This window comes from Mycobacterium heidelbergense (genome assembly GCF_010730745.1).
GTDB lineage: Bacteria > Actinomycetota > Actinomycetes > Mycobacteriales > Mycobacteriaceae > Mycobacterium > Mycobacterium heidelbergense.
The window spans coordinates 3,481,504-3,539,174 of sequence record NZ_AP022615.1; the positions used below are offsets into that span (position 1 = coordinate 3,481,504).

The 57,671-nt window shown below is 66.5% G+C and carries 53 protein-coding genes, 1 tRNA gene and 3 rRNA genes (2 of these 57 only partly in view); 36 read left to right on the forward strand and 21 right to left on the reverse strand.

Annotated features, from left to right (window positions below; genetic code table 11):
• Positions 1-403, reverse strand: partial view of an NAD-binding protein gene (locus G6N25_RS16390; RefSeq protein WP_083073506.1) — the start only. The gene continues 1,316 nt to the left of window position 1, outside the view; only the first 403 of its 1,719 coding nucleotides appear in the window; it begins with the start codon at positions 401-403; its stop codon lies off the left edge, out of view.
• 24 nt (positions 404-427) lie between these two features.
• Positions 428-799, reverse strand: a complete 372-nt coding sequence (locus G6N25_RS16395) for a nuclear transport factor 2 family protein (RefSeq protein ID WP_083073505.1) — start codon at positions 797-799, stop codon at positions 428-430.
• A gap of 499 nt (positions 800-1,298) precedes the next feature.
• Between G6N25_RS16395 and G6N25_RS16400 the strand changes: the two genes are divergently transcribed.
• Together G6N25_RS16400 and G6N25_RS16405 are read left to right on the forward strand one after the other, a co-directional pair.
• The gene (locus G6N25_RS16400; RefSeq protein WP_142272569.1) at positions 1,299-2,156 is read left to right on the forward strand and encodes an ETEC_3214 domain-containing protein; all 858 of its coding nucleotides are present in this window, start codon (positions 1,299-1,301) and stop codon (positions 2,154-2,156) included.
• 16 nt (positions 2,157-2,172) lie between these two features.
• Positions 2,173-3,249, forward strand: coding sequence for a hypothetical protein (locus tag G6N25_RS16405; protein WP_142272568.1), 1,077 nt, complete (start codon positions 2,173-2,175; stop codon positions 3,247-3,249).
• Here G6N25_RS16405 and G6N25_RS24230 read toward each other — a convergent pair whose 3' ends face one another.
• The 3 genes from G6N25_RS24230 to G6N25_RS16420 all read right to left on the reverse strand — a co-directional run bounded on the left by G6N25_RS24230 (position 3,250) and on the right by G6N25_RS16420 (position 5,091).
• Positions 3,250-3,459, reverse strand: coding sequence for a helix-turn-helix domain-containing protein (locus tag G6N25_RS24230; RefSeq protein WP_083073555.1), 210 nt, complete (start codon positions 3,457-3,459; stop codon positions 3,250-3,252).
• A 17-nt stretch (positions 3,460-3,476) separates the two neighbouring features.
• A complete protein-coding gene (locus tag G6N25_RS16415; protein WP_158084863.1) occupies positions 3,477-3,644 on the reverse strand; it encodes a hypothetical protein in 168 nt (55 codons plus the stop codon).
• A 154-nt stretch (positions 3,645-3,798) separates the two neighbouring features.
• Positions 3,799-5,091 (reverse strand): ATP-binding protein, encoded by a 1,293-nt coding sequence (locus tag G6N25_RS16420; protein WP_197745680.1) that lies wholly within the window; start codon positions 5,089-5,091, stop codon positions 3,799-3,801.
• Positions 5,092-5,159: 68 nt separating this feature from the next.
• On the opposite strand from G6N25_RS16420, the gene G6N25_RS16425 reads away from it, so the two are divergent.
• On the forward strand, positions 5,160-5,333 hold the full coding sequence (locus G6N25_RS16425; RefSeq protein ID WP_158084862.1) for a hypothetical protein: 174 nt from the start codon (positions 5,160-5,162) through the stop codon (positions 5,331-5,333).
• A 431-nt stretch (positions 5,334-5,764) separates the two neighbouring features.
• Here G6N25_RS16425 and G6N25_RS16430 read toward each other — a convergent pair whose 3' ends face one another.
• The gene (locus G6N25_RS16430; RefSeq protein WP_083073504.1) at positions 5,765-6,484 is read right to left on the reverse strand and encodes a DUF3800 domain-containing protein; all 720 of its coding nucleotides are present in this window, start codon (positions 6,482-6,484) and stop codon (positions 5,765-5,767) included.
• Between the two features lie 177 nt (positions 6,485-6,661).
• Here G6N25_RS16430 and G6N25_RS16435 point away from each other — a divergent pair, with 177 nt between their 5' ends.
• A complete protein-coding gene (locus G6N25_RS16435) occupies positions 6,662-6,844 on the forward strand; it encodes a hypothetical protein (RefSeq protein WP_083073503.1) in 183 nt (60 codons plus the stop codon).
• Between the two features lie 56 nt (positions 6,845-6,900).
• On the opposite strand, the gene G6N25_RS16440 is transcribed toward G6N25_RS16435, so the two are convergent.
• The 5 genes from G6N25_RS16440 to G6N25_RS16455 all read right to left on the reverse strand — a co-directional run bounded on the left by G6N25_RS16440 (position 6,901) and on the right by G6N25_RS16455 (position 8,015).
• Entirely contained in the window at positions 6,901-7,134 is a 234-nt protein-coding gene (locus G6N25_RS16440; RefSeq protein ID WP_232065819.1) for a hypothetical protein, read from the reverse strand.
• Positions 7,131-7,286, reverse strand: coding sequence for a hypothetical protein (locus G6N25_RS23560; RefSeq protein WP_169924615.1), 156 nt, complete (start codon positions 7,284-7,286; stop codon positions 7,131-7,133). Before G6N25_RS23560 ends, G6N25_RS16440 begins: the two co-directional genes overlap by 4 nt.
• On the reverse strand, positions 7,283-7,510 hold the full coding sequence (locus tag G6N25_RS16445; protein WP_142272567.1) for a hypothetical protein: 228 nt from the start codon (positions 7,508-7,510) through the stop codon (positions 7,283-7,285). The genes G6N25_RS23560 and G6N25_RS16445 overlap by 4 nt, the downstream gene beginning before the upstream one ends.
• Complete coding sequence (locus G6N25_RS16450) at positions 7,507-7,794, reverse strand: hypothetical protein (RefSeq protein WP_142272566.1); 288 nt, start codon at positions 7,792-7,794, stop codon at positions 7,507-7,509. The genes G6N25_RS16445 and G6N25_RS16450 overlap by 4 nt, the downstream gene beginning before the upstream one ends.
• A gap of 145 nt (positions 7,795-7,939) precedes the next feature.
• A tRNA-Arg gene (locus G6N25_RS16455) sits at positions 7,940-8,015 on the reverse strand.
• A gap of 114 nt (positions 8,016-8,129) precedes the next feature.
• Here G6N25_RS16455 and argS point away from each other — a divergent pair.
• The 22 genes from argS to G6N25_RS16565 all read left to right on the forward strand — a co-directional run bounded on the left by argS (position 8,130) and on the right by G6N25_RS16565 (position 31,357).
• Positions 8,130-9,782, forward strand: coding sequence for an arginine--tRNA ligase (gene argS, locus G6N25_RS16460; RefSeq protein ID WP_083073500.1), 1,653 nt, complete (start codon positions 8,130-8,132; stop codon positions 9,780-9,782).
• Positions 9,779-11,197 carry a diaminopimelate decarboxylase gene (gene lysA / locus G6N25_RS16465; RefSeq protein WP_083073499.1) on the forward strand — a complete coding sequence of 473 codons (1,419 nt, stop codon included), beginning with the start codon at positions 9,779-9,781 and terminating at the stop codon, positions 11,195-11,197. Before argS ends, lysA begins: the two co-directional genes overlap by 4 nt.
• A 2-nt stretch (positions 11,198-11,199) precedes the next feature.
• Positions 11,200-12,525 (forward strand): homoserine dehydrogenase, encoded by a 1,326-nt coding sequence (locus G6N25_RS16470; protein ID WP_083073553.1) that lies wholly within the window; start codon positions 11,200-11,202, stop codon positions 12,523-12,525.
• Entirely contained in the window at positions 12,522-13,604 is a 1,083-nt protein-coding gene (thrC, locus tag G6N25_RS16475) for a threonine synthase (RefSeq protein WP_083073498.1), read from the forward strand. Before G6N25_RS16470 ends, thrC begins: the two co-directional genes overlap by 4 nt.
• Positions 13,604-14,548 (forward strand): homoserine kinase, encoded by a 945-nt coding sequence (gene thrB, locus G6N25_RS16480; RefSeq protein WP_083073497.1) that lies wholly within the window; start codon positions 13,604-13,606, stop codon positions 14,546-14,548. Before thrC ends, thrB begins: the two co-directional genes overlap by 1 nt.
• Before the next feature lie 267 nt (positions 14,549-14,815).
• Entirely contained in the window at positions 14,816-16,648 is a 1,833-nt protein-coding gene (gene rho, locus G6N25_RS16485) for a transcription termination factor Rho (protein WP_083073496.1), read from the forward strand.
• Positions 16,649-16,660: 12 nt separating this feature from the next.
• Positions 16,661-18,229 (forward strand): fatty-acid--CoA ligase FadD1, encoded by a 1,569-nt coding sequence (gene fadD1 / locus G6N25_RS16490; protein WP_083073495.1) that lies wholly within the window; start codon positions 16,661-16,663, stop codon positions 18,227-18,229.
• 169 nt (positions 18,230-18,398) lie between these two features.
• Positions 18,399-18,644 carry a 50S ribosomal protein L31 gene (gene rpmE / locus G6N25_RS16495; RefSeq protein WP_083073494.1) on the forward strand — a complete coding sequence of 82 codons (246 nt, stop codon included), beginning with the start codon at positions 18,399-18,401 and terminating at the stop codon, positions 18,642-18,644.
• A 98-nt stretch (positions 18,645-18,742) separates the two neighbouring features.
• Positions 18,743-19,816, forward strand: coding sequence for a peptide chain release factor 1 (gene prfA / locus G6N25_RS16500; protein WP_083073493.1), 1,074 nt, complete (start codon positions 18,743-18,745; stop codon positions 19,814-19,816).
• Positions 19,813-20,676, forward strand: coding sequence for a peptide chain release factor N(5)-glutamine methyltransferase (gene prmC, locus G6N25_RS16505; RefSeq protein ID WP_083073492.1), 864 nt, complete (start codon positions 19,813-19,815; stop codon positions 20,674-20,676). The genes prfA and prmC overlap by 4 nt, the downstream gene beginning before the upstream one ends.
• Before the next feature lie 48 nt (positions 20,677-20,724).
• Positions 20,725-21,378, forward strand: coding sequence for an L-threonylcarbamoyladenylate synthase (locus tag G6N25_RS16510; RefSeq protein ID WP_083073491.1), 654 nt, complete (start codon positions 20,725-20,727; stop codon positions 21,376-21,378).
• Between the two features lie 95 nt (positions 21,379-21,473).
• Complete coding sequence (locus tag G6N25_RS16515) at positions 21,474-22,700, forward strand: glycosyltransferase family 4 protein (RefSeq protein WP_083073490.1); 1,227 nt, start codon at positions 21,474-21,476, stop codon at positions 22,698-22,700.
• A gap of 253 nt (positions 22,701-22,953) precedes the next feature.
• Positions 22,954-23,421, forward strand: coding sequence for an ATP synthase subunit I (locus G6N25_RS16520; RefSeq protein ID WP_083073489.1), 468 nt, complete (start codon positions 22,954-22,956; stop codon positions 23,419-23,421).
• Positions 23,414-24,169, forward strand: a complete 756-nt coding sequence (gene atpB, locus G6N25_RS16525; protein WP_083073488.1) for a F0F1 ATP synthase subunit A — start codon at positions 23,414-23,416, stop codon at positions 24,167-24,169. Before G6N25_RS16520 ends, atpB begins: the two co-directional genes overlap by 8 nt.
• A 97-nt stretch (positions 24,170-24,266) precedes the next feature.
• Complete coding sequence (locus G6N25_RS16530; RefSeq protein WP_071509226.1) at positions 24,267-24,512, forward strand: F0F1 ATP synthase subunit C; 246 nt, start codon at positions 24,267-24,269, stop codon at positions 24,510-24,512.
• Between the two features lie 21 nt (positions 24,513-24,533).
• Entirely contained in the window at positions 24,534-25,046 is a 513-nt protein-coding gene (locus G6N25_RS16535; protein WP_083073552.1) for a F0F1 ATP synthase subunit B, read from the forward strand.
• A gap of 6 nt (positions 25,047-25,052) precedes the next feature.
• The gene (locus tag G6N25_RS16540; protein ID WP_083073487.1) at positions 25,053-26,393 is read left to right on the forward strand and encodes a F0F1 ATP synthase subunit B/delta; all 1,341 of its coding nucleotides are present in this window, start codon (positions 25,053-25,055) and stop codon (positions 26,391-26,393) included.
• 68 nt (positions 26,394-26,461) lie between these two features.
• A complete protein-coding gene (atpA, locus tag G6N25_RS16545; protein ID WP_083073486.1) occupies positions 26,462-28,126 on the forward strand; it encodes a F0F1 ATP synthase subunit alpha in 1,665 nt (554 codons plus the stop codon).
• A gap of 6 nt (positions 28,127-28,132) precedes the next feature.
• A complete protein-coding gene (locus tag G6N25_RS16550; protein WP_083073485.1) occupies positions 28,133-29,029 on the forward strand; it encodes a F0F1 ATP synthase subunit gamma in 897 nt (298 codons plus the stop codon).
• Between the two features lie 24 nt (positions 29,030-29,053).
• Positions 29,054-30,514, forward strand: a complete 1,461-nt coding sequence (gene atpD / locus G6N25_RS16555; RefSeq protein WP_083073484.1) for a F0F1 ATP synthase subunit beta — start codon at positions 29,054-29,056, stop codon at positions 30,512-30,514.
• 27 nt (positions 30,515-30,541) lie between these two features.
• Positions 30,542-30,907 (forward strand): F0F1 ATP synthase subunit epsilon, encoded by a 366-nt coding sequence (locus tag G6N25_RS16560; protein ID WP_083073483.1) that lies wholly within the window; start codon positions 30,542-30,544, stop codon positions 30,905-30,907.
• Between the two features lie 6 nt (positions 30,908-30,913).
• The gene (locus G6N25_RS16565; RefSeq protein ID WP_083073482.1) at positions 30,914-31,357 is read left to right on the forward strand and encodes a DUF2550 domain-containing protein; all 444 of its coding nucleotides are present in this window, start codon (positions 30,914-30,916) and stop codon (positions 31,355-31,357) included.
• A gap of 91 nt (positions 31,358-31,448) precedes the next feature.
• On the opposite strand, the gene G6N25_RS16570 is transcribed toward G6N25_RS16565, so the two are convergent.
• On the reverse strand, positions 31,449-32,021 hold the full coding sequence (locus G6N25_RS16570) for a cob(I)yrinic acid a,c-diamide adenosyltransferase (protein WP_083073551.1): 573 nt from the start codon (positions 32,019-32,021) through the stop codon (positions 31,449-31,451).
• A 70-nt stretch (positions 32,022-32,091) separates the two neighbouring features.
• On the opposite strand from G6N25_RS16570, the gene murA reads away from it, so the two are divergent.
• The 4 genes from murA (at position 32,092) to rrf (ending at position 38,758) form a co-directional block, all read left to right on the forward strand.
• Positions 32,092-33,345 (forward strand): UDP-N-acetylglucosamine 1-carboxyvinyltransferase, encoded by a 1,254-nt coding sequence (gene murA, locus G6N25_RS16575; protein WP_083073481.1) that lies wholly within the window; start codon positions 32,092-32,094, stop codon positions 33,343-33,345.
• 303 nt (positions 33,346-33,648) lie between these two features.
• Positions 33,649-35,168, forward strand: a 16S ribosomal RNA gene (locus G6N25_RS16580).
• 290 nt (positions 35,169-35,458) lie between these two features.
• A 23S ribosomal RNA gene (locus G6N25_RS16585) occupies positions 35,459-38,549 on the forward strand.
• A gap of 95 nt (positions 38,550-38,644) precedes the next feature.
• A 5S ribosomal RNA gene (gene rrf, locus G6N25_RS16590) occupies positions 38,645-38,758 on the forward strand.
• The 16S, 23S and 5S rRNA genes sit together here, the layout of an rRNA operon.
• Positions 38,759-38,879: 121 nt before the next feature.
• On the opposite strand, the gene G6N25_RS16595 is transcribed toward rrf, so the two are convergent.
• From G6N25_RS16595 to G6N25_RS16605, 3 genes are all read right to left on the reverse strand, one after another.
• Positions 38,880-39,371 carry a methylated-DNA--[protein]-cysteine S-methyltransferase gene (locus G6N25_RS16595; protein ID WP_083073480.1) on the reverse strand — a complete coding sequence of 164 codons (492 nt, stop codon included), beginning with the start codon at positions 39,369-39,371 and terminating at the stop codon, positions 38,880-38,882.
• A complete protein-coding gene (locus G6N25_RS16600; RefSeq protein WP_083073479.1) occupies positions 39,368-40,855 on the reverse strand; it encodes a DNA-3-methyladenine glycosylase 2 family protein in 1,488 nt (495 codons plus the stop codon). The genes G6N25_RS16595 and G6N25_RS16600 overlap by 4 nt, the downstream gene beginning before the upstream one ends.
• A 96-nt stretch (positions 40,856-40,951) precedes the next feature.
• Positions 40,952-41,410 (reverse strand): MarR family winged helix-turn-helix transcriptional regulator, encoded by a 459-nt coding sequence (locus G6N25_RS16605; protein ID WP_083073478.1) that lies wholly within the window; start codon positions 41,408-41,410, stop codon positions 40,952-40,954.
• A gap of 63 nt (positions 41,411-41,473) precedes the next feature.
• Between G6N25_RS16605 and G6N25_RS16610 the strand changes: the two genes are divergently transcribed.
• Positions 41,474-41,842, forward strand: a complete 369-nt coding sequence (locus tag G6N25_RS16610; protein ID WP_083073550.1) for a VOC family protein — start codon at positions 41,474-41,476, stop codon at positions 41,840-41,842.
• Between the two features lie 51 nt (positions 41,843-41,893).
• Here G6N25_RS16610 and G6N25_RS16615 read toward each other — a convergent pair whose 3' ends face one another.
• The gene (locus G6N25_RS16615) at positions 41,894-43,498 is read right to left on the reverse strand and encodes an adenylate/guanylate cyclase domain-containing protein (RefSeq protein ID WP_083073477.1); all 1,605 of its coding nucleotides are present in this window, start codon (positions 43,496-43,498) and stop codon (positions 41,894-41,896) included.
• A 45-nt stretch (positions 43,499-43,543) separates the two neighbouring features.
• On the opposite strand from G6N25_RS16615, the gene nucS reads away from it, so the two are divergent.
• On the forward strand, positions 43,544-44,215 hold the full coding sequence (nucS, locus tag G6N25_RS16620) for an endonuclease NucS (RefSeq protein WP_083073476.1): 672 nt from the start codon (positions 43,544-43,546) through the stop codon (positions 44,213-44,215).
• A gap of 22 nt (positions 44,216-44,237) precedes the next feature.
• A complete protein-coding gene (locus tag G6N25_RS16625; RefSeq protein ID WP_083073475.1) occupies positions 44,238-44,528 on the forward strand; it encodes a hypothetical protein in 291 nt (96 codons plus the stop codon).
• Here G6N25_RS16625 and mce read toward each other — a convergent pair.
• The gene (gene mce, locus G6N25_RS16630; protein ID WP_083073474.1) at positions 44,525-45,004 is read right to left on the reverse strand and encodes a methylmalonyl-CoA epimerase; all 480 of its coding nucleotides are present in this window, start codon (positions 45,002-45,004) and stop codon (positions 44,525-44,527) included. The two genes, G6N25_RS16625 and mce, sit on opposite strands and share 4 nt — an antisense overlap.
• A gap of 79 nt (positions 45,005-45,083) precedes the next feature.
• Between mce and G6N25_RS16635 the strand changes: the two genes are divergently transcribed.
• Positions 45,084-46,265 (forward strand): acetyl-CoA C-acetyltransferase, encoded by a 1,182-nt coding sequence (locus G6N25_RS16635; RefSeq protein WP_083073473.1) that lies wholly within the window; start codon positions 45,084-45,086, stop codon positions 46,263-46,265.
• Positions 46,266-46,433: 168 nt separating this feature from the next.
• Positions 46,434-47,324: a tetratricopeptide repeat protein gene (locus G6N25_RS16640; RefSeq protein ID WP_083073472.1), complete on the forward strand. Its 891-nt coding sequence runs from the start codon at positions 46,434-46,436 to the stop codon at positions 47,322-47,324.
• Positions 47,325-47,336: 12 nt separating this feature from the next.
• Here G6N25_RS16640 and glgB read toward each other — a convergent pair whose 3' ends face one another.
• Together glgB and G6N25_RS16650 are read right to left on the reverse strand one after the other, a co-directional pair.
• Positions 47,337-49,532, reverse strand: coding sequence for a 1,4-alpha-glucan branching protein GlgB (gene glgB, locus G6N25_RS16645; protein ID WP_083073471.1), 2,196 nt, complete (start codon positions 49,530-49,532; stop codon positions 47,337-47,339).
• A gap of 6 nt (positions 49,533-49,538) precedes the next feature.
• Complete coding sequence (locus tag G6N25_RS16650) at positions 49,539-51,635, reverse strand: alpha-1,4-glucan--maltose-1-phosphate maltosyltransferase (protein WP_211278366.1); 2,097 nt, start codon at positions 51,633-51,635, stop codon at positions 49,539-49,541.
• 193 nt (positions 51,636-51,828) lie between these two features.
• Here G6N25_RS16650 and glgP point away from each other — a divergent pair, with 193 nt between their 5' ends.
• Positions 51,829-54,450, forward strand: coding sequence for an alpha-glucan family phosphorylase (gene glgP, locus G6N25_RS16655; RefSeq protein WP_083073470.1), 2,622 nt, complete (start codon positions 51,829-51,831; stop codon positions 54,448-54,450).
• Here glgP and G6N25_RS16660 read toward each other — a convergent pair.
• Positions 54,447-56,438, reverse strand: coding sequence for an ATP-dependent DNA helicase (locus G6N25_RS16660; RefSeq protein ID WP_142272565.1), 1,992 nt, complete (start codon positions 56,436-56,438; stop codon positions 54,447-54,449). The two genes, glgP and G6N25_RS16660, sit on opposite strands and share 4 nt — an antisense overlap.
• A 1-nt stretch (position 56,439) precedes the next feature.
• Positions 56,440-57,671 carry the 3' portion of a nicotinate phosphoribosyltransferase gene (locus G6N25_RS16665; RefSeq protein ID WP_083073469.1) on the reverse strand. The gene runs 76 nt beyond the window's last position, so the window shows 1,232 of its 1,308 coding nt (coding positions 77-1,308); its start codon lies off the right edge, out of view; its stop codon occupies positions 56,440-56,442.

Below are 57,671 nucleotides of genomic sequence, written 5' to 3' on the forward strand. Positions count from 1 at the left end.
GTGCCTCCGCGCCCGAGACAACAAACTTGATTCCCGCGGCCTCGAACGGGTGCACGGTGTGCGCCAGGCATGCTTCGACGACCGACGGCGCCGCGAGGTCCGCGACGTCCAGGATCGCGCCGGGGCGTTTATCGGCGGCCATCGCCGTCCGCAACACGTCGTTGGCCAGCCGCGCTACCACCCGCACGCGGGGGTTGGCTTTCCTTGCCAACAGCGCGATTTCGAGGTTTGTCGCGTCGTCATCCCCGACGCAGATTACGGCGCGGGCGCGGGCGACCCCGGCGTCGGCGAGCTCGGTGGCGGTGGTGAGCTTGACGATGTGCACCCCGGCGTTGTTGAGTTCCTCAACGATCGTCGTCGCCAGCGCGTCGTCGCCGCTGACGATGATGTGGCTGCGCACCATCGTATTCGCTTCGGCCGCAGGTCTTTACAGGACTTGAACGTCGGAAGGCGACCAAAACGCCCGCATCGACGTGATCTTGGCGTCCTCGTCGAACGTCATCAGCGAGATGGGCGAGATTTGGGTGCGGCTGTCACCGGCGTCGAGCCTGAGGTGCCACAAAAACGCCGCCTCGCTGCCAGCGACGCGCAGCTCGGCCAGTTCGGTCTCTTTCTTGACGTCCTGGAAGCCCGCATAGAACTCGCGGATGGCGTCGTGGCCGCGCCGGAGGTCCGACCCGATCGGATCCTCGATGGTGGCGTCGGCGGCGTAGAGGGGCAGGATCTCGTCGGCGGTACCCGTGGCGACGAGCGCGAGGTAGCGGTTGACGGTCTGCGTGATGGCTTCCTGGGACGGCATGACTTCGGACGCTACATCGGTTCGTTTGACGGCGATACCGGGCGACGTGCCTTTCATCGGACGCGTCGCGTCACGAGCGCGGGGAACAGGACACGCGCAGCGCGTGGTTCTCGCGCGACGACGTCGGGCAGGCGATCCGTTCGGGGGGCGACGCGCTTGCATGCGGGCCCCGACGGTGTTCGCGCTCGGCACGTCGGAGCCGTTCGGCGCCATGAAGTTTCGGCTGGATTGAGCGGATTGCGGGCGTGCCGCTCGCGAGGTTTTCGCCTGCCAGCTAGACGGCAGGCTCTCAGAGCGCAATCGACTCATCTTTGAGGCAGAGCTAGAAAAGATCGCAAAGCGGTACGGATGGACGTAGGAGCGCGGCGACCGCCTTTGGGTCATCGCAGCGCATTCAATCTGATCGATCCCGCTTTGGAGTCAGCCCGGGCGCGTTGGTTTCGCTTCACCCGATCCGGTGGTCATGTCTGCGAAGATTCGATTTGTGACGCCAGCGACTGTGGACTTCATCTACCGCAGCCTTGGTGCAGGCGCAGCCACAGTAGCGTTGCTGAGCGCTACCTGGGGAATCGTAAAACTTGTCGCGACGCTGTATCGGCGGACTGTGGGCCGCAGAAGGGCACAAGCTAAGTTACTTGACCAGCTGGCTTGCAGCAGCTCAGTTGACTACGTTGAATCACTTCTAGGCGTAGCGCAGTTCATTACGACTCAAGATGGACGTGAACAGCGCACCTATCACCTGCCAGGCGCGTGGGTCATGATTGAACTTGAGGAAAACGTCGTTATTGCATTCTCTATCACTGTGACGAGTCGTTGGATGCATTATAACGCCAAGCGTTTGACGTTTGGATTTCTCGATGTAAAGCTAGGGAAAGACAGGTTCAGCAGGCCAAACGAAATCGGTTATCATGGAGAGATCTTGTGGATTGGTGCATCAAGACTTGGATATTTGCGCGCCCACGATTTCCATAAGTCCGGCGGCTATCAGCGATATTGGTTGTCGTACAACATGTGTGGTGCAGGTAGGCTGATCGCATCGCCAGATATTCCGCATTTTATCGGAACAGGCGTCTATGCCAATCAAAGCGAATCTACAGGGTTCGATCTAAAAAATCCAACCGATGCGTCGGGAATTTCCGTCAACACCTTGACTATTTTGCATCCCGAAGGACCGCTTAATGACTTCTACAAGCGTCATATCCTCGGGCCAGACGAGGCTAGGGTGAAGCTCGCTAGAACGGTGCGACCGCCGTTATATCCATCGCTACGAACCCGTTTTCGTGCTAGACGATATCGCCTAAGAAACGCTGTGAAACGCAAGTGGGCATCGCGAAAGACGGGAAGCGAACATCAGTAATAAACTAGCGCGGGAATTGACCAAAATCAGCGGGTGGCCCCTTTGGCACCCGAAAGCTACCAGCTTCTATACAACGTACAAAAGCTTCAAACCATTCACGCAGAAGTTCATTCGCGCTGCGCTGATCGTCGGAGCCATAGCGCTGTTCGCGTTTTCGCTCCTAGATTTTACGACTTGGCAGTGGTGGCACCAGCGTTCATACATACCGAATATAGCGGCCGGTTTCACCGGATTTCTCATCGGCGCACCTGTTGGTCTCGTTATCCTCGCTACTTTTCAAACCGAACGAGAACACAAGATGGCTCTTGACAGGATCAATAATATGACCCTGCTGGCGTGGGAGAAGTTTAGAGATTCGGTATTCGAACTGTGCTCGTATGATCGGATTTATCCGGGCTTGGCTGGCAACGCGCGAAGTGTTCGTGAGCTCCACGACAGAATTTTTGAGGAATATCAACGACGAATCGCACTAGCTCAAACACGATTACCCAATGGGCCGCCTCATTACCGTAACGCAACTGACGACGAGATAGCCGAGTTTCAAAACTACCTTCGCGAGCGGTCCACCGTGATGCACAGGGCCATGATGGAGGTCTTGAAAATCGTTGGTTCCCAGTACAACTTACAGATCCAATGGTCAATCATTAGAACCAACTGGAATACTCTAACCGGTTTTGTTCGCCTGCAGAGGTTGGAGCAAAATCTGAAATGGTTTGACGATAAGATGGACGCGGAATTTATGAATCGGCTTGCAAGCCAAACGCATCCGCTTACCGACTTCCTGCGGTTGCAAGAGGTAGACCAAAGTAGCTCTACGGCCAGCCTAGGTGCAGCGTTGAAAATGATCCAGCAAGATAGTACAAGGCCAACTGATGAATTGCGAACTAAGCTGATGGCCGGTTACACAGCTTTTGGCTCCAGTGGCCTCGTTGGGGGTCAATATCGCTCCGAATTTGGACATGGAAAGGTGCAGGGACATCAAAAAGCGGCTTGGGAAGCTGAAGAGGCTTTAAGATGGCTAAAAGTCCATGTCGAGAATGTTGAGAGATTTGGTTGGCCTCGAAACGCGACTGCGCCGGAAGTTCCGTTTTAGTCAAGCACTCGCCACGCGATCTAAGTAGGCTTCGATATCGGTGGCATCTACTTTGACGAGGCGACCCACCTTGTAGCCCTTAAACTTTCCGTCAGCGATAAATGCGCGGACAGTATTTGGCGAAACGTCTAGCCGTTCAGCAGCAACGGTTGTTGAAATGAGTTGCCTCGAGCAGCGGATCGCGGCGTTGGAGGCCGGGCGGCCGGTGATCGTGCGCGTGGGCGGCGCTACTTAATCGGCTGGTGTCGCCGCTGGCGGACGATCACGGCGACGTCGTTGGCGGCCATCACCAGCAACGCGGCCGCGGCGGCCGCGACTGGCAGGCCGTGGGTTGTGACCAGCAGCCAAACGGCAATTGCGACCAGTGCAGTTGCCCGCAGCGCTAGTTTGGTCACTTCCCGCATTGGGGTGGCTCGCTTTCTGTTGCGCCCTCGATGAATGCTTCGATCCCGCCAGGCCGCCCATGAGTGCCGCCAGTTCCGACGCGGGATAGGAACTTTCGCCAGAAGTTGCTGTTGTAGTTAGGGTCGTCGCACGCGCGTAACGCGGTTAGTTCTCCGCGTCGTCGTCTTCGATGATTATGTCGGCGAACATGAAAGCATCCTTACTCGCTTCGTGAGTACGGAGAATGAAGCCGGCCAGAAGCGGGACGGCGAAGGAGTATTTGCCGAATCTGTTTTTGTGTACTAGGCCACGCTCGATCAGGCTCGCGAGCATCTGGCTCGCGTGGCTTGACGAGAACGGTTTTGGCAGCAGCACTCGTGCTTTCTCGACAATCTCGGAGATAGAGAATTCGGCGTCGGGCTCGTCCACATGCGCGATGACCCACAACAGATCCCGCTGCCTGTCTGTCGCCCTCTCCCAGCGTCCGGCAAAGAAATCGTCGTCGAGCCGCGCCTGGATGGCGTCGATGTGCACGGTCGGATCCTTGCCCATGCTCATCTGTGAAATCCAGACGTCGAACACCTCGCGGCAGATGAACTGGATGAAGTAGGGGTAGCCGCCCGATCGCTGGCAGATGTCTTCGATCGTCTCGTCCCGAAATCGAATGGGGCAGCTCGCGGTATCGAGCGGCTTGATGATGGCTTCGCGGGCGTCCGACCGCTCGAGCCTGCCGAGTGTCACGACGCGAAACATGCGCTCGCTGTAGGTCCGCGCCTCGACCAGTTTCGAGAACATGGTCGGTAGACCGGTGAGGACGAGCATGAACGGAATCTGTTCACGCTGTAGGTACTGGAAGACGTCCAGCAGGGTGGAGAGCGGATATTCTTCGCGCGAGTGATTGTCGCTTAGGTTCTGTGCCTCGTCGTAGGCGAAAACAACACGGCTGTGGCCGTATTGGGCTTTCATCTGCATCGCCACAAAGGTCAACAAACTCTTGAGCTTGTCCGCGACAAGTCCGGGCGCATTCTCGTATATCTGGCGCAGCACCTGATATGACAACGGGATGTCAGTGGTTGCCGGGGCCTGCTGCTGACCGAAGCCAAAGCCTGCGGGCGTAGGCGTCGGTACGGACATCGCCGACGTGACTACGGCAAGATCGGTCATCACGCGGACGGCCAGATTGTCTTCTGAAACGCTCGCGCTCTGCGACAAGTCCGTTCCGACCCAGTTCCACCCGGCCTTCACGGCGCGCGGCTTGAATGTCTCGAGCAGGACGGTCTTGCCGACACCACGAAGCCCCGTAAGAATTAGGTTCTCGAGGACCGGATCTTGTGCGAGCAGTCCGTCGAAGACTTCGTATTCGCGTTCCCTGCCGGCGAGGTAGGGCGGCATGTGACCCGCTCCGGGGCGATAGGGGTTGGTGAATCCCAGGTCGACTTCAATAGGTTGTTCGGCCATGTACTAAATTTAGCGTGTACCCTAAATTTAGTAAAGACACTACACACAGCTAATCGGATGGGGGTCTTGTGAACAAGCCAACCTTGCGGGAGGGTCAACCGCTGCTCGCGCCCGACTACGTGACCATCATTCCCGGCGATACCGAGCCTGAACTGCGTGCGGATGGAAGCGTTGGCGAGCGTCACCTGAAACCCGGCATCTACGTCCCGGGCCAGGTCATTCCCGCCGTAGAAAAGCCGTAGCTTTCTGCTGACCCGGTCAGCGTGGCGTGGGCGTGTGGCCGCGGCAAGTGCATGCGTTGCGAGACCAACCCAGGTGTCCTGCCGACTCGCAGCGCGTTGACGGCGTTCACTGCCGCCGTGGTGGCCTGCGAACTCAGTCCCGTTACCCAGCCGCAACATCAACGACGGGATGTCATCGTTGCGCCGCCTGAGGCTGTTCGGAGGCTATCGTCTGTTGGCTCTGACCAGGTATTACACCATTGTGATTTGGGCGGCGTGTCGTGCCATTAACCTTGCTGGTGAATACCGACGGTGGTAGTTTTGTGGAGCGACCAGAGCTACGGGCTCACAGTTGCGCGCACGGGCCAGAGATTTTGGGCTCACAGTTCGTGTGAAAAATCCCGAGCGGGGAGAGGACCGCTCACACAGATTCAGGCGAGGGCAGCGCGACATCACGTCGGCTGCCCTCGTCGCATCTTCGTCACAGTCTTGATGTTTACCCGTCCCTTGTGGGTGTCGGAGATGAAGTCGCGAACGCCTAGGCTGTGGGCGAGATCCCACGCTACCTGCGCTTTTTTGCTGAATGTTCGCGGGCGAGGCTCACGACGGTGGTTACCGATTGCGCCTGCGATTAGGTCAGCGACCTGAAGTAGGTCGTTTGCCTCGGAGTCGACTGTGATCGCGCTAACAACAGCGGGCGTAGACATGCCGTAGTTAGCCATGCTTTTGACTGTGTCGCCGAACGAAACGTTCGGCTTGGTGGAGCGATGATCTAAGACAGCAGCGACGTGCTCACCCATATTGATGTTCCCGACAATCAGCTGAGCTGCGATTCTGGCATGTACTCGCCACTCGTCGTCGCCCTTGAATGGGTTGTCGAGCCGCGACCGATCGATGACGGATCCTATGAGCCGGATGTCCGATGACGCGACGACCTCCACGAGCTCACGAAATACAGGAAGGCGCTCTCGGGAGATGCGCGAGAACTTGAACTCTTCGCGATAGCCCGTTCGATCTCGCAACTCTTCGATCTTCCGCTGCAGCCGACCGGGCTGCCGGCACTTGATGCCGGCGACCACGAAAAAGTTGCCGCTTGTTGCTTTAGCGCCAGACTCATCAATAAAGAACGTGGCTGTCAGATGCTTAGCCGCGGCCATCAACGCCATGCCCATGCGGCCACGCGGTCGTTCAGCCCGGCTTGGCCTGCGACGGATTGAGTCATGAGGGTATAGACGCTACGCGAACGCCGCGATAATCCACGCGAATTCGGTGACGAGCGCGCGCGGCCAAGGTCGGGTGTTCCCGGAATCGGACATCTGCAACAGATCTGGCGGCTATCGTCCGTACCCATGTCTGGGGAGAACATCAGAGACCTTTCAAACGAAGCCGCCGTGGCGTTGCTCAACGCGATCAAGAAAGACGCCGAGTCGTACGGGCCTGCGCAGCTCGAGCAGCTTGCGAATGCTTACGCCACCGTCGTCTCGGCAGCACCGGGACCGGAGAAAAAGACGGCCCGCCCTATGGCCGGCTAGCAATGGGTAGGCGCCTCTAGGGGGCGGGAAAAATGGACGCGCCCCGCGCGCGGCGGCTACATGGGCGGCCCGGGTGGTGTCCCTGCCGCGCACATCTGCTGCAGGAACCAGCGGTATTCGATCGCCCCCAGCGGGTTCTGGACGTCGAGCCGCGGGTCCGCCGATATCAGCTGGCCGTTGCACTCGACGTAGCCCGGCGGCGTCGGGGGCAATGCGGAGTCGGCGGCAGCGGCCGGCGCCCACGCCACCCAGGCGGCGGCCATCGCGGCGGCCAGCCACCAGCGGGTCACCGGGTCACCAACCAGTCGGCGGCCTGCCCGAGCAGGACGCGCGGCCAACCAACAACGCCAGGGTCGAACGCGGCCGGGTCGGCGTGTAGCAGCACCCAACCCACAGCGGCCACAGTGAGGGCGGCGAACCACGCCCACCCGCGGCGGGTCACCGTTTCACCTCCCGCACGATGCCGGCGATCGCGAAGGGGAGGCTCACCAGCCATAGCAGCCAGATCGCGAACCCCCCGACGTCGAAGGTGAGCGCCCAGCCGGGTGTTGTGTGCGCGGCCACGTCGAATGCCATCGAGGCTAGGAGCGTGCACACGAGGTAGGCGGCGGCGCGGCCGCCGATGATGCGGGCCACCGCGCATGTTTTCGACGGTCTGGTGTTCACAGGGCACCGCCTGCCGGGTGGCGTTCCTTGGCTTCGTCGATCGCCTGCCGACGGTCGTCAAGTGATGGGGTGCCGTAGCCGTCGAGGTGGTCGAGCAGGTTGGCGCAGGACCGGGCCGCGGCGGTGATGTCGACGCAGAGTTCCGCGCCGCGCAGCGCGGCGGGTGTGGCTTCGCCGAGGTCGGGGATGGCGCGGCCCGTGCAGCGCAGCGCGTGCCGCAGGTGCTGCAGGGCGTTGGCGAGCGCGGTGTACGCCTCGGTGGTGGTCTCGGGGGTAGTAGGCATGGCGCCCTCTCGGTTGGTGTCGCGGGGTGAGCAAAATTGCTCACCCCGTTTGCTGACACCGGACCGGAGGATTTCGAGGGGCATGCCGGGGGCATTCGATGTTTGGCCAGGTAGCGGAAAAACCGCCTTGACCTGCATTAACGCTTGGTGCCCCCGGCAGGATTCGAACCTGCGGCCTTCTGCTCCGGAGGCAGACGCTCTATCCCCTGAGCTACGGGGGCGCACCGACGTACCCGTTGCGCCATTGGGCCCCGCCAGACTAGCGCATTGCGGTGACCCCTCGGCCACCGCAATGGATTCGGGCGAGAGCACCCCAGCCCATAGGATGGACGTTCGTGACCCCCGCCGACCTGGCTGAGCTGCTCAAAACCACCGCCGCCGCGGTGCTCGCCGAGCGCGGGCTCGACGCTGCCGCTCTGCCGGCGGCCGTCACGGTGGAACGGCCGCGTAACCCCGATCACGGCGATTACGCCAGCAACCTGGCGCTGCAGCTGGGCAAGGCGGTGGGCGCCAACCCGCGTGAGCTGGCCGGATGGCTCGCGCAAAAGCTGGCCGACGCCGACGGCATCGCCTCGGCGGAGGTGGCGGGGCCCGGCTTCATCAACATGCGCCTCGAGGCGTCGGCGCAGGCCAAGGTGATCAACGACGTCATCGACGCTGGCCAGAACTTCGGTCGCTCCGACGCGCTGGCCGGGCACAGGATCAACCTGGAATTCGTCTCGGCCAACCCGACCGGGCCGATCCACATCGGCGGCACCCGGTGGGCCGCGGTCGGCGACGCGCTGGGCCGGCTGCTGTCCACCCAGGGCGCCGGCGTGGTGCGCGAGTACTACTTCAACGACCACGGCACCCAGATCGACCGGTTCGCCAGCTCGCTGATCGCCGCGGCCAAGGGCGAGCCCACCCCGGAAGACGGCTACGCCGGCACCTACATCACCGACATCGCCGCGCAGATAGTGCGGAAGGCGCCCGACGCGCTGAGCCTGCCGGAACCCGAGATGCACGAGACGTTCCGCGCGATCGGCGTCGACCTGATGTTCACCCACATCAAGGAGTCGCTGCACGAATTCGGCACCGACTTCGACGTCTACACCCACGAAGAATCGATGCACACCAGCGGCCGCGTCGAGCAGGCCATCGCCAGGCTTCGCGAGACCGGCAACATCTATGAGAAGGACGGCGCAACCTGGTTGCGCACCAGCGCCTTTGGTGACGACAAGGACCGCGTCGTGATCAAGAGCGACGGCAAGCCGGCCTACATCGCCGGTGACATCGCCTACTACCTGGACAAGCGGCAACGCGGTTTCGACCTGTGCATCTACATGCTCGGCGCCGACCATCACGGGTACGTCGCGCGGCTCAAGGCCGTGGCCGCCGCGTTCGGCGACGACCCCGCCACCGTCGAGGTGCTCATCGGGCAGCTGGTCAACCTGGTCCGCGACGGCCAGCCGGTCCGGATGAGCAAGCGGGCCGGGACCGTGCTCACGCTCGACGACCTGGTCGAGGCGATCGGCGTCGACGCGGCGCGCTACAGCCTGATCCGCTCGTCGGTGGACACCCCGATCGACATCGACCTGGCGCTGTGGTCCTCGGCGTCCAACGAAAACCCGGTCTACTACGTGCAATACGCGCACGCCCGGCTTTCGGCGCTGGCCCGCAACGCCGCCGAGCTCGGCCTGATCCCCGACACCGAACACCTCGAGCTGCTCGGCCACGACAAGGAGGGTGCGCTGCTGCGCACCATCGGCGAATTCCCGCGGGTGCTGGAAACGGCGGCGTCCCTGCGGGAACCGCACCGGGTGTGCCGGTACCTGGAGGACCTCGCCGGTGACTACCACCGGTTCTACGACTCCTGCCGGGTGTTGCCCCAGGGCGACGAGCGGCCCACCGACCTGCACACCGCGCGCCTGGCGCTGTGCCAGGCCACCCGCCAGGTCATCGCCAACGGGCTGGCAATACTCGGCGTCAGCGCCCCGGAGCGAATGTGAACGTCCACCCCGCCGGTCCCCGGCATGCCGACGAGACGCGTCACGCCGAAAGCCCGCCGCGCCCGCAATCCCCCGAGGAGCTGCTGGTGTTGGCCCCACACGTGTGGCCGCGCAGCACAACTCGCGACGAAACGGGTGCCGCGGTCATCGGGGGAGTCCCGGTGACCCGCCTCGCCCAGGAGTATGGGACGCCGTTGTTCGTCATCGACGAGGACGACTTTCGCTCCCGCTGCCAGGACATGGCGGCGGCCTTCGGCGGCGGCCGCAACGTCCACTACGCCGCCAAGGCGTTCCTGTGCACCGAAATAGCGCGCTGGATCGACGAAGAGGGCCTCTCGCTGGACGTGTGCACCGGTGGGGAGCTGGCGGTGGCGCTGCACGCCGACTTTCCGCCGGAGCGAATCACGTTCCACGGCAACAACAAATCCGTCGCAGAACTGACAGCCGCGGTCAAGGCCGGCGTGGGCCACGTCGTGCTGGACTCGATGACCGAGATCGAGCGCCTCGACACCATCGCGGGCGAGGCGGGCGTCGTCCAGAACGTGCTCGTGCGCCTCACCGTCGGTGTCGAGGCGCACACCCACGAGTTCATCTCCACCGCACACGAGGACCAGAAGTTCGGGCTGTCGGTGGCCAGCGGCGCGGCGATGGCGGCGGTGCGCCGGGTGTTCGCCACCGATCACCTGCGACTGGTCGGGCTGCACAGCCACATCGGCTCCCAGATCTTCGACGTCGCCGGCTTCGAACTCGCCGCGCACCGCGTCATCGGCCTGCTGCGCGAAATTGTCGCCGAGTTCGGCCCGGAAAAGACGGCCCAGCTGTCCACCGTCGATCTCGGTGGCGGCCTGGGTATCTCGTACCTGGCGCCCGACGACCCGCCGCCGGTGGCCGAGCTGGCGGACAAGCTGGGCGTCATCGTGCGCAACGAGTCGGCGGCCGTGGGGCTGCCCGCCCCGAGGCTGGTGGTCGAGCCCGGGCGGGCCATCGCCGGACCGGGCACCATCACGCTGTACGAGGTCGGTACCGTCAAGGACGTCGACGTGAGCACCACGGCGCACCGGCGTTACGTCAGCGTCGACGGCGGCATGAGCGACAACATCCGCACCGCGCTCTACGACGCGCAGTACGACGCCCGGCTGGTTTCGCGGAAAAGCGATGCGCCGGCGGAGCTCGCCCGCATCGTCGGGAAGCACTGTGAGACGGGCGATATCGTCGTCCGCGACGCCTGGGTCCCGGGTGACCTGCGGCCCGGGGACCTGCTCGGGGTCGCCGCGACCGGCGCCTACTGCTATTCGCTGTCGAGCCGTTACAACATGGTCGGCCGCCCCGCCGTGGTAGCCGTGCGCGCCGGCCGCGCCCGCCTGGTCCTGCGCCGCGAGACGGTCGACGATCTGCTGAGTCTGGAAGTGAGGTGACCGTGTCCGGTGACGAAAAGCCCGTCGGCGTAGCGGTACTCGGGTTGGGCAACGTCGGCAGCGAGGTCGTCCGCATCATCGAGGACAGCGCCGAGGATTTGGCGGCTCGCGTCGGCGCCCCGTTGGTGCTGCGCGGCATCGGGGTGCGCCGCGTCGGCGCCGACCGCGGCGTGCCGGTCGGCCTGCTCACCGACAACATCGAGGAGCTCGTCTCGCGCGAGGACGTCGACATCGTCGTCGAGGTGATGGGGCCGGTAGAGCCCGCCCGCAAGGCGATCCTGTCCGCGCTCGAGCACGGCAAGTCCGTCGTCACGGCCAACAAGGCCCTGCTGTCCACGTCCACCGGGGAGCTGGCGCAGGCGGCCGAAAACGCCCACGTCGACCTGTATTTCGAGGCGGCGGTCGCGGGCGCCATCCCGGTCATCCGCCCGCTCACCCAGTCGCTGGCCGGCGACACCGTGCTGCGGGTGGCCGGCATCGTCAACGGCACCACCAACTACATCCTGTCCGCGATGGACAGCACCGGCGCCGACTACGACACCGCTCTGGCCGAGGCCGGCGCGCTGGGCTACGCCGAGGCCGATCCCACCGCCGACGTCGAGGGCTACGACGCCGCGGCCAAGGCCGCGATCCTGGCGTCCATCGCGTTCCACACCCGGGTGACCGCCGACGACGTCCATCGCGAGGGCATCACCACGATCACCCCCGCCGACTTCGCCTCCGCACGCGCCCTGGGCTGCACCATCAAGCTGCTGTCCATCTGCGAGCGCATCACGGGAGATGATGGGCAGGAACGGGTTTCGGCCCGCGTCTATCCGGCGCTGGTGCCGCTGTCGCACCCGCTCGCCACCGTCAGCGGGGCGTTCAACGCGGTGGTGGTCGAGGCGGCGGCCTCGGGGCGGCTGATGTTCTACGGCCAGGGGGCCGGCGGCGCGCCCACCGCATCGGCGGTCACCGGCGACCTGGTGATGGCCGCGCGCAACCGGGTCCTGGGCAGCCGCGGGCCGAAGGAGTCCCGGTACGCCCAACTTCCTATCGCGCCAATGGGTTTGATCTCTACCCGCTATTACGTCAGCATGAACGTCGCCGACAAGCCGGGCGTGTTGTCCTCGGTGGCGGCGGAATTCGCCAAGCGCGAGGTGAGCATCGCCGAGGTCCGCCAGGAAGGCGTGGTGGGCGAGGGCGGGCGACGGGTGGGAGCCCGCGTCGTGGTGGTCACCCACACCGCCACCGACGCCGCGCTGTCCGAAACCGTCCACGCGCTGGCGGATTTGGACGTCGTGCAGGGCGTGACGAGCGTGCTGCGACTGGAAGGGACCAGCCTATGAGCGCTCCGCGCACGGCCATCCACCATCCCTGGCCGGGTGTGATCGCGGCGTACCGCGACCGGCTGCCCGTCGGGAACGACTGGGCCCCGGTCACCCTGCTCGAGGGCGGCACCCCGCTGATCGCGGCGACCCGGCTGTCGGAAAAGACCGGCTGCACCGTCCACCTCAAGGTCGAAGGCCTCAACCCCACCGGCTCCTTCAAGGACCGGGGCATGACGATGGCGGTCACCGACGCCGTGGCCCGCGGCCAGCGGGCCGTGTTGTGCGCGTCGACCGGAAACACCTCGGCGTCGGCGGCGGCATACGCCGCCCGCGCCGGCATCACCTGCGCGGTGCTGATACCGCAGGGCAAGATCGCGATGGGCAAGCTGGCGCAGGCGGTCATGCACGGCGCCAAGATCATCCAGATCGACGGCAACTTCGACGACTGCCTGGAACTGGCCCGCAAGATGGCCGCCGACTTCCCGACGATCTCGCTCGTCAACTCCGTCAACCCGGTGCGCATCGAGGGCCAGAAGACGGCGGCGTTCGAGATCGTGGACGCGCTGGGCGCCGCGCCGGACGTGCACGCGCTCCCGGTCGGCAACGCCGGGAACATCACCGCGTACTGGAAGGGCTACACCGAGTACCACCAGGAAGGCGTGATCGACAAGCTGCCCCGCATGCTGGGCACCCAGGCGGCCGGCGCGGCGCCGCTGGTGCTCGGCGAACCGGTCAGCCACCCGGAGACCATCGCGACCGCGATCCGCATCGGCGCGCCGGCGTCGTGGACGGCCGCCGTCGAGGCGCAGCGGCAATCCAACGGGCGCTTCCTGGCCGCGACCGACGAGGAGATCCTGGCGGCGTACCACCTGGTGGCCGCCTCCGAGGGGGTCTTCGTCGAGCCCGCGTCGGCGGCCAGCATCGCGGGCCTGCTCAAGGCCGTCGACGACGGCTGGGTGGCCCGCGGGTCGACGGTGGTGTGCACGGTGACCGGCAATGGCCTCAAGGATCCCGACACCGCGCTGAAGGACATGCCGAGCGTGTCCCCGCTGCCCGTTGACCCGGTGCTCGTCGTCGAGAAGCTGGGGTTGCGCTAGTGGCTAAGGCCCTGCCCGCCGGGCTGGTGGCCAGCGCCGTGGTGTCGGCGTCCAGCGCGAACCTCGGCCCGGGCTTCGACAGCATCGGCCTGGCATTGAGCCTTAGCGACGAAATTATCGTCGAGACAACGGCTTCCGGACTGGTCGTGGTCGTCGAGGGCGAGGGCGCCGACCAGGTGCCGCTGGATGCCGGCCACCTGGTGGTGCGGGCCGTCGAACGCGGGCTGCAAGCCGTCGGGGCCACCGCCCCGGGGTTGGTGGTGCGCTGCCGCAACGCCATCCCGCACTGCCGCGGTCTCGGCTCGTCGGCGGCGGCCGTCGTCGGCGGCCTCGCCGCAGTGAACGGCCTTGTCGCACAAACGGATTCGATACCGCTCAGCGTCGCCCAGCTGATCCAGCTGTCCTCGGAGTTCGAGGGGCATCCCGACAACGCCGCGGCCGCCGTGCTGGGTGGTGCGGTGGTTTCCTGGATTGAGCGCGCCGGCGATCGGTCCGACTACCTGGGCGTCCCGCTGCGGCTTCACCCCGACATCCATGTGTTCCTCGCGATTCCCGAGGAGCGCTCGCTGACCGCGGAGACCCGGGTGCTGCTGCCCGCGCAGGTCAGCCACGCCGACGCGAGGTTCAACGTCAGCCGGGCCGCGCTGCTGGTGGTGGCCCTCACCGAACGGCCGGATCTGCTGATGGCGGCCACCGAGGACCTGCTGCACCAACCGCAACGCGCCCCGGCGATGCCCGTCTCGGCGGAATATTTGCGGCTGTTGCGGCGTCATAAGGTGGCAGCGACGGTTTCCGGGGCCGGCCCCTCGTTGATCGCACTGAGCACCCAACCCGAATTACCCCTGGAAGCGCTGGACTACGGAGTCACGAACGGATTTACCATCGCCAAGATGACTGCCGGCGAAGGAGTTCGCTGGAGCCCGGGAGTCACCGTCGCGGGTTGATCCACAGCGTGGCGGGAGGGGTTTGCTTGCTTCCGGCAGGGATGCGGGTTATCCTCGGAGCCGTCCAGCAATTGCAGCATCTGCATCTGCATCCATACTGCCTTGCCGCTAGGACAACACCAATTCTTCTCGTGAACGAGGTTCGCCGCTCTCTCCGCCCATCCCTGGCGATCAGCGTTGCAGAGTCGATGATTGGGCGCACTCGGCGAATTGGCTGAATGCAACGACCCCCGTATGAGCTGATCAGCGGGGGAAGAAAGGAAATCCGTGACTGATACGGACCTGTTCACGGCTGGCGAAAGCACCGATAGCAATCGGGTGCCGAACGCCGTGACCACAAACACACCCGACGTCAAGACCAACGCCTTGGCCGGCTCCCTGTCCACCATGGTGCTGCCCGAGCTGCGTGCGCTGGCTAACCAGGTCGGCGTCAGGGGCACGTCGGGCATGCGCAAGAACGAACTCATCGCCGCGATAAAGGAAACCGCGATACAGGAGACCAGGGGACAGGCCAACGGCACGTCGGCCCCGGCCGCCCCGCAGGACAGCGGCAAACCCGACACCGCCGCCACCGAGGCGCCGGCCGACGCGCCGGTGGCTCAGGCGGAGCAGAACGGCTCCACCGCCGAGGCATCGCACCGCGAACGCCGCGGCGCCTCCCGCGGCGCGGGATCGCCCGCCCGCGCGGCCGAGGAGCCGGATCGCGACGACTCGGGCGGCCGCGAGCGCACAGCAGGCGCCGCCAACAACCGCCAAGAGGGCCAACGCGACACCAAGGCCGACGAGCGCGGGCAGGACGGCGGCGGCGGTCAGCAGTCGCGCGGCTCGAACCAGCAGGACGACGACGGCGAGGGCCGTCAGGGCCGGCGCGGCCGCCGGTTCCGCGACCGCGACCGCCGGCGCCGCGGCGAACGCTCGGGCGACGGCGCCGACGCCGAACTGCGCGAGGACGACGTCGTCCAGCCGGTCGCCGGAATCCTTGACGTCCTCGACAATTACGCGTTCGTGCGCACCTCCGGCTACCTGGCCGGCCCGCACGACGTCTACGTGTCCATGAACATGGTGCGCAAGAACGGCCTGCGCCGCGGCGACGCGGTGACCGGCGCGGTCCGGGTGCCCCGGGACGGCGAGCAGCCCAACCAGCGGCAGAAGTTCAACCCGCTGGTGCGCCTGGACACCGTCAACGGCGGGCCGGTCGAAGACGCCAAGAAGCGGCCGGATTTCAGCAAGATGACGCCGCTCTACCCCAACCAGCGGCTGCGCCTGGAGACCACCCCCGATCGGCTGACCACCCGGGTCATCGACCTCATCATGCCGATCGGCAAGGGCCAGCGGGCCCTGATCGTGTCGCCGCCCAAGGCCGGCAAGACGACGATCCTGCAGGACATCGCCAACGCGATCACCAAGAACAACCCGGAATGCCACCTCATGGTCGTGCTCGTCGACGAGCGGCCCGAGGAAGTCACCGACATGACCCGCTCGGTCAAGGGCGAGGTCATCGCGTCGACGTTCGACCGGCCGCCGTCGGACCACACCGCGGTGGCCGAGCTGGCCATCGAGCGCGCCAAGCGGCTCGTCGAGCAGGGCAAGGACGTCGTGGTGCTGCTCGACTCGATCACCCGCCTCGGCCGCGCGTACAACAACGCGTCGCCCGCGTCGGGCCGGATCCTGTCCGGTGGCGTCGACTCCACCGCCCTGTACCCGCCCAAGCGCTTCCTCGGCGCCGCGCGCAACATCGAGGAAGGCGGGTCGCTGACCATCATCGCCACCGCGATGGTCGAGACCGGCTCCACCGGTGACACGGTCATCTTCGAGGAGTTCAAGGGCACTGGCAACGCCGAGCTCAAGCTGGACCGCAAGATCTCCGAGCGGCGCGTCTTCCCCGCGGTCGACGTGAACCCCTCCGGCACCCGCAAGGACGAGCTGCTGCTGTCGCCCGACGAGTTCGCCATCGTGCACAAGCTGCGCCGCGTGCTGTCGGGTCTGGACCCCCACCAGGCCATCGACCTGCTGATGTCGCAGCTGCGCAAGACCAAGACCAATTACGAGTTCCTGGTGCAGGTGTCCAAGACGACGCCTGGATCGATGAACGACGACTAACCCACGCCGGCCGTGGCGGAGACGCTGCAACAACTGCTTCGTCAGCGTTTGGACCAGGACACACCGGCGCTGAAATACGGCGACCGGGTCTGGACCTGGCGCGAGCACCTGGCCGACGCCGCCCGCACCGCGGCCGCGCTGATCCGGGTCGCCGAGCCGGGACGTCCGCTGCACGTCGGCGCGCTGCTGGGCAACACCCCCGAGATGGTCACGGCCATGGCCTCGGCGGCGCTGGGCGGATACGTCCTGTGCGGCATCAACGACACCCGTCGCGGCGCCGCACTGGCCGCCGACATCCTGCGCGCCGACTGCCAGCTCCTACTCACCGATCCGGCGCACAAAGAATTGCTGGACGGACTCGATCTGCCCGGCGTGCGGGTCCTCGACGTGTCCGGCGAATCGTGGTTGACGCTGCTGGACGGTGCCGGAACGCTGGCACCGTATCGGGAGGTGGAGCCCACCGACACCTTCATGATGATCTTCACCTCCGGAACCAGCGGCGAGCCCAAGGCGGTGCAGGTCACCCACCTGACCGTGGTGTTTGCCGGCACCACGCTGATCGCGCGGTTCGGGATCGGCCCCTCCGACGTGTGCTACCTGTCGATGCCCCTGTTTCACTCCAACGCGCTGCTGGCCGGATGGAGCGTGGCGGTGGGCGCCGGCGCGGCCATGGTCCCGGCGACGTTCTCCGCGTCGGGGCTGCTGCCCGACCTGCGCCGGTACGGGGCGACGTTCATGAACTACGTCGGCAAACCCCTGGCCTACGTCCTGGCCACCCCCGAAAAACCCGACGACCACGACAACCCGCTGCGGGTCGCCTTCGGCAACGAGGCGAGCGACCGCGACATCGCCGAATTCGGTCGGCGCTTCGACTGCACGGTGTGGGACGGCTTCGGCTCCACCGAGGGCGCGATCATCATCACCCGAGAAGACGGCTGCCCGCCCGGGTCGCTCGGACGCGGTTTCCCCGGCGTCGCCATCTACGACCCGGAGACCGTGGCGGAGTGCCCCGTGGCCACCTTCGGCGACGACGGCGCGCTCACCAACGCCGACGAGGCGATAGGGGAGCTGGTCAACACCACCGGCGCCGGGCTGTTCGCCGGCTACTACAACGACCCGCAGGCCACCGACGCGCGCCTTCGCCACGGCATGTACTGGTCGGGCGACCTCGCCTACCGGGACGCCGACGGGTGGATCTACTTCGCCGGACGCAGCGGCGACTGGTTGCGCGTCGACGGCGAAAACATGACCACGGCCCCCATCGAACGGATCCTGCAGCGGTTGACGCCGATCAGCCAGGTGGCCGTGTACGCAGTCCCCGACGAACACGCCGGCGATCAGGTGATGGCGGCGATCGTGCTGGCCGACGACGCCGATCTGACGCCCGAGGAGTTCGGCCGCTTCCTTGCCGCGCAGCCCGACCTGTCGCCCAAGGCCTGGCCCCGCCACGTCTGGCTCACCGACCGGTTGCCGACCACCGCGACCAACAAGATCCTCAAGCGCGAGCTGGCCGCCCGCGGCGCGGCCCCCGGCAGCGGTGTGGTCTGGACGCGCGGCGGGCGAGGCGGGGCCTACGGGTAGCCCAAAGGCCGCCGGGAATGCGCGGGCGCATCTGGGTGTTTGGGGTGATGGCGGTTGACCTGGCATAATCGAGCCCCGACCACCCAGAACCACCTCAGGTTCGCGGAGTTCACGCCCGACCGTCGAATTCGCGACGGGGGCCGGGCGGCAAACGATCGAAGAGGACATCATGAAAGCTGACATTCACCCCTCCTACGAGGAGACCACGGTGCTCTGCGGATGCGGCAACACCTTCCAAACCCGCAGCACCAAGCCGGGCGGCCGCATCGTCGTCGAGGTCTGCTCGCAGTGCCACCCGTTCTACACCGGCAAGCAGAAGATCCTGGACAGTGGCGGCCGGGTGGCCCGCTTCGAAAAGCGCTACGGCAAGCGCAAAGCCGCTGCCGCCGAGAACGCCGAAAGCACCGACAAATAGCCGGGTCGCCGACGCCCGAACTGTGCGTGCACCCGCGCAGGCCGGGCGTCGGTTCGCGTGTGCCGTAAAGAGTTCGCCCACCGGGCAGGAGGTGTGACATGACGCAGCCGGTACAGACGATCGACGTGCTGCTCGCCGAACACGCCGAGCTCGAGCATGCGCTGGCCGATCCCGAATTGCACAGCAGGCCTGAGGAGGCCCGCAAAGCGGGGCGCCGGTTCGCCCGGTTGGCCCCGATCGTCGCCACGCACCGCAAGCTCACCGCCGCGCGCGACGACCTGGAGACCGCCCGCGAGCTGGCCGCCGACGACGAGTCGTTCGCCGATGAGGTGACCGAGCTGGAATCGCGGGTGGCCGAATTGGACACCCAGCTCACCGACATGCTGGCCCCGCGCGACCCGCATGACGCCGACGACATCGTCCTCGAGGTCAAATCCGGTGAGGGCGGCGAGGAATCGGCACTGTTCGCCGCCGACCTGGCCCGGATGTACATCCGCTATGCCGAGCGGCATGGCTGGACGGTGACGGTGCTGGACGAAACCACCTCGGACCTGGGCGGGTACAAGGACGCGACGCTCGCCATCGCCGGCAAGGGCGACTCCGCCGACGGGGTGTGGTCGCGGATGAAGTTCGAGGGCGGCGTGCACCGGGTGCAGCGCGTCCCCGTCACGGAATCCCAAGGCCGCGTGCACACTTCGGCGGCGGGCGTGCTCGTCTATCCGGAGCCCGAGGAAGTCGGCGAGGTCCAGATCGACGAGTCGGACCTGCGCATCGACGTGTACCGCTCGTCCGGCAAGGGCGGCCAGGGCGTCAACACCACCGACTCCGCGGTGCGGATCACGCACCTGCCCACCGGGATCGTCGTCACCTGCCAAAACGAACGGTCGCAGCTGCAGAACAAGACGCGGGCGTTGCAGGTGCTGGCGGCGCGCCTGCAGGCGCTGGCCGAGGAACAGGCGCTGGCCGACGCGTCGGCGGATCGGGCCAGCCAGATCCGCACGGTCGACCGCAGCGAGCGGATCCGCACCTACAACTTCCCGGAGAACCGGATCACCGACCACCGAATCGGTTTCAAGGCACACAATCTCGACCAGGTGCTCGACGGCGACCTCGACGCGCTGTTCGACGCGCTGAGCGCCGCCGACAAGCAGTCCCGGCTGCAGCGGGCATGACCTCCCTGCGGCGCGCGATCGACTCCGCCGCGGCGCGGCTCGCCGAAGCGGGAATCGATTCCGCGCGTTTCGATGCCGAGGAATTGGCCGCCCACCTGGCGGGCACCGAACGCGGCCGGCTGGCCCTGCTCGAGTCGCCCGGCGACGAATTCCTCGGGCATTACCGCGACATCGTGGCCGCGCGCTCGCGGCGGGTGCCGCTGCAGCACCTCACCGGGACGGCGGCGTTCGGCCCGGTGCTGCTGCGCGTCGGCCCCGGTGTGTTCGTGCCGCGCCCCGAAACCGAGGCCATCTTCGAATGGGCCACCGCGCAACGACTCCCGGAGCGGCCCGTGATCGTCGATTTGTGCACCGGATCCGGCGCGTTGGCGGTGGCGCTGGCCCACCACCGGGCCACCCTTGGACTGAAGGCGCGGGTCATCGGCGTCGACGACTCCGACGCGGCCCTCGAATACGCGCGCCGCAACGCGGAGGGCACCGCCGTGGAGCTCGTCCGCGCCGACGTCGCCGAGCCGGGCCTGCTTCCCGAGCTGGATCGACGCGTCGACCTGGTGGTGGCCAACCCGCCCTACGTTCCCGACGATGTCGCCCTGGAACCCGAAGTGGCCCACCATGACCCGCCGCACGCGGTGTTTGGCGGGGAGGACGGGATGGCGGTGATCGGGGCCGTCGTCCGCCTCGCGGGGCGCTGGCTGCGCCCGGGTGGCCTGTTCGCCGTCGAGCACGACGACACCACGTCGTCACAGACCGTCGAATCGGTCCAGGCCACAGGGCTTTTCGACGACATCGAGGCCCGCCGAGACCTGGCCGGCCGGCCGAGATTCGTGACGGCCCGCAAAAGAGGAGAGCGGCGCAGATGACCCGCGCCGCGACGATGCAGAGCGAAAGGGATGAGGAGGAGCGGCGCCATGACCGCGGTGTTCGACTGTGCTGACCCCGACCAGCGTTCGGCTGGAATCGACTCGGCGGCGGGGACGCTCAAGAACGGCCGGCTGGTTGTGCTGCCAACCGACACCGTGTACGGCATCGGCGCCGACGCCTTCGACAGCTCGGCGGTGGCCGCGCTGCTGGCGGCGAAGGGACGGGGCCGGGACATGCCCGTGGGCGTGCTGGTCGGCTCGTGGCACACCATCGAGGGTTTGGTCTACACCATGCCCGACGGGGCCCGCGAACTGATCCGCGCGTTCTGGCCGGGCGCGCTGAGCCTCGTGGTGACCCAGGCGCCGTCGCTGCAGTGGGATCTCGGCGACGCCCGCGGCACCGTGATGCTGCGGATGCCGTTGCACCCGGTCGCGATCGAGCTGCTGCGCCAGGTGGGGCCCATGGCCGTGTCCAGTGCCAACATCTCCGGCCGGCCGGCCGCGGTCGACGCCGACGAGGCCCGCAGCCAATTCGGCGATCTCGTCAGCGTCTACCTCGACGCGGGCCCGTCGCAGCAGCAGGCCGCCTCCACGATCGTCGACCTGACCGAAACCGCGCCGCGCATCCTGCGGGCGGGACCGGTGAGCGCCGAACGGATCGCCGAGGTGCTCGGGGTGGACGCGGGAAGCCTGACCGCCTAGCGCCGAACGTGCGCTCAGGGCGACGTTTCGCGAGTTTTTTCGCAACGGTTGCACGCTCGGCGTGAGAGCGGCGCCGTTGTCCGCGTCTCAGGTTGGTGCAGTACGGTCTCGAGGTGTCCAGCGACCCGGCCAGCGATCTAACCAGCCTCGCCGGCGGGTTCCTCGCCCTGTCGGATCGCGGCGCCGGCGTCCCCCTGCGCGAGCTTGCGCTGGTCGGGCTGACCGCGGCGATCATCACCTACTTCGCGACCGGACCGGTGCGGGTGCTGGCCACCCGACTGGGGGCGGTCGCCTACCCGCGGGAACGCGACGTGCACGTGACGCCGACGCCGCGGATGGGCGGGCTGGCCATGTTCCTCGGCGTTGTCTCGGCCGTCTTTCTGGCGTCGCAGCTTCCGGCGCTCACCCGGGGGTTCGTCTATTCCACCGGCATGCCCGCGGTTTTGGTGGCGGGCGCGGTGATCATGGGCATCGGCCTGATCGACGACCGGTGGGGCCTGGACGCGTTGACCAAGTTCGCGGGTCAGATCACCGCGGCCAGCGTGCTGGTCACCATGGGCGTCGCGTGGAGCGTCCTGTACATCCCCATCGGCGGGGTCGGCACCATCGTGCTGGACCAGGCGTCGTCGATCCTGCTCACGTTGGCGCTGACCGTGTCGGTCGTCAACGCGATGAACTTCGTCGACGGGCTCGACGGACTGGCCGCCGGCCTGGGACTCATTACGGCGCTGGCGATCTGCATGTTCTCGGTCGGGCTGCTGCGCGACCACGGCGGCGATGTGCTGTTCTATCCGCCGGCCGTGATCTCGGTGGTGCTCGCGGGGGCCTGCCTGGGCTTTTTGCCGCACAACTTCCACCGGGCCAAGATCTTCATGGGCGACTCCGGGTCGATGCTGATCGGCTTGATGCTTGCCGCCGCCTCCACGACCGCGGCCGGCCCGGTCTCGCAGAACGCCTACGGCGCTCGCGACGTGTTTGCTCTGCTGTCACCGTTCCTGCTCGTGGCGGCCGTCATCTTCGTGCCGATGCTCGACCTCCTGCTGGCGATCGTGCGCCGCACCCGCGCGGGCCGCAGCGCGTTCAGCCCCGACAAGATGCACCTGCACCACCGGTTGCTGCAGATCGGTCATTCGCATCGCCGGGTGGTGCTGCTGATCTATCTCTGGGTGGGCATTGTCGCGTTCGGCGCCGCGAGCACGATCTTTTTCGACCCGCGCGACACCGCGGCGGTCATGCTCGGCGCGATTGTCGTCGCGGGCGTGGCGACGGCGATTCCGCTCCTGCGCCGCCGCGACGACTACCAAGACGTGGACTTGGACTAGGACCAGACGAGCCTACGACACCTAGTAGTAGTGGTGCCCGCCGTATGGTACGGTGCAGGTAGAACCCCGAAAAGAAGCCTCGAGGGTTGCCGGCCAGCCGGCCCGTCGGACGCTTATCCGATGGCGCCGATTCACGACCGACAAAGGGAGCTACCCCTTGGGTGATTCCAGTGTGACGTGCGATACGCTCGGCGGGCCACCGATCGGTCGATCGGCGGATCTCCGCTCCACTACCTGGGATTGAGGTGCTGCAGTGACGACACCAGCGCAGGACGCGCCGTTGGTGTTTCCCTCTGTTGCTTTCCGCCCCGCTCGACTCCTTGTGATCAGCGTCGGGATCACCGCGGTGGCCATGCTCGCCGCCGGATGGGCGGGCCACCTCATGGCCGGGGTGTTCTTCGGCATCGGCTTGCTGCTGGGTTTGCTCAACGCGCTCCTGGTGCGCCGTTCGGTGGGATCCATCACCGCCCGGGATCACCCGCTGAAAAGGTCGATGGCGGTCAACTCGGCGTCCCGGCTGGCGATCATCACCATCATCGGGCTGATCCTCGCCTACGTCTTCCGGCCCGCCGGACTGGGCGTGGTCTTCGGACTCGCGCTCTTCCAGGTGCTCTTGGTCGCGTCGACCGCGCTGCCGGTCTGGAAGAAGCTGCGCACCGGCGAGCCGGCACCCTCGTCGGACCCGGAAGCGGCGGAACCGAGGAGCGCCAGCGATGACTGAGACGATCCTGGCCGGTGCCCAAATCGAGGTCGGCGAGCACACCACGGCGACGTGGCTCGGGATGACCGTCAACACCGACACGGTGCTCTCCACGGCGATCGCCGCGGTGATCGTCATCGCCCTGGCCTTCTTCCTGCGCGCCAAGATCACCTCGAGCGGTGTTCCCAGTGGAGTCCAATTGTTCTGGGAGGCGCTCACCATACAGATGCGCAACCAGATCGAGGGCGCCATCGGGATGCGGATCGCGCCGTTCGTGCTGCCGCTGGCGGTCACGATCTTCGTGTTCATCCTGATCTCCAACTGGCTTTCGGTGCTGCCGCTGCAGTACACCGACAAGTCCGGCCACACCACGGAGCTACTCAAATCGGCGGCGGCGGACATCAATTACGTGCTGGCGCTGGCCCTTTTCGTGTTCGTCTGCTACCACGTGGCCGGGATCTGGCGCCGTGGCATCATCGGGCACCCGATCAGGGTGCTCAAGGGGCACGTGGTGTTCCTGGCGCCGATCAATCTGGTCGAAGAGCTGGCCAAGCCGATCTCGTTGTCGCTCCGACTTTTCGGCAATATCTTCGCCGGCGGCATCCTGGTGGCGCTGATCGCGCTCTTCCCGCCGTACATCATGTGGGCGCCCAACGCGATCTGGAAGTCGTTCGACCTGTTCGTCGGGGCGATCCAGGCCTTCATCTTCTCGATCCTGACCATCCTGTACTTCAGCCAGGCGATGGAGCTCGACGAGCATCATGACTGAGACCACCACGAATTGTCCCTGCCCGCACGCTATTACAGAGGCCTGGTAGACCGCTACCGGATAAGCCAGCAGATAAAGCTGAACAAAGGAGGAAAGAATGGACCCCACTATCGCTGCCGGTGCCCTCATCGGTGGTGGACTGATCATGGGCGGCGGTGCGATCGGTGCCGGTATCGGTGACGGTATCGCGGGTAACGCGCTGGTTTCGGGCATCGCCCGGCAACCCGAGGCGCAGGGCCGGTTGTTCACGCCGTTCTTCATCACCGTCGGTCTGGTTGAGGCGGCCTACTTCATCAACCTGGCCTTCATGGCGTTGTTCGTCTTCGCCACCCCCGTCACGTAGTCAGGGCGTGATGGGTTGCAAATGGGTGAAGTGAACCCGATGGTCCTGGCGACCGGCCAGGCGGCAGAGGGAGGCAAGACCAGCAACTTCCTCGTCCCCAACGGCACCTTCTTCTTCGTACTGGCCATCTTCTTGATCGTGCTCGCGGTCATCGGCACTTTCGTCGTGCCGCCGATCCTGAAGGTGCTGCGCGAGCGCGACGCCATGGTCGCCAAAACCGCCGCCGACAACAAGAAGTCGGCCGAGCAGTTCGAGGCCGCCCAGGCCGATTACGAAGAGGCGATGAAGGAAGCCCGCGTGCAGGCGTCGTCGTTCCGCGACAACGCCAGGGCGGAAGGCCGTAAGGTCGTCGAAGACGCGCGTGCCCATGCCGAGCAAGAGGTGATGTCGACGGTGCAAGTGGCCGCCGAACAATTGAAGCGGGAAAGGGACGTCGCGGAACTGGATCTGCGCGCCAACGTCGGAGCCATGTCGGCGACCCTGGCCAGTCGAATCCTCGGCGTCGACGTCACCACCTCCGCTGCGACAAGGTAATCATCAATGTCGACTTTCATCGGACAGTTAGTCGGGTTCGCGGTCATCGTGTTCCTGGTCGTGCGGTATGTCGTGCCGCCGGTGCGCAATTTGATGACGGCCCGGCAGAACGTGGTGCGCCAGCAGTTGGCCGACGCCGCCGCGGCCGCCGAGCGGCTGACGGAGTCGACCACAGCGCACAGCAAGGCCGTGCAGGCCGCCGCGTCGGAGGCGAAACGAGTCGTCGACGAGGCTCAGGTGGACGCGCAACGGATCACCGAGCAATTCGCGGCCCAGGCCGACGTCGAGGCGGAACGCATCAAGGGACAGGGCGCGCGCCAGGCCGAGCTGCTGCGGGCGCAGCTGACCCGTCAGCTCCGCCTGGAGCTGGGCCACGAATCCGTGCGCCAGGCGGGGGAGTTGGTGCGCAACTACGTCGCCGACGCGGCGCAACGGTCGGCCACCGTGGATCGGTTCCTCGACGACCTCGACGCCATGGCGCCGGCGTCCGCCGAGGTCGCCTACCCGCTGCTGACGAAGATGCGCTCGGCCAGCCGGCAGGCCCTGATCAACCTGTCGGACCGGTTCGGCGTCATCGCCAAAAGCCTTGACAACAAAGGACTTTATGCCGTCTCCAGCGAGCTGGTGTCGGTGGCGCAATTGCTGGGTCGCGAGATCGTGGTCACCCGGTATCTCACCGTGCCCGCCGAGGACGCTGCCCCCCGGGTCCGGCTCGTCGAGCGCCTCGTCTCCGGCAAAGTCGGCGACGCGACGCTCGACGTCCTGCGGGCGGCCGTATCGGAGCGTTGGTCGGCCGGCCCCGACCTGATCGATGCCATCGAGCACGTGTCGCGGCAGGCGCTGCTGGAAGTCGCCGAACGTGAGGACCGGGTCGACGAGGTCGAAGACCAGCTGTTCAGGTTTTCCCGCATCCTCGACGCGCAGCCGCGGCTCGCGATCCTGTTGGGCGACTACGCCGTTCCGGCCGAGGGTCGGGTGGGACTGCTGCGCGCGGTGCTCGAGAACGCGACCGGCGGGGTCAACCCGGTCGTGGCGGCACTGCTCGCCCAGACCGTCGAGCTGCTGAGAGGCGAGCCGGCCGAGGAAGCCATGAAATTCCTGGCGGAGGTTGCGGTGGCGCGCCGCGGCGAAATCGTCGCGCAGGTCGGCGCGGCCGCCGAACTCAGCGCCGCGCAGCGCACTCGTCTCGCGGAAGTTCTCAGCCGCATCTACGGTCATCCGGTGACGCTGCAGCTGCGGATCGACGCCGAGTTGCTGGGTGGGCTGCTCATCACCGTGGCTGACGAGGTGATCGACGGGACACTCTCGTCGCGCCTGGCCGCGGCCCGGGCCCAGGTGCCCGACTGAACCAACCAGTCACCACAGACCATCAGAGACCACGCTAAGACGAAGATCAAGTAGGAAGACGAAAACCCATGGCAGAGTTGACAATCTCCGCTGACGACATCCAGGGCGCCATCGAGGAGTACGTAAGTTCCTTCACCGCCGACACCTCCCGCGAGGAAGTCGGTGCCGTCGTCGACGCCGGGGACGGCATCGCCCACGTCGAAGGCCTGCCGTCCGTCATGACCCAGGAGCTGCTCGAGTTCCCGGGCGGGGTGCTCGGCGTCGCGCTCAACCTCGACGAGCACAGCGTCGGCGCGGTGATCCTCGGTGACTTCGAGAAGATCGAACAAGGCCAGCAGGTCAAGCGCACCGGCGAGGTCCTCTCGGTGCCCGTCGGCGACGGGTTCTTAGGCCGCGTGGTCAATCCACTGGGCGAGCCCATCGACGGGCAGGGCGACGTCGAGACCGACACGCGGCGCGCGCTGGAGATCCAGGCGCCCTCGGTGGTGCAGCGTCAGGGCGTGAAGGAGCCGCTGCAGACCGGGATCAAGGCCATCGACGCCATGACCCCGATCGGGCGCGGCCAGCGCCAGCTCATCATCGGCGACCGCAAGACCGGCAAGACCGCCGTCTGCGTCGACACGATCCTCAACCAGCGGCAGAACTGGGAGAGCGGCGACGAACGCAAGCAGGTGCGGTGCGTGTACGTGGCCATCGGGCAGAAGGGCACCACGATCGCCGCCGTCCGCCGCGCGCTGGAAGAGGGCGGCGCGATGGACTACACCACGATCGTCGCGGCGCCCGCATCGGACTCCGCCGGGTTCAAATGGCTTGCGCCGTATACGGGTTCGGCGATCGCCCAGCACTGGATGTACGACGGTAAGCACGTGCTGATCGTCTTCGACGACCTGAGCAAGCAGGCCGAGGCGTACCGCGCGATCTCGCTGTTGCTGCGCCGCCCACCCGGCCGCGAGGCCTACCCGGGCGACGTGTTCTACCTGCACTCGCGGCTGCTGGAGCGCTGCGCCAAGCTCTCCGACGAGCTCGGTGGCGGCTCGATGACCGGCCTGCCGATCATCGAGACCAAGGCCAACGACATCTCGGCCTACATCCCCACCAACGTCATCTCGATCACCGACGGGCAGTGCTTCCTGGAGTCCGACCTGTTCAACCAGGGGGTGCGGCCGGCCATCAACGTCGGTGTCTCGGTGTCCCGCGTCGGTGGTGCCGCACAGATCAAGGCGATGAAAGAGGTGGCGGGAAGTCTCCGTCTGGACCTGTCGCAGTTCCGCGAATTGGAGGCCTTCGCCGCGTTCGCCTCCGATCTGGATGCCACCTCCAAGGCCCAGCTGGACCGCGGCGCGCGGCTGGTCGAGCTGCTCAAGCAGCCGCAGTACCAGCCCATGCCCGTCGAGGAGCAGGTGGTTTCGATCTTCCTGGGCACGGGCGGCCACCTGGACTCGGTGCCGGTCGAGGACGTCCGGCGGTTCGAAACCGAACTGCTGGACCACATGCGGGCATCCGAGGGGAAGATCTTGGCCGGAATCCGTGACAGCGGAAAGCTCTCCGACGAGACGGCCGAGGAACTCGAAAAGATCATCAAGAAATTCAAGAAGGGCTTCGCCGCCTCGGACGGCGGGTCGGTGGTTCCCGACGAGCACGTCGAGGCGATGGACAAGGAAAACCTGGAAAAGGAATCGGTGACGGTCAAGAAGCCCAAGCCGGAAAAGGTAGAGAAGAAGGAAAAGAAGTAGCGACCGATGGCTGCCACACTTCGCGAATTGCGCGGGCGGATCCGTTCCGCCGGCGCGATCAAGAAGATCACCAAAGCCCAGGAGCTGATCGCGACCTCGCGCATCGGTAAGGCGCAGGCCCGACTGCAGTCCGCCCGCCCGTACGCGACCGAGATCACCCTGATGCTGACCACGCTGTCCAGCGAGGCGGCGCTGGATCATCCGTTGCTCGTCGAGCGGCCCGAACCGAAGCGGGCCGCCGTGCTGGTGGTGTCCTCCGATCGTGGCCTGTGCGGCGCGTACAACTCCAGCGTCTTCCGTCGCAGCGAGGAGCTGTTTTCGCTGCTGCGGGACGAAGGCAAGGCTCCGGTGCTGTACGTCGTCGGCCGTAAGGCGTTGAACTACTACAGTTTCCGCAACTGGGACATCACCGAATCGTGGACCGGCTTCTCCGAGCAGCCGACATACGAGAACGCGGCCGAGGTCGCCTCCACCCTGGTCGACGCGTTCATGCGGGGCAGCGACGACGAGGGCGTCGACGAGTTGCATATCGTCTACACGGAATTCAAGTCGATGTTGTCGCAGTCCACGGTGGCCCATCGGATGGCGCCGATGGTCGTGGAATACACGGAGGAGCCCGAGGCCCTGCACACCCTGTATTCGTTCGAGCCGGATGCGACGACGCTCTTCGAGTCGTTGCTGCCGCGGTACGTGACCACCCGCGTGTACGCGGCGCTGCTGGAATCCGCGGCGTCGGAGCTGGCGTCGCGCCAACGAGCGATGAAGTCGGCAACGGATAACGCGGACGACCTCATCAAAGCCCTGACGCTGGAGGCAAACCGCGAGCGGCAGGCCCAGATCACCCAGGAGATTAGCGAAATCGTCGGTGGCGCAAACGCGCTCGCCGACGCCGCCGCTAGGTAGCACCACGAGGAAGCGAAAGAAACGATGCCTGCCACCACTGAAAACACGGAAAAGACCGCAAAGTCGAAGGACGCCGACACGAGCGGCCGCGTGGTCCGGGTCACCGGCCCCGTCGTCGACGTCGAGTTCCCCCGGGGTTCCGTCCCCGAGCTGTTCAACGCGCTGCACGCCGAAATCACCTTCGAGGAGCTGGCGAAGACGCTCACCCTGGAGGTGGCCCAGCACCTGGGCGACAACCTGGTGCGCACCATCTCCCTGCAGCCCACCGACGGCCTGGTGCGCGGCGTCGAGGTGACCGACACCGGCAGTTCGATCTCGGTGCCGGTCGGCCAAGACGTCAAGGGCCACGTCTTCAACGCGCTGGGATACTGCCTGGACAAGCCGGGATACGGAGAAGACTTCGAGCACTGGTCGATTCACCGCAAGCCGCCGCCGTTCGAGGAGCTGGAGCCGCGCACCGAGATGCTCGAGACCGGCCTCAAGGTCGTCGACCTGCTGACCCCGTACGTGCGTGGCGGCAAGATCGCGCTGTTCGGCGGCGCCGGGGTGGGCAAGACGGTGCTCATCCAGGAGATGATCAACCGCATCGCCCGAAACTTCGGTGGCACTTCGGTGTTCGCCGGGGTGGGGGAGCGCACCCGCGAGGGCAACGACCTCTGGGTGGAGCTTCAGGAAGCCAACGTCCTCAAGGACACCGCGCTGGTGTTCGGTCAGATGGACGAGCCGCCGGGCACCCGCATGCGGGTGGCGCTGTCGGCCCTGACCATGGCGGAGTGGTTCCGCGACGAGGCGGGCCAGGACGTGCTGCTGTTCATCGACAACATCTTCCGGTTCACCCAGGCCGGCTCGGAGGTGTCGACGCTGCTCGGTCGGATGCCGTCGGCCGTGGGGTATCAGCCCACGCTGGCCGACGAGATGGGCGAGCTGCAGGAGCGCATCACCTCGACGCGGGGCCGGTCGATCACCTCGATGCAGGCCGTGTACGTGCCCGCCGACGACTACACCGACCCGGCGCCGGCGACGACGTTCGCGCACCTGGACGCGACCACCGAGCTGTCGCGTTCGGTGTTCTCCAAGGGCATCTTCCCGGCCGTGGACCCGCTGGCGTCGAGCTCGACCATCCTCGACCCGAGCATCGTCGGTGAGGAGCACTACCGCGTGGCGCAGGAAGTCATCCGGGTTCTGCAGCGCTACAAGGACCTTCAGGACATCATCGCGATTCTCGGTATCGACGAGCTGTCGGAGGAGGACAAGCAGTTGGTCAACCGGGCCCGGCGCATCGAGCGGTTCCTCTCGCAGAACATGATGGCGGCCGAACAGTTCACCGGCCAGCCGGGTTCGACGGTTCCGCTGAAGGAGACCATCGAGGCGTTCGACCGCTTGTGCAAGGGCGAGTTCGACCACGTGCCCGAGCAGGCCTTCTTCCTGATCGGCGGGCTCGACGACCTGGCCAAGAAGGCCGAGAGCCTCGGCGCCAAGCTGTAAGAGCATCGAGTCGAAAGGTGGTGTGGCATGGCGGAATTGAACGTTGAGATCGTCGCCGTCGACCGAAAGATCTGGTCGGGTGAGGCAACGTTCCTGTTCACCCGCACCACCGTCGGCGAGATCGGCATCCTGCCCCGCCACATCCCGCTGGTGGCCCAGCTGGTGGACGACGCCATGGTGCGCGTCGAACGCGACGGCGAGGACGACCTGCGGATCGCGGTGGATGGCGGGTTCTTGTCGGTGACCGAGGAGAGGGTCAGCATCCTGGCCGAATCCGCCGAGTTCGAGTCGGAGATCGACGAGGCCGCCGCCAAGGAGGATTCCGAGTCCGACGATCCCCGCATCGCCGCCAGGGGACGCGCCAGATTGCGCGCCGTCGGCGCGATCGACTAATCGCCGATGAGCGCGCCCATGGTTGGCATGGTCGTGCTCGTTGTCGTATTAGCGGCGGCCGTCGTCGCCCTGAGTTATCGGTTGTGGAAGCTGCGCCAGGGCGGAACCGCGGCGATCATGCGCGACATCCCCGCGGTCGGAGGTCACGGCTGGCGGCACGGCGTGATCCGCTACCGCGGCGGCGAGGCCGCCTTCTACCGGCTGTCCAGCCTGCGGTTGTGGCCGGATCGCCGGCTCAGCCGCCGAGGTGTGGAGATCGTTGCCCGACGTGCGCCGCGCGGCGACGAGTTCGACATCATGACCGACGAGATCGTCGTGCTGGAGCTGCGCGACACGACGCAGGACCGCAGGTCCGGCTACGAGATCGCGCTCGACAAGGGCGCGTTGACGGCGTTCTTGTCCTGGCTGGAATCCCGTCCCTCGCCGCGCGCACGCCGTCGCAGCGTCTGACCGGACCGGCAGGGTCGGCGAGCAGACGCAGACTCGCATAAATCCGGCCGGATTTATGCGAGTCTGCGTCTGCTCGCGCAGTGCTTGGGGCTTATTCGTCGCCGCCCGGTCGCCAGAGCACATCCCCGCCGGGGTTGGCCGCCCGCGCCAGGATGAACAGCAGGTCCGAGAGCCGGTTCAGGTATTTCGCCGGCAGCACGCTGACCCCTTCCGGGTGGGCATCGACCGCGGCCCACGCCGACCGCTCGGCCCGGCGCACCACGGTGCGGGCGACGTGCAACAGCGCCGATAGCGGCGAACCACCCGGCAGCACAAAGGAATTCAGCGCCGGCAAGGGCTCGTTGTATGTGTCGCACCATTTTTCGAGCCGATCGATGTAGGCCTGGGCGACGCGGAGCGGCGGATGCTTCGGATTTTCCACCACGGGGGTCGACAGGTCCGCGCCGGCGTCGAACAGGTCGTTCTGAATCCGCCGCAGCACACCGGCGACTTCCTCGTCGGGCCGACCGAGGGCGATCGCGACGCCGATCGCGGAGTTGGCCTCGTCGCAATCCGCGTACGCCACCAGCCGGAGATCGGTTTTGGAGACCCGGGAGAAATCGCTCAATCCCGTCGTCCCGTCGTCGCCGGTCCGCGTGTAGATGCGGGTCAGGTGCACTGCCATGAGCAAACCGTACTCGGCCGGCCGACTCGGCTGACTGACAACCGCAAAGCGCTTCACTAGACTGACGCGGGTGGCTGAGCGATTCGTGGTGACCGGCGGCAACCGGTTGTCCGGCGAAGTCGCTGTAGGGGGCGCCAAGAACAGCGTGCTCAAGCTGATGGCCGCGACGCTGCTGGCCGAGGGCACCAGCACGATCACCAACTGCCCCGACATCCTCGATGTGCCGCTGATGGCGGAGGTGCTGCGGGGTTTGGGCGCCAACGTCGAACTCGACGGCGACGTCGCCCGAATCACCTCGCCCGACGAGCCGAAGTACGACGCGGACTTCGCCGCGGTGCGACAGTTCCGGGCCTCGGTCTGCGTGCTGGGCCCGCTGGTCGGCCGGTGCAAGCGGGCCAGGGTCGCGCTTCCGGGCGGTGACGCGATCGGCTCGCGTCCGCTCGACATGCATCAGGCGGGCCTGCGGCAGCTCGGCGCGCACTGCAATATCGAGCACGGGTGTGTGGTCGCAGAGGCAGATGCGTTGCGCGGCGCGGAGATTCAGTTGGAGTTTCCATCGGTGGGGGCCACCGAGAACATCCTGATGGCCGCCGTCGTGGCCGAGGGCGTCACGACGATTCACAACGCGGCGCGCGAACCCGACGTCGTCGATCTGTGCACGATGCTCAACCAGATGGGCGCACAGATCGAAGGCGCGGGTTCGCCGACCATGACCATCACCGGCGTCCCGCGGCTGTACCCGACCGAGCACCGCGTCATCGGGGACCGCATCGTCGCCGCCACCTGGGGCATCGCCGCCGCCATCACCCGCGGCGACATCTCGGTGAAGGGTGCCGACCCGGCGCACCTCCAGGTGGTGCTGCACAAGCTGCACGACGCGGGCGCGACCGTCACCCAGACCGACGACAGCTTCCGGGTGACGCAGTACGAGCGCCCGAAGGCCGTCAACGTCGCGACGTTGCCCTTCCCCGGGTTTCCGACCGATTTGCAGCCGATGGCCATCGCCCTGGCGTCGATCGCCGACGGCACGTCGATGATCACGGAGAACGTGTTCGAGGCGCGCTTCCGGTTCGTCGAAGAGATGATCCGGCTCGGCGCCGACGCCCGCACCGACGGGCACCACGCCGTCGTGCGGGGTCTCCCGCAACTCTCCAGCGCCCCGGTGTGGTGTTCGGACATCCGGGCCGGCGCCGGGTTGGTGCTCGCCGGGCTGGTCGCCGACGGCGACACCGAGGTCCACGACGTCTTCCACATCGACCGCGGCTACCCGTTATTCGTCGAGAACCTGGCCGTTTTGGGAGCGGAGATCGAGCGGGTAGAGTAGTCGCCAGGTAATGCCCAACAGGCGCGGTCACCACGCGAAGATGACCGAAACCGGGGCTTGACTCCCCTACCGGATCTGTATTAAGCTGGCAGGGTTGCCCCAAAGCGGGCGAAAATAAGCAAGAGTGTTGTTTGAGAACTCAATAGTGTGTTTGGTCTTTTTATTTTGTTGTTGTTTTTTGACTACACCTAGCACTCCCCGTGTATGGGTGTGGTCGCAATTTATCTAGATGCCAGTTTTGGTGTCTTTTTGTTAGGTCAGATTTTCTCTGATTGTAAATTCACCTCGTTATCGAGGGGTTTTTGTTTGGAGAGTTTGATCCTGGCTCAGGACGAACGCTGGCGGCGTGCTTAACACATGCAAGTCGAACGGAAAGGTCTCTTCGGAGATACTCGAGTGGCGAACGGGTGAGTAACACGTGGGTAATCTGCCCTGCACATCGGGATAAGCCTGGGAAACTGGGTCTAATACCGAATAGGACCTCGAGGCGCATGCCTTGTGGTGGAAAGCTTTTGCGGTGTGGGATGGGCCCGCGGCCTATCAGCTTGTTGGTGGGGTGACGGCCTACCAAGGCGACGACGGGTAGCCGGCCTGAGAGGGTGTCCGGCCACACTGGGACTGAGATACGGCCCAGACTCCTACGGGAGGCAGCAGTGGGGAATATTGCACAATGGGCGCAAGCCTGATGCAGCGACGCCGCGTGGGGGATGACGGCCTTCGGGTTGTAAACCTCTTTCAGCAGGGACGAAGCGCAAGTGACGGTACCTGCAGAAGAAGCACCGGCCAACTACGTGCCAGCAGCCGCGGTAATACGTAGGGTGCGAGCGTTGTCCGGAATTACTGGGCGTAAAGAGCTCGTAGGTGGTTTGTCGCGTTGTTCGTGAAAACCGGGGGCTTAACCCTCGGCGTGCGGGCGATACGGGCAGACTGGAGTACTGCAGGGGAGACTGGAATTCCTGGTGTAGCGGTGGAATGCGCAGATATCAGGAGGAACACCGGTGGCGAAGGCGGGTCTCTGGGCAGTAACTGACGCTGAGGAGCGAAAGCGTGGGGAGCGAACAGGATTAGATACCCTGGTAGTCCACGCCGTAAACGGTGGGTACTAGGTGTGGGTTTCCTTCCTTGGGATCCGTGCCGTAGCTAACGCATTAAGTACCCCGCCTGGGGAGTACGGCCGCAAGGCTAAAACTCAAAGGAATTGACGGGGGCCCGCACAAGCGGCGGAGCATGTGGATTAATTCGATGCAACGCGAAGAACCTTACCTGGGTTTGACATGCACAGGACGCCGGCAGAGATGTCGGTTCCCTTGTGGCCTGTGTGCAGGTGGTGCATGGCTGTCGTCAGCTCGTGTCGTGAGATGTTGGGTTAAGTCCCGCAACGAGCGCAACCCTTGTCTCATGTTGCCAGCGGGTAATGCCGGGGACTCGTGAGAGACTGCCGGGGTCAACTCGGAGGAAGGTGGGGATGACGTCAAGTCATCATGCCCCTTATGTCCAGGGCTTCACACATGCTACAATGGCCGGTACAAAGGGCTGCGATGCCGCAAGGTTAAGCGAATCCTTTTAAAGCCGGTCTCAGTTCGGATCGGGGTCTGCAACTCGACCCCGTGAAGTCGGAGTCGCTAGTAATCGCAGATCAGCAACGCTGCGGTGAATACGTTCCCGGGCCTTGTACACACCGCCCGTCACGTCATGAAAGTCGGTAACACCCGAAGCCAGTGGCCTAACCCTTTGGGAGGGAGCTGTCGAAGGTGGGATCGGCGATTGGGACGAAGTCGTAACAAGGTAGCCGTACCGGAAGGTGCGGCTGGATCACCTCCTTTCTAAGGAGCACCACGAAAAGCACCCCAATTGGTGGGGTGCAAGCCGTGCGGGGTTCTCGCCTGTAGTGGGCGAGGGCCGGGTGCGCAACAGCAAATGATTGCCAGACACACTATTGGGCCCTGAGACAACACTCGGGTTGTTCGAGTGGTTGTCCCTCCATCTTGGTGGTGGGGTGTGGTGTTTGAGAACTGGATAGTGGTTGCGAGCATCTAAATGAATGCGTTGCCCTCCGAGTATCGGGGCGGTGGCGGATTCATTAAAATGTGTAATTTTTCTTTGGTTTTTGTGTTAGTAAGTGCTTAAGGGCGCATGGTGGATGCCTTGGCATCGAGAGCCGATGAAGGACGTGGGAGGCTGCGATATGCCTCGGGGAGCTGTCAACCGAGCGTTGATCCGAGGATTTCCGAATGGGGAAACCCAGCACGAGTGATGTCGTGTTACCCGCATCTGAATATATAGGGTGCGGGAGGGAACGCGGGGAAGTGAAACATCTCAGTACCCGTAGGAGAAGAAAACAATTGTGATTCCGTCAGTAGTGGCGAGCGAACGCGGAACATGGCTAAACCGCACGCATGGGTAACCGGGTAGGGGTTGTGTGTGCGGGGTTGTGGGATTGATACGTCTCAGCTCTACCTGGCTGAGGGGCAGTCAGAAAGTGTCGTGGTTAGCGGAAATGGCCTGGGATGGTCTGCCGTAGACGGTGAGAGCCCGGTACGCGAAAACCCGGCACCTGCCTTGTATCAACTCCCGAGTAGCAGCGGGCCCGTGGAATCTGCTGTGAATCTGCCGGGACCACCCGGTAAGCCTAAATACTTCTCGATGACCGATAGCGGATTAGTACCGTGAGGGAATGGTGAAAAGTACCCCGGGAGGGGAGTGAAATAGTACCTGAAACCGTGTGCCTACAATCCGTCAGAGCCTCTTTATGGGGTGATGGCGTGCCTTTTGAAGAATGAGCCTGCGAGTCAGGGACACGTCGCAAGGTTAACCCGTGTGGGGTAGCCGCAGCGAAAGCGAGTCTGAATAGGGCGATTCAGTGGCGTGTTCTGGACCCGAAGCGGAGTGATCTACCCATGGCCAGGGTGAAGCGCGGGTAAGACCGCGTGGAGGCCCGAACCCACTTAGGTTGAAGACTGAGGGGATGAGTTGTGGGTAGGGGTGAAAGGCCAATCAAACTCCGTGATAGCTGGTTCTCCCCGAAATGCATTTAGGTGCAGCGTTGCGTGATTCACCACGGAGGTAGAGCTACTGGATGGCCGATGGGCCCTACTAGGTTACTGACGTCAGCCAAACTCCGAATGCCGTGGTGTACAGCGTGGCAGTGAGACGGCGGGGGATAAGCTCCGTACGTCGAAAGGGAAACAGCCCAGATCGCCGGCTAAGGCCCCTAAGCGTGTGCTAAGTGGAAAAGGATGTGCAGTCGCAGAGACAACCAGGAGGTTGGCTTAGAAGCAGCCACCCTTGAAAGAGTGCGTAATAGCTCACTGGTCAAGTGATTGTGCGCCGATAATGTAGCGGGGCTCAAGCACACCGCCGAAGCCGCGGCAACCGCAAGGTTGGGTAGGGGAGCGTCCCTCATTCTGCGAAGCCACTGGGTGACCGGTGGTGGAGGGTGGGGGAGTGAGAATGCAGGCATGAGTAGCGATAAGGCAAGTGAGAACCTTGCCCGCCGAAAGACCAAGGGTTCCTGGGCCAGGCCAGTCCGCCCAGGGTGAGTCGGGACCTAAGGCGAGGCCGACAGGCGTAGTCGATGGACAACGGGTTGATATTCCCGTACCCGTGTGTGGGCGCCCGTGATGAATCAGCGGTACTAACCACCCAAAACCGGATCGACCATGCCCCTTCGGGGGCGCGGAGTTTCGGGGCTGCGTGGGACCTTCGCTGGTAGTAGTCAAGCGATGGGGTGACGCAGGAAGGTAGCCGTACCAGTCAGTGGTAATACTGGGGCAAGCCTGTAGGGAGAGCGATAGGCAAATCCGTCGCTCATTAATCCTGAGAGGTGATGCATAGCCGTTTGAGGCGAATTCGGTGATCCTCAGCTGCCAAGAAAAGCCTCTAGCGAGCACACACACGGCCCGTACCCCAAACCGACACAGGTGGTCAGGTAGAGCATACCGAGGCGTACGAGATAACTATGGTTAAGGAACTCGGCAAAATGCCCCCGTAACTTCGGGAGAAGGGGGACCGGAACACCGTGAACAGCCTTGCGCTGGGAGCGGGATCCGGTCGCAGAAACCAGCGAGAAGCGACTGTTTACTAAAAACACAGGTCCGTGCGAAGTCGCAAGACGATGTATACGGACTGACGCCTGCCCGGTGCTGGAAGGTTAAGAGGACCCGTTAACCCGCAAGGGTGAAGCGGAGAATTTAAGCCCCAGTAAACGGCGGTGGTAACTATAACCATCCTAAGGTAGCGAAATTCCTTGTCGGGTAAGTTCCGACCTGCACGAATGGCGTAACGACTTCTCGACTGTCTCAACCATAGACTCGGCGAAATTGCACTACGAGTAAAGATGCTCGTTACGCGCGGCAGGACGAAAAGACCCCGGGACCTTCACTACAACTTGGTATTGGTGTTCGGTACGGTTTGTGTAGGATAGGTGGGAGACTGTGAAACCTCAACGCCAGTTGGGGCGGAGTCGTTGTTGAAATACCACTCTGATCGTATTGGACACCTAACGTCGAACCGTATATCCGGTTCACGGACAGTGCCTGGCGGGTAGTTTAACTGGGGCGGTTGCCTCCTAAAATGTAACGGAGGCGCCCAAAGGTTCCCTCAACCTGGACGGCAATCAGGTGTTGAGTGTAAATGCACAAGGGAGCTTGACTGCGAGACCTACACGTCAAGCAGGGACGAAAGTCGGGATTAGTGATCCGGCACCTCTGAGTGGAAGGGGTGTCGCTCAACGGATAAAAGGTACCCCGGGGATAACAGGCTGATCTTCCCCAAGAGTCCATATCGACGGGATGGTTTGGCACCTCGATGTCGGCTCGTCGCATCCTGGGGCTGGAGCAGGTCCCAAGGGTTGGGCTGTTCGCCCATTAAAGCGGCACGCGAGCTGGGTTTAGAACGTCGTGAGACAGTTCGGTCTCTATCCGCCGCGCGCGTCAGAAACTTGAGGAAACCTGTCCCTAGTACGAGAGGACCGGGACGGACGAACCTCTGGTCCACCAGTTGTCCCACCAGGGGCACCGCTGGATAGCCACGTTCGGACAGGATAACCGCTGAAAGCATCTAAGCGGGAAACCTTCTCCAAGATCAGGTTTCTCACCCTTTTAGAGGGATAAGGCCCCCCACAGAACATGGGATCGATAGGCCAGACCTGGAAGCTCAGTAATGGGCGCAGGGAACTGGCACTAACCGGCCGAAAACTTACCAACACACATCGCAACCACATCCGTCAACGCCGCAAGGCGTAGAACACCGCACCCCCCCACCAGAACAACCAAAATGAATAGTGTTTCCGTAATAGAGTTACGGCGGCCACAGCGACAGGGAAACGCCCGGTCCCATTCCGAACCCGGAAGCTAAGCCTGTCAGCGCCGATGATACTGCCCAATCCGGGTGGAAAAGTAGGACACCGCCGAACATACACAAAAACACCCCCGGCAACGGGGGTGTTTTTGCATGCTCATCAGTCGCCAGCGTGCGTGTTTGTACGGCGACACGCCGTTACGAGCGGACAACTGTGCACGCTCGACGCCGGGACCTCAGTCGAATAGCGTCAAATTCGCGCGTTGCCTCTCCAGTTCGAGCAGGGCCCGCTTTCGCTCGAGCCCGCCGCCGTAGCCGGTGAGGCTGCCGCTGGCCCCGATCACGCGATGGCAGGGAACGACGATCGCGATGGGATTGTGGCCGTTGGCCAATCCCACGGCGCGCGCGGAACCCGGGGCGCCGATCTGTTCGGCGATTTCCCCGTAGGATCTGGTTTCCCCGTACGGGATTGTCAGCAGCGCCCTCCACACTCGCCGCTGGAATTCGGTCCCGCGCAGGTCGAGGTCGAGGTCGAAGTCGCTGAGCTCGCCGGCGAAATAGGCGGTGAGTTGCTCGACGGCGTCGCCAAACGCCCCCGGATCGGGCGACCAGTCGGCGCGGCTCGGTTCGTAGGTCTGGTCGACCATCCGCAGATTCGTCAGCACCGAGTCGCGCCCGGCCAGGGTCAGCGGTCCGATCGGGCTGTCGATCGTGCGGTAGTGGATCATGCGACCTCCTTTGGCGGCCAACGGTTTACCGGATGCTCGAGGGTGGTCCACAGGTGTTGGGTGACATAGGAACGCCAGGGGCGCCACCGTGTGCTGTGGTCGATGAGATTGCGTTGCGCCGTAGGCAAACCGACCTGCCCGGCGGCCAGTCGAAGGCCGAGGTCGCTGGCGGGGAAGGCGTCCGGGTCACCGAGGGCGCGCATGGCGATCACCTCCGCGGTCCACGGGCCGACCCCGGGCAGGGCCAGCAGCTGGTCGCGGGCGCTCTCCCAATCGCTGCCGGCGTCCAGGACGACGCTGCCGTCCGCGAGCCCCGCGATCAGGGCGCTCATCGTCCGCCGTCGGGCCCGGGGAACCGCCACATGGATCGGGTCGACGTCGGCGAGTTGCTCGACCGACGGGAAGGTATGGGTCAGCGCGCCATCGGGATCGCGCACCGGCTGCCCGTAGGCGGCGACCAGCCTGCCCGCGTGGGTGCTGGCGGCTTTGGTCGAAACCTGTTGGCCCAGCACCGCGCGCACGGCCAGCTCGGCCTCGTCGACCGTCCGCGGAATCCGTTGCCCGGGCGCCTTTTTGACCACCGGGCCAAGGTGGGGGTCGGTGGCCAGCGCGTCGACCACCGCCTCGGGGTCGGAATCGAGGTCCAGCAGCCGCCGGCAGCGGGCGATCGCGGTCGTGAGGTCGCGGAAGTCGTCGAGGACGAGCTGGCACCGGACGTGATCGACGGCCGGTGTCAGGCTGACCACGGCCGTCCCACAAGGAAGCCGCAGGCTGCGTCGGTATGCGCCGTCGCGGACCTCCTCGCAGCCGGGCACGACGCCCGCCGCCAGATGGCCGAAGACGCCCTCGTAGGCGAACGGTGTGCGTACCGGAAGCCGAAGACGAACCGCCCCCGGCGAATTGGCGTCCGACACGGGCCGGACGGTGGCGCGGTTGCGCAGCGCCGTCGGGGTGCTTTCGAACACCAGCCGCACCGTGTCGTTGAACTGACGGATGCTCGAGAATCCGGCGGCGAACGCGACGTCGCCGAACGGCAGGTCCGTCGTCTCGATCAGCACCCGGGCGGTCTGGGCTCGTTGCGCGCGGGCCAGGGCGAGCGGACCGGCGCCGACCTCGGCCTGCAGAAGCCGCTCCAGCTGGCGCGCGGTGTAACCGAGGTGCACCGCAAGGCCGCCCACGCCCTCTCGGTCCACCGTGCCGTCGGCGATCAGCCGCATCGTCCGCGCGACGACGTCACCGCGCACGTTCCATTCGGGAGATCCCGGTGACGCGTCCGGACGGCACCGCTTGCACGCCCGGAACCCCGCCCGCTGCGCTGCCGCCGCGGTCGGATAGAAGCGGACGTTGCGCGCGAACGGCGGCCGCACAGGACAACTCGGCCGGCAATAGATCCGGGTCGTCAAGACCGCGGTGACGAACCAGCCGTCGAACCGGGCGTCCTTGGACTGGACGGCCCGGTAGCAGCGTTCGAAATCGTCGTGCACGCTTCAACACTTACACCCGGCCACCGACAAAACTGGCGGAAAAACGACATGATGGTGGCGCGTGCCGGCGCGACGACACGTGCCCCGGGGAACTAGCTATGCGCCGCCGTCGCCCTCGCGCAGGGAATGGATCATGCTCTGCAGGATCCGGAACGCGTCCGACTGCTCGGTCTCGGTCAGGCCGGCCAGCATTCTGATCTCGACGGACCGGACCGCCGCCGACGCCTTCTCGAGGCTCCGGCGGCCGCGAGGTGTGAGCCGCGTCGGAAGGGCCTTCCCGACGGGTGCCTCCGCCGGCCTGGTCACGTAGCCGTCTCGTTCCAGGGTTTGGAGCAGCACGTTCATCGTCTGCCGTGTCACGAACGCGCCCCGCGCGAGCTCGGAGTTCGACAAGCCCGGTCGTTGAGCCAGCAGCTCGAGGCAGGAGTAGTGCGTCACGCTCATCCCGAGCGGCCGCAGTACCTCTTCCATGGCCGCGCGAAGGGCGCTCGACGCCTCTTTCAGCAGGTAGCCCAGTGACGTCTTCAGGTCGATGCCGACACCGTCTTGACTCATGTCAGTATTCTGACATAGGTTGATCTGTGTCAGAAAACTGACATGAAAGAAAGGAGCACCATCATGCCCGCCACCGGCCCCGACTTCATCTCGCTCCAAGCGCGCGACCTCGACGCTTCGCGGGCGTTCTACGAGCAGTACCTGGGCCTCGTCCGCTCGCAGGCCGGGCCTCCGCACGCCGTCGTCTTCGAGACGAAGCCGATCGCGTTCGCGCTCCGCGACGTCGTTCCCGGCACCGACCTCGCATCCGTTGCTCAGCCCGGCATCGGTGCCGCGATCTGGCTGCACGCCACCGACGTCCAGGCCATCCACGATGCTCTCGTCGCCGACGGTCACACCATCGTCTCCGCACCGATCGACGGCCCCTTCGGTCGGACATTCACCTTCGCCGACCCCGATGGCTACCGGGTCACGCTCCACGACGGCGCCTGATCGGAAAAACGCCACCGGACGATCCGCAGGCCTCGTACGTGACGCGATGAGCTACGGCGCCGGCGAGGCCAGCCGGATGGGACGCTCGTGCCCGCGAAGGGTCACGGTCTCACCCAAAGACCAACGGGCACGCTCGCTTTCGCTCGCGCCGGCGAGCGCGTCGGCCGTCGCGAGCAACCTCCCCGGGCGCGACTTGGCCAGCTCGCACAGGCGCGCGGCCTCGTTGACGGGCTCGCCGATCACGGTGTATTCGAACCGCTCCTTGGCGCCCACATTGCCGGCGACGACCTGGCCGGCCGCCACGCCGATGCCGGCGTCCAGCTCGCACATCTCGCCGGCAAGCCGTGCGGCAATGGCCCGCGCGGCGGCCAGCGCCTCGCCTTCGGGCGAGTCGAGACGGTTGGGGGCCCCGAAGATGGCCAGCGACGCGTCACCCTCGAACTTGTTGACCAGCCCGCGCCGGCGGTCCACCTCGTCGACGACGATCGCAAAGAACCGGTTGAGCAGGGCGACGACGTCGGCCGGCGGTTGGCTGGTCACCAATTGCGTGGAGCCGACGATATCGATGAAGACGACGGCGACATGGCGTTCTTCGCCGCCCAACTTGGGCCGCTCGCGTTCGGCGGCCAGGGCCACTTCGCGCCCGACGTGCCGGCCGAAAAGGTCGCGCACGCGTTCCCGCTCCCGCAGGCCGTCGACCATCGCGTTGAAACCGCGCTGCAGCTCGCCGAGCTCCGTCCCGTCGAACACCACCAGGTCGCCGCGCAAATCGCCGCGTTCGACGCGCTGGAGGGCCGCGCGCACCACCCGCACCGGCGTCGCCGTCAGCCACGCCAGGATCCACATCAGGATGCAACCGAAGATCAGCGTGGCCGACGACACGATCAGCACGCCGACCGCGAACTGGGTTTCGGTCAGATTCCGCCACAGGATCTCGAAGATCACCAGTAAGGCGATGCCGATGACGGGCACGCCCGTGCTCAGGAACCAGACCATCATGGTTCGGCCCATGAGACCGGCGGTCAGCCGCCGCGGTGGCTTTCCCGCTTCGAGCGCCTGAGCGGCTACCGGCCGCAGCGCGAACTCGGCGAGCAGGTAACTGCCGGTGGCAACCAACACCCCGCAAAAGGACACTCCGACCAGGAACCGCGGGATGAACATGGTGTTGACCATGCCGTAGAGAATCGTCGAGAGTACCGCTCCGACCCCCCACAACACGAGGTCGACGATCGCGATTCGCCACGGCGCCATGAAGGTGTTCCGCTCGTCGATGCGGCTGGGTTTGCGACCCTCGATCGCCCACCGCAGTGCCATCACAGTGCGCCGGGTAATCCAATAGATGCCCACCGCCAAGGCGACCGCAAGATATGCCGGGATTGCCGCGAATGTGATCCACCGCGGTGCGTCGAACACGCTGGGCTGAGGGACGGCGACCGACGCGAACAGCAGAACGAAGCCGATGCCGATCAGGTTGGTCCCCAGGACGAGAACGGTCAGGATGACCTGGATGCGTATGCGCCGACGTCGCTGGCTTTCCGACACTTCGCCCAGCAGCAGCGAACCGAACGCGGGGGTGTCCGGCAGTCGACCGCTCTGACGGGTCACCCTCTCCAGCACCCGGCCGAGGCGTTGCGCCATCCTCTGGTTGGCCAACATCGTGGCGCCAGCCTAATTTGTCGGTCACGCTTTAAGGTGAGTCGGGTGCGTCTCGTCATCGCCCAATGCACCGTCGACTACGTCGGCCGGCTCACCGCGCACCTGCCGTCGGCACGCAGGTTGCTGCTGTTCAAGGCCGACGGGTCGGTCAGCGTCCACGCCGACGACCGCGCCTACAAGCCGCTGAACTGGATGAGTCCCCCGTGCTGGTTGACGGAAGACCTCGACGGCCAGGCGCCGGTGTGGGTCGTCGAGAACAAGGCGGGCGAGCAGCTGCGGATCACCGTGGAGGAGATCGAGCACGACTCGAGCCACGACCTCGGCGTCGATCCCGGGTTGGTGAAGGACGGCGTCGAGGCGCACCTGCAGGCGTTGCTCGCCGAGCACGTCGGGCTGCTGGGCGAGGGATACACGTTGGTGCGCCGCGAGTACATGACCGCGATCGGGCCCGTCGATCTGTTGTGTCGCGACGAACGGGGCGGCTCGGTCGCGGTGGAAATCAAGCGGCGCGGCGAGATCGACGGGGTCGAGCAGCTCACCCGCTATCTCGAACTGCTCAACCGCGACAGCGTTCTCGCCCCGGTGAAGGGGATCTTCGCCGCGCAGCAGATCAAACCGCAGGCCCGCACCCTGGCCACCGACCGCGGGATCCGTTGCGTCACATTGGATTACGACAAGATGCGGGGAATGGACAGCGACGAGTACCGGCTGTTCTGACGCGCCCGCTTACACTAGCGGCATGGCTCGGCGCCGCACACCGCCGCACCGGCGGCCGGTATCGCTGCCGCCGGTGTTGCGCCGGGTGGAAACCGGGCCCGACGGCCAGGAGTACGAGGTGCACCCGGTCGCCGCCGCCCGCGCGGTCAAGACCTATCGTTGTCCCGGCTGCGACCACGAAATCCGTTCGGGCACCGCGCATGTGGTGGTGTGGCCGACCGGCCTGCGGCAGGGGCCGGACGACCGGCGACATTGGCACACCACGTGCTGGGCCAACCGCGCCACGCGCGGCCCGACCCGAAAGTGGTCCTAGTTCCGCGGGTTTTCCGAGGCCGGTTCGACCAGCTCGATCAGGACCCCGCCCGCGTCCTTGGGGTGGATGAAGTTGATTCGCGAGTTCGCCGTGCCGCGCCGGGGCGCGTCATAGGTCAGCCGGACGCCTTGCGCGCGAAGTCGCTCGCAGAGGCCGTCGAGATCGCTGACTCGAACCGCCAGCTGCTGGATGCCGGGCCCGCGCTTGTCGAGGAACTTCGCGATCACCGAGGTGTCGTCGATCGGCGCCATCAACTGGATCTGCGCGGTGCCGGTCGGCGCGCCGCGCACGGCCAGCATGGCTTCGCGGATTCCCTGGTCGTCGTTGACCTCCTCGTGCACCAGGATCATGCCGAGGTGGTCGTGGTACCAGGCGATGGCGGCGTCCAGGTCGGCGACCGCGATGCCGACGTGATCGATCGCCGTCACCAGTGAGGAGGCCAGGATCTGACGGGCATCAACTTGATCGGTCGTCACCCCACAACGGTAACCTGACGGCAGGGAACGCGCGTCGCCGGGAGGCGGAATCGGCGGTCCGGGGGCCTAGGAGGTAGTGATGACGACATCGGTGATCGTTGCTGGAGCGCGGACGCCCATCGGCAGGTTGATGGGTTCGCTGAAGGACTTTTCGGCCAGCGATCTGGGTGCCATCGCGATCGCCGGCGCGCTGGAGAAGGCCAACGTGGCGCCCTCGCTGGTCGAGTACGTGATCATGGGGCAGGTGCTGACGGCCGGGGCCGGCCAGATGCCGGCGCGCCAGGCGGCCGTGGCCGCCGGCATCGGCTGGGACGTGCCGGCGCTGACGATCAACAAGATGTGCCTGTCGGGTATCGACGCCATCGCGCTGGCCGACCAGCTCATCCGCGCCGGGGAGTTCGACGTGGTGGTGGCCGGCGGCCAGGAGTCCATGACGAGGGCGCCCCACCTGCTGATGGACAGCCGGGCCGGCTACAAGTACGGCGACGTCACGGTTCTGGACCACATGGCCTACGACGGCCTGCACGACGTGTTCACCGACCAGCCGATGGGCGCGCTCACCGAGCAGCGCAACGACGTCGACAGGTTCACCCGTGCCGAACAGGACGAGTTCGCCGCCCGGTCGCACCAGAAGGCCGCCGCGGCGTGGAAGGACGGCGTCTTCGCCGACGAGGTGGTGCCGGTGAACATCCCACAGCGCAAGGGCGATCCGCTGCAGTTCACCGAGGACGAGGGGATCCGCGCCAACACCACCGCCGAGTCCCTGGCCGGTCTCAAGCCGGCGTTCCGCCGCGACGGCACCATCACCGCCGGCTCGGCGTCCCAGATTTCCGACGGCGCGGCGGCGGTCGTGGTGATGAACAAGGACAAGGCGCGGGAGCTGGGGCTTTCGTGGCTGGCCGAGATCGGCGCCCATGGCGTTGTGGCCGGGCCGGATTCGACGTTGCAGTCGCAGCCGGCCAACGCGATCAAGAAGGCGCTCGGCCGCGAGGGCATCTCCGTCGATCAGCTCGACGTCGTGGAGATCAACGAGGCGTTCGCGGCGGTGGCGCTGGCGTCGACGCGCGAGCTCGGCGTGGACCCCGGGATCGTCAACGTCAACGGCGGCGCGATCGCGGTCGGGCATCCGATCGGCATGTCGGGAGCCAGAATCACGCTGCACGTGGCGCTGGAACTGGCGCGCCGCGGCTCCGGTTACGGCGTCGCCGCCCTGTGTGGGGCCGGGGGCCAGGGCGACGCGCTGATCCTGCGCGCCGGTTAGCCGGGCTCGAACGGCGTTGCTGGCAGGTAACCGGCCGACCGCTTGTGATTTAGGTCATATTGGCCGATCACGGCGCTGTCGGCCGATCCTTCGGGCGGGGCTCGCCCCGCAAGGGCGTCCGTGCCACCGGGTGGATCGGTAGCCGGCGCGCATGACAAACTTGACGGCGTGACGCGTCCGCGATCCTCGATCGGGCCCGCGCTGGCCGGTGCGGTCGACCTGTCCGGTCTCAAGCAGCGAGCCCAGCAGAAGGCCTCGGCGGGTGGTCCCGCCGGCACAACGGAGGTCACCGAAGCCAACTTCGAATCCGAGGTGCTGATCCGGTCCGACGAAGTGCCGGTCGTGGTGCTGCTGTGGTCGCCGCGCAGCGACGCCTGCGTTCAGCTGGTTGAGGCGCTGTCCGGCATGGCCGCCGAGGACAACGGCGCGTGGTCGCTGGCGACGGTCAACGTCGACGCGACCCCCAGGGTCGCCCAGATATTCGGCGTCGAAGCGGTGCCCACCGTCGTGGCGCTGGCCGCCGGCCAGCCGCTGTCCAGCTTCCAGGGCCTCCTGCCGCCCGATCAGATGCGCCAGTGGGTGGACCAATTGCTTTCCGCGACAGCCGGGAAGCTTCGGGGCCCCGGCGATTCCGAAGGGGCCGCGGAAGCCGATCCGGAGCTGGCGCGGGCCCGCCAACAGCTGGAGGCCGGCGAGCTCGGCGCCGCCGAAAAGTCGTATCAGGCGATCCTGGACGCCGATCCCGGCAGCGTCGAGGCGAAGGCCGCGCTGCACCGGATCGGCTTCCTCACGCGCGCGATCGCACAGAGCCCGGACGCGGTCGCCATGGCCGATGCCGCGCCGGGGGACGTCGACGCCGCCTTGGCGGCCGCCGATGTGCAAATCCTCAACCACGACGTGAGCGGGGCGTTCGAGCGCCTGATTGCCTTGGTGCGCGGCACATCTGGTGACGAGCGCACCCGGGTGCGCACCCGATTGATCGAGCTGTTCGAGCTTTTCGACCCCGCCGACCCCGAGGTCGTCGTCGGTCGGCGCAACCTCGCCAACGCCCTCTACTGAGACCCGCTCGCGCTACGCGGGCGCCAACCACAACGCCGACGTGGGGGGCAGGACCAGCACCGCGGAGGCCGGCCGCCCATGCCACGGGTCCTCGGTGGCGTCGACGCCGCCGAGGTTGCCGATTCCCGACCCGTTGTAGACGGTCGCGTCGGTGTTGAGCACCTCGCGCCAGCGGCCGGTCGACGGCAGGCCCAGACGGTAGCCGCCGTGTTCGGAACCCGCGAAATTGAACACGCAGGCCATGACCGAGCCGTCGCTTCCGTACCGCAGGAAACTCAGCACGTTGTTGGCGGAGTCGTTGGCGTCGATCCAGGAATAACCCTCGGGAGTGGTGTCCTGGCTCCACAGCGCCGGGTGAGTGCGGTAGATGTCGTTGATGTCGCGCACGAGGCGCAGAATCCCGTTGGAAAAACCCTGCTCGTCGAGCTGCCACCAATCCAACCCGCGCTGCTCGGACCATTCGGCGCGCTGGCCGAATTCCTGGCCCATGAACAACAGCTGCTTGCCCGGGTGCGCCCATTGATAGGCGAGCAGGCTGCGCAGCCCGGCGGCCTTGACGTGGTTGTTGCCCGGCATCCGCCCCCACAGCGTGCCCTTGCCGTGCACCACCTCGTCGTGGCTGATCGGCAGCACGTAGTTCTCGCTGAACGCGTACAGCATCGAGAACGTCATCTCGTGGTGGTGGTAGCTGCGGTAGATCGGATCGCGGCTGATGTAGTCCAGCGTGTCGTGCATCCAGCCCATGTTCCACTTCATCGAAAAGCCCAGGCCGCCAAGGTTTGTCGGGCGCGTCACGCCGGGCCACGACGTCGACTCCTCGGCGATCGTGACGATGCCCGGCGCCGCCTTGTGTGCCGTGGCGTTCATCTCCTGCAGGAACTGCACGGCCTCCAGGTTCTCCCGCCCACCGTAGACGTTCGGGGTCCAGCCCCCCACGGGCCGCGAGTAGTCCAGGTACAGCATCGACGCGACGGCGTCCACGCGAAGGCCGTCAACGTGGAACTCCTCGAGCCAATACAGCGCGTTGGCCACCAGGAAATTGCGCACTTCCGCGCGGCCGAAGTCGAACACGTAAGTGCCCCAGTCGAGTTGCTCCCCGCGTTTGGGATCGGAATGCTCGTATAGCGGGGTGCCGTCGAAACGCCCCAGCGCCCACGCGTCTTTCGGGAAGTGCGCGGGCACCCAGTCCACGATGACCCCGATGCCTGCCCGGTGCAGGGCGTCGACCAGCGCCCGGAAATCGTCCGGCGCGCCGAACCGCGATGTCGGCGCGTAGTACGACGTGACCTGGTATCCCCAGGACCCGGCGAACGGATGCTCAGCGACCGGCAGCAGCTCCACATGCGTAAACCCGTGTTCCACAACATAATCCGTCAGCTCGCGGGCGAGCTGTCGGTAGTCGAGTCCGGGGCGCCACGAGCCCAGATGGACCTCGTAGGTGCTCATCGGCTCGAACACCGGGTTGCGCCGCGCGCGCCGCGCCATCCAGTCGGCGTCCTCCCAAACGTATCTGCTGCGCGTCACTCGCGACGCGGTGTGCGGCGGCACCTCGGTCGCGAAGGCGAACGGGTCGGCCCGCTCGGTCACGACGCCGTCGGCGCCGTGCACGCGGAACTTGTACAGCCCGTCCGCCGGGAAACCGGGCCAGAACAACTCCCATACTCCGGAGGAGCCCAGCACCCGCATGGGCGCCTCGTCGCCGGTCCACCCGTTGAACTCACCGATCAGGCTGACGCCCTTGGCGTTGGGCGCCCACACGGCGAACGACACGCCGTTGACGACGCCGTCGGCCGTGGTGAACGAGCGTGGATGGGCGCCAAGGACGTCCCAGAGCCGCTCGTGGCGGCCCTCGTTGAAGAGATGAAGGTCGACCTCGCCCAGGGTGGGCAGGAAGCGGTACGCGTCGGCGACGACGTGGGGGCCAGAACCCGCGTAGGTCACCTCCAGCCGGTAGTCGATCAGGTTCGCGAACGGTAGCGCCACGGCGAACAGGCCGGATTCGATGTGCCGCAACGGGAACCGATCGCCACCGACGAGCGCGACGACCTCGCGCGCGTGCGGTCGAAACGCCCGGATGACCGTGCGGTCGCCGTACTCGTGGGCGCCGAGGATGCCGTGCGGGTTGTGGTGTGCACCGGCCACCAGGCGCGCCAGGTCCGAGGGGTCGGGCGCCAGGTCCGCTCCGGCGAGTTGGTCGGCTCGGCTCACAACAACTCACCTCCTGCGCAGCAGCGTGGTTCGGGATTCGTACGGTATGAGCGGCATGTTGATGATGTGGGCGACCGCACGCCCGGGATCGATGCGAACGTAATTTGCCTGCCCCCATTGGTATTCCTGGCCGGTGATCTCGTCGCGCACCCAGAACCGTTCGTAGGGCTCCATACCCAGCGCCGCCATGTCTAACCACAGGGTCGCCTCTTCGGGCGCGAAGGCGTTGAGCGTCACCACCACCAACACGCAGTCGCCGGTGGCCGGGTCGAACTTGCTGTAGGCCAGCAGCGCGTCGTTGTCCACGCCGTGGAAATGGATCGTGCGCAGCTGTTGCAGCGCGGGATGCAGGCGGCGAATCGTGTTGAGCTGTGTGATGAAAGGCTCGAGTGACCTGCCCTCGGCGAGGGCGCCCGCGTAGTCGCGTGGCCGCAATTCGTACTTCTCGGAATCCAGGTACTCCTCGCTGCCCTCCCGTATCGCGCGGTGCTCGAACAGCTCGTAGCCGGAGTACACGCCCCAGGCCGGACCCATGGTCGCCGCCAGCGCCGCGCGGATGGCGAACATGCCCGGGCCGTCGTGCTGCAATACCGCGTGCAGGATGTCGGGGGTGTTGACGAACAGGTTCGGCCGGCGAAAGTCGGCGAGGGCGGCGATGTCGTTGCCGAATTCGGTGAGTTCCCACTTGGCCGTGCGCCAGGTGAAGTAGGAGTACGACTGCGTGAAGCCCAGCTTGGCCAGGCCGTACTGGCGGGCCGGCGGGGTGAACGCCTCGGACAGGAAGAGCACGTCGGGGTCGGTGTCTTTCACCTGAGCGATCAGCCACGCCCAGAAGTCGGGCGGCTTGGTGTGGGGATTGTCGACCCGAAAGAACTTGACGCCGTGGTCGATCCAGTGCCGGACGACGCGCAGCACCTCGTCGTAGAGGCCCGCGGGGTCGTTGTCGAAGTTGAGCGGATAGATGTCCTGGTACTTCTTCGGCGGGTTCTCCGCATAGGCGATCGTTCCGTCCGGCAATTCGGTGAACCACTGGCGGTGTTCGCGGGCCCACGGATGATCCGGCGCGCATTGCAGCGCCAGGTCCAGCGCCACCTCCATGCCCAGATCCCGCGCCGCGGCGACGAAGTCGTCGAAGTCGTCGATCGTGCCCAGGGCCGGGTGAATGGCGTCGTGGCCGCCCTCGTCGCTGCCGATCGCCCACGGGGAACCCACATCCGTCGGGGCGGCGGTGGGGGAGTTGTTGGGGCCCTTGCGGTGTACCTTGCCGATCGGGTGGATCGGCGGCAGGTAGACGACGTCGAACCCCATCGCGGCGATGCGCGGAAGCTGCGCGGCCGCCGTGGCGAAGGTGCCGTGCACGGGCCTGCCGTCGGCGTCCCACCCGCCGGTCGAGCGCGGAAACATCTCGTACCACGAGCCGAAGCGGGCCAGCGGCCGATCCACCCAGACCCCGTACTGTTGGCCCCGGGTGACCAGATCGCGCAACGGGTAGTTCGCCAGGAGTTCCTCGATGTCGGGAGCCAGGGCCAGCGCGGTGCGGGTCACCGGATCCCCGGGAGTCCGCAACGCCGCGGCGGCGGCCAGCAGCGGATCGCGCTGGGCGCGCGGCACGCCCGCCGCGGCGCGTTCGAACAGCGAAGCCCCGACCAGCAGATCGTTGGACAGCTCCGTCTCGCCCTGCCCGGCGTCCAGCTTGGCAACCAGGCCGTGCCGCCAGGAGTGAATGGGGTCACCCCACCCGTCGACCCGAAAAGTCCAGAGCCCGACGCGGTCCGGGGTGAACTGACCGTGGAACACGTAGGGCTCCTGCCCCTCCGCCATGGTAAGCAGCAACGGCTTGACCCGCTGCCGCTCGTCGGCGCCGGCCTCGAGCGCGCGCGCCGGCCGCTCGGGGGCCTGAACCGCCTTGATCCGGCGTATCTCGGCCGCCTGCGGATAGCGCGGCCCGAGGTAGCGCACGACCAGCGTCGCCGCGACGGCCTCGTGACCCTCCCGCCATACCGCCGCGCTGACCGGGACGACCTCACCGACCACGGCCTTGGCGGGATACGCGCCGCAGGACACGACGGGCGCGACGTTGTCGATCTCGACACGACCGGTCACGACCACTCCGTTCGACTTACCCGGCTCCTCGGCCCGCTCCTCGGGCCGCAATCGTCGCCGGGGTGTTCCGATTGTGTGCGGCCAAACACCAATGACTACCCGCTACCCACCCTAGTGTCCGGTCATACCCTCGAAGGCGCACGGTCAATCACTGGTCCTGCGCGCGGCGGAATCCTCAGTAAGGTAGTCACGTGTGAAAGCCCTTCGCCGCTTTACCGTCCGTGCGCACTTGCCCGAGCGTCTGGCCGCGCTGGATCAGCTGTCGACGAACCTGCGGTGGTCGTGGGACAAACCGACGCAGGAGCTGTTCGCGACCATCGACCCGACGCTGTGGGAGCGGTGCGGCTGCGACCCGGTGGCGCTGTTGGGCGCGGTGAGCCCGGCACGGCTCGACGAGTTGGCGCTCGACGAAGGCTTCCTGGGCCGGCTCGACGGGCTGGCGGCCGACCTGAACGACTACCTGAGCCGTCCGTTGTGGTACCAGCAGCGGCAGCGCGAAAGCCCCGACAGCCGGGCGATGCCGAGCGCGGTCGCGTACTTCTCGATGGAGTTCGGCGTCGCCGAGGTGCTGCCCAATTACTCGGGTGGGCTGGGGATTCTCGCCGGCGACCACCTGAAGTCGGCGTCGGATCTGGGGGTTCCGTTGGTCGCGGTGGGCCTCTACTACCGCTCCGGGTACTTCCGGCAGTCGCTGACCGCGGATGGCTGGCAGAACGAGACCTACCCGTCGCTGGACCCGCAGGGGCTGCCGTTGCGGCTGCTGACCGACGCGACGGGCGACCCGGTCCTGGTGGAGCTGACGCTTCCCGAATCCACCCAGCTGCGGGCCCGGGTCTGGGTGGCGCAGGTGGGCCGCGTTCCGTTGCTCCTGCTGGATTCCGACGTTCCCGAGAACGAACACGAGCTACGCGGCGTCACCGATCGCCTCTATGGCGGCGATCAGGAGCATCGGATGCGGCAAGAGATCCTGGCCGGCATCGGCGGGGTGCGGGCGATCCGCGCGTTCACCGCCATCGAGGGGCTGCCCGCGCCCGAGGTGTGGCACATGAACGAGGGCCACGCCGGGTTCCTCGGGACGGAACGCATCCGGGAGCTGATCACCGACTCGGGGCTGGACTTCGACACCGCGCTGACGGTGGTGCGGTCCAGCACGGTGTTCACCACCCACACCCCGGTGCCCGCGGGAATCGACCGGTTCCCCGTCGAGATGGTGCGGCTCTACTTCGACGACCATCTGGGTGATGACGGTGCGGGCGGGCCCGCGCTGCTGCCGGGCGTACCGACCGCGCGGATCGTCGCGCTGGGCGCCGAGGACGATCCGACCAAGTTCAACATGGCCCACATGGGCCTGCGGCTCGCGCAACGGGCCAACGGTGTCTCGTTGCTGCACGGCCGGGTGAGCCGGGCCATGTTCAACGAATTGTGGCCCGGATTCGACCCGGGCGAGGTGCCGATCGGATCGATCACCAACGGCGTGCACGCGCGCACCTGGGCCGCGCCGCAATGGTTGCAGCTGGGGCGCGAACTGGCCGGGTCCGACTCGTTCGGCGACCCCGGCGTGTGGCTGCGACTGCAGCAGGTCGACCCGGGTCATCTGTGGTGGATCCGCTCGCAGCTGCGGTCGCTGCTGGTCGAGGATGTCCGGCGGCGGCTGCGCCGCTCGTGGCAGGAACGCGGCGCGTCGGACGCCGAATTAGGGTGGATAGCAACGGCTTTCGATCCGAACGTGCTCACCATCGGGTTCGCCCGACGGGTGCCGACCTACAAGCGGCTGACGCTGATGCTGCGCGATCCGGATCGGCTGGAACGGCTGCTGCTCGACGACGAGAGGCCGATCCAGCTGATCGTCGCCGGGAAGTCCCACCCGGCCGACGACGGCGGCAAGGCGCTGATCCAGCAGGTGGTGCGCTTCGCCGACCGGCCGGAGGTGCGCCACCGCATCGCGTTTTTGCCCGACTACGACATGTCGATGGCCCGGCTGCTGTATTGGGGCTGCGACGTGTGGCTGAACAACCCGCTGCGGCCGCTGGAGGCCTGCGGCACCTCGGGGATGAAGAGCGCGCTCAACGGTGGGCTGAACCTGTCCATCCGCGACGGCTGGTGGGACGAATGGTACGACGGCGAAAACGGTTGGGAGATACCGTCTGCCGACGGGCTGGCCGACGAGACGCGGCGCGACGACCTGGAGGCCAGCGCGCTCTACGACCTGCTGGAGCAGGCGGTGGCACCGAAGTTCTACGAGCGCAACGAACACGGGGTGCCGCCGCGGTGGATCGAAATGGTGCGGCACACCCTGCAGACGCTGGGGCCGAAGGTGTTGGCGTCCCGGATGGTGCGGGACTACGTCGAGAGCTACTACACGCCCGCGGCGGAGTCGCTGCACAGGACCGTCGCCCCCGCCGACGAGGCGAGTGGCGAGTTCGGCGCCGCCCGCGAGCTGGCCGCCTACCGCCGGCGCGCGGAAGGGGCGTGGCCCAAGATCACCGTCACCGACGTCGACAGCACCGGCCTGCCGGACACGCCCGCGCTGGGCTCGAAGCTGACCCTGACCGCGACCGTGGACCTGGCCGGGCTGCGGCCCGACGAGGTCACGGTTCAGGCGGTGGTGGGTAGGGTCGACGCCACCGACGCGCTGCTGGACCCGGTGACCGTCGACATGTCCTACACCGGCACCGCCGAGGCGGGCAATCAGGTCTTTTCGACGACGACGCCGCTGCCGCTGGCCGGAGCGGTCGGATACACGGTGCGGGTGCTGCCCCACCATCCGATGCTCGCGGCCGGCAACGAGCTCGGCCTCGTCACGCTGGCTCGTTAGGCGCGCAGCCGCTCCAGCGCGGCGCGGACCTGCGCCGCGTCGTTGGTCTGCCAGAACGGCGGCAGCGAGGCGCGCAGGTAACCGCCGTAGCGCGCGGTGACCATCCGGGAGTCGAGGACCGCCACCACCCCGCGGTCGGTGACGCGGCGCAGCAGCCGGCCCGACCCCTGCGCCAACAGCAGCGCGGCGTGGCTGGCGGCGACGGCCATGAAGCCGTTGCCGCCGCGGGCGGCCACCGCGCGCTGCCGGGCGCCCAGCAGCGGATCGTCGGGCCGGGGAAACGGGATGCGGTCGATCAGCACCAGCGACAGCGACGGCCCCGGGACGTCGACGCCCTGCCACAGCGACAGCGTGCCGAACAGCGAGGTCTCCGCCTCGGCGGCGAACCGCTCGACCAGCGCGGCGGTGCCGTCGTCGCCCTGACACAACACCGGCGTCGCCAGCCGTTCCCGCATGGCCTCGGCGGCGGCCCGCGCGGCCCGCATCGACGAGAACAGCCCCAGGGTGCGCCCGCCGGCGGCGGTGACGAGCTCGGCGATCTCGGTCAGCTGCTCGGCCGAGCCGGTGCCGTCGCGGCCCGGCGGCGGCAGATGGGCGGCCACGTAAAGGATTCCGGCCCGCGCGTGCTGAAACGGCGACCCGACGTCCAGACCGCGCCAGGGCGGATCGTCACCGGTGCCGGCGCCGCTCAAACCCCATGCCGCGGCCATCGCGTCGAAGGACCCGCCGACGGTCAGCGTCGCCGACGTCAACACGGTCGTCGAACGGGCGAACACCCGGCCGCGCAGCAGGTCCGCGACCGACAGCGGCGCCACCCGCAGCACGGGATGCGGCGCACCCCGGTTGTCCTCGTGCTCGAGCCAGACCACGTCGGTGCGATCGGGGATGGCGGGGCCGAACGACGTCAGGATCCGCGACGCGGTGTCGGATATCTCGCTCAGCGCCGCGACGGCCTCGGCCCGCGCCGCGGCGGCCTTCGCGTCGCTCGTGGTGTCGATCGCCGACCGCGCCGCACCGGTGACGTCGCGCAGCGCGGTCAGGTACGTCGCCATCTCGTCGTCGAGGCGGTCGACGCGGCCCGGCTTGATGATCTGGGCGTCGTGGAATGCCGCCGCCAGGTTCGCCGTCGTCGCCTCCAGCCGTTGGGTCAGTTCGGGATCGACCAGCCGGGCGATCCGCCGCGACAGGACGCCGAGGGCGGTCGTCGTCAGCTCCGCCGTGGCCACCGAGGTCACCCGGTCGACCAACTCGTGCGCCTCGTCGACCACCAGCAGCGCGTGTTCCGGCAGCACCGCCGATTCGGTGACGGCGTCGATGGCCAGCAGCGCGTGGTTGGTGACGACGACGTCGGCGCGGCCGGCCTCACCCCTGGCCCGCTCGGAAAAGCACTCGGTGCCGAACGGGCAGCGGGCCACCCCGAGGCATTCCCGCGCGGAGACGCTCACCTGCGACCAGGCCCGGTCCGGCACCCCGGGCTTCAGGTCGTCGCGGTCGCCGGAATCGGTCGTCGACGCCCAGGCGGTGAGCCGTTGCACGTCGCGGCCCAGGGCGGTGGCGGCCATGGCGTCGAAGAGCTCCTCCTGCGGCCGTTCGCCTTCCGCGTCTTGATCGTCCGCGGCGCCGTTGTGGATTTTGTTCAGGCACAGGTAGTTTCGTCGCCCCTTCAGCAGCGCGAAGCGCGGGCGGCGGGGCAGCGCGTCGACGAGCGCATCGGCCAGCCGGGGCAGGTCGCGATCGACGAGTTGGCGCTGCAGCGCGATCGTGGCCGTCGACACCACGACCGGCGCGTCGTCGCCGACCGCGCGGACGATCGCGGGAACCAGGTAGGCCAGCGACTTGCCGGTGCCCGTGCCGGCCTGCACGACGAGATGCTCGCCGGTGCGGAAGGCCCGCTCGACGGCCTCGGCCATCTCCACTTGGCCGCTACGCTCGCTGCCGCCGAGCGCCGCCACGGCCGCGGCCAGCAGCTCGCGCACGGACACCGACACGTCAGGCCCGGATCTGCGTCGTCGGGATCGCGGGCTCGCCGTGCGACAGGTTCAGCCCCTCCCACGGCAGGCTCCGCAGGCCGGAGGACACCAGCTGGCGTGCCGCCGCCAGGGTCGGGCTGGATACCGGCTCTCCGCCGCGCACCAGCGGCGTCGTCAGCACCCGGCACGGCTCGGCGGTGTCCGGTGGGCGGCCCGCCGGATGCACCACCTCCTCGGTGATGGTTCCCGTCGGGCGCGACAGCCGCAGCGCCGCCTTGCGGCCGCCGTGGGATTCCTTGTGGCTGCTTCGCTTTTGCACGGCCATGCCGTCCACCTCGACGAGCTTGTAGACCATGTTCGCGGTCGGCGCGCCGGAGCCGGTGACCAGCGACGTGCCGACGCCGTAGGCGTCCACCGGCTCGGCGCGCAGGGCGGCGATGCTGAACTCGTCAAGATCGCCGGAGACCACGATGCGGGTCCGCCGGGCGCCCAGCCCGTCGAGCTGTTCACGCACCTGGCGGGCCAGCACCCCGAGCTCGCCGGAGTCGATGCGGACCGCGCCGAGCGTCATCCCGGCGGCGGCCACGGCATTGGCCACGCCGGTCGTCACGTCATAGGTGTCCACCAGCAGCGTGGTGCCGGCGCCCAGCGCGTGGACCTGGGCGCGAAACGCCGCCAGTTCGGTGGTTTCCAGGGGGTCGCCGTGCCGCGCGTGCAGCATGGTGAACGCGTGCGCGGCGGTGCCCTCGGTGGGTATCCCGTATCGGCGCTGGGCCTCCAGGTTCGACGACGCGGCGAAGCCGGCGAGATAGGCGGCGCGAGCCGCGGCGACCGCCGCCCGTTCGTGGGTCCGCCGCGCCCCCATCTCGATCAGCGGGCGGCCCCCGGCGGCGCTGACCATGCGAGCCGCCGCGGACGCGATCGCGGTGTCGTGGTTGAAGATCGACAGCGCCAGCGTTTCGAGTACCACGCATTCGGCGAAGGTGCCGGTCACCGAGAGCACCGGCGACCCCGGGAAGTAGAGCTCCCCTTCGGCGTAGCCGTCGATGTCGCCGCCGAACCGGAACTCGCGGAGGTAGCGCACCGTGTCCTCGTCGAGGAATTGCGCCAGCAATCGGCACGCGTCGTCGTCGAACATGAACCGCGGCAAGGCTTCCAGCAGCCGACCGGTCCCGGCGACCACGCCGTACCGGCGGCCGTCGGGCAGTCGGCGGGCGAACAGCTCGAACGTGGTCCGGCGCTGGGCGGTGC

What these genes read in the sequence shown, in the direction of transcription:
- G6N25_RS16595 (WP_083073480.1), bottom strand. Translation starts at nt 39,371, where the DNA reads ATGATCCACTACCGCACGATCGACAGCCCGATCGGACCGCTGACCCTG.
- G6N25_RS16420 (WP_197745680.1), bottom strand. Translation starts at nt 5,091, where the DNA reads ATGGCCGAACAACCTATTGAAGTCGACCTGGGATTCACCAACCCCTAT.
- rpmE (WP_083073494.1), top strand. Translation starts at nt 18,399, where the DNA reads ATGAAAGCTGACATTCACCCCTCCTACGAGGAGACCACGGTGCTCTGC.
- G6N25_RS16435 (WP_083073503.1), top strand. Translation starts at nt 6,662, where the DNA reads ATGTCTGGGGAGAACATCAGAGACCTTTCAAACGAAGCCGCCGTGGCG.
- G6N25_RS16570 (WP_083073551.1), bottom strand. Translation starts at nt 32,021, where the DNA reads ATGGCAGTGCACCTGACCCGCATCTACACGCGGACCGGCGACGACGGG.
- G6N25_RS16610 (WP_083073550.1), top strand. Translation starts at nt 41,474, where the DNA reads ATGCCCGCCACCGGCCCCGACTTCATCTCGCTCCAAGCGCGCGACCTC.
- G6N25_RS16530 (WP_071509226.1), top strand. Translation starts at nt 24,267, where the DNA reads ATGGACCCCACTATCGCTGCCGGTGCCCTCATCGGTGGTGGACTGATC.
- atpB (WP_083073488.1), top strand. Translation starts at nt 23,414, where the DNA reads ATGACTGAGACGATCCTGGCCGGTGCCCAAATCGAGGTCGGCGAGCAC.
- atpA (WP_083073486.1), top strand. Translation starts at nt 26,462, where the DNA reads ATGGCAGAGTTGACAATCTCCGCTGACGACATCCAGGGCGCCATCGAG.
- G6N25_RS16625 (WP_083073475.1), top strand. Translation starts at nt 44,238, where the DNA reads ATGGCTCGGCGCCGCACACCGCCGCACCGGCGGCCGGTATCGCTGCCG.
- G6N25_RS16535 (WP_083073552.1), top strand. Translation starts at nt 24,534, where the DNA reads ATGGGTGAAGTGAACCCGATGGTCCTGGCGACCGGCCAGGCGGCAGAG.
- G6N25_RS16510 (WP_083073491.1), top strand. Translation starts at nt 20,725, where the DNA reads ATGACCGCGGTGTTCGACTGTGCTGACCCCGACCAGCGTTCGGCTGGA.
- G6N25_RS16605 (WP_083073478.1), bottom strand. Translation starts at nt 41,410, where the DNA reads ATGAGTCAAGACGGTGTCGGCATCGACCTGAAGACGTCACTGGGCTAC.
- thrC (WP_083073498.1), top strand. Translation starts at nt 12,522, where the DNA reads ATGAGCGCTCCGCGCACGGCCATCCACCATCCCTGGCCGGGTGTGATC.
- G6N25_RS16565 (WP_083073482.1), top strand. Translation starts at nt 30,914, where the DNA reads ATGAGCGCGCCCATGGTTGGCATGGTCGTGCTCGTTGTCGTATTAGCG.
- atpD (WP_083073484.1), top strand. Translation starts at nt 29,054, where the DNA reads ATGCCTGCCACCACTGAAAACACGGAAAAGACCGCAAAGTCGAAGGAC.
- G6N25_RS16450 (WP_142272566.1), bottom strand. Translation starts at nt 7,794, where the DNA reads ATGCCTACTACCCCCGAGACCACCACCGAGGCGTACACCGCGCTCGCC.
- prfA (WP_083073493.1), top strand. Translation starts at nt 18,743, where the DNA reads ATGACGCAGCCGGTACAGACGATCGACGTGCTGCTCGCCGAACACGCC.
- G6N25_RS16550 (WP_083073485.1), top strand. Translation starts at nt 28,133, where the DNA reads ATGGCTGCCACACTTCGCGAATTGCGCGGGCGGATCCGTTCCGCCGGC.
- G6N25_RS16635 (WP_083073473.1), top strand. Translation starts at nt 45,084, where the DNA reads ATGACGACATCGGTGATCGTTGCTGGAGCGCGGACGCCCATCGGCAGG.
- G6N25_RS16430 (WP_083073504.1), bottom strand. Translation starts at nt 6,484, where the DNA reads ATGGGCATGGCGTTGATGGCCGCGGCTAAGCATCTGACAGCCACGTTC.
- G6N25_RS16395 (WP_083073505.1), bottom strand. Translation starts at nt 799, where the DNA reads ATGCCGTCCCAGGAAGCCATCACGCAGACCGTCAACCGCTACCTCGCG.
- prmC (WP_083073492.1), top strand. Translation starts at nt 19,813, where the DNA reads ATGACCTCCCTGCGGCGCGCGATCGACTCCGCCGCGGCGCGGCTCGCC.
- G6N25_RS16540 (WP_083073487.1), top strand. Translation starts at nt 25,053, where the DNA reads ATGTCGACTTTCATCGGACAGTTAGTCGGGTTCGCGGTCATCGTGTTC.
- G6N25_RS16560 (WP_083073483.1), top strand. Translation starts at nt 30,542, where the DNA reads ATGGCGGAATTGAACGTTGAGATCGTCGCCGTCGACCGAAAGATCTGG.
- G6N25_RS16615 (WP_083073477.1), bottom strand. Translation starts at nt 43,498, where the DNA reads ATGTTGGCCAACCAGAGGATGGCGCAACGCCTCGGCCGGGTGCTGGAG.